The organism is Nostoc sp. DedQUE09 (genome assembly GCF_034530915.1).
Classification (GTDB): Bacteria; Cyanobacteriota; Cyanobacteriia; order Cyanobacteriales; family Nostocaceae; genus Nostoc.
In genome coordinates this window covers 1-49,883 of the sequence record NZ_JAVRCE010000061.1, presented here as the reverse complement: position 1 = coordinate 49,883, position 49,883 = coordinate 1, and the positions used below count along the sequence as shown (strand labels likewise).

38 protein-coding genes are annotated in these 49,883 nt (G+C 43.4%); 24 read left to right on the top strand and 14 right to left on the bottom strand.

Features of this window, described 5'->3' with window-relative positions; all coding sequences use genetic code 11:
- The first annotated feature begins 556 nt into the window (after positions 1 to 556).
- The 9 genes from grpE (at position 557) to RMY27_RS28065 (ending at position 15,152) form a co-directional block, all read left to right on the top strand.
- The gene (gene grpE, locus RMY27_RS28105) at positions 557 to 1,303 is read left to right on the top strand and encodes a nucleotide exchange factor GrpE (protein WP_322668137.1); all 747 of its coding nucleotides are present in this window, start codon (positions 557 to 559) and stop codon (positions 1,301 to 1,303) included.
- A 227-nt stretch (positions 1,304 to 1,530) separates the two neighbouring features.
- Positions 1,531 to 3,489 carry a molecular chaperone DnaK gene (gene dnaK / locus RMY27_RS28100; RefSeq protein WP_322668136.1) on the top strand — a complete coding sequence of 653 codons (1,959 nt, stop codon included), beginning with the start codon at positions 1,531 to 1,533 and terminating at the stop codon, positions 3,487 to 3,489.
- Between the two features lie 663 nt (positions 3,490 to 4,152).
- Positions 4,153 to 5,280, top strand: a complete 1,128-nt coding sequence (gene dnaJ / locus RMY27_RS28095) for a molecular chaperone DnaJ (RefSeq protein WP_322668135.1) — start codon at positions 4,153 to 4,155, stop codon at positions 5,278 to 5,280.
- Positions 5,280 to 5,537, top strand: a complete 258-nt coding sequence (locus RMY27_RS28090) for a sulfurtransferase TusA family protein (RefSeq protein ID WP_094347887.1) — start codon at positions 5,280 to 5,282, stop codon at positions 5,535 to 5,537. The genes dnaJ and RMY27_RS28090 overlap by 1 nt, the downstream gene beginning before the upstream one ends.
- Positions 5,534 to 6,658 (top strand): small ribosomal subunit biogenesis GTPase RsgA, encoded by a 1,125-nt coding sequence (gene rsgA / locus RMY27_RS28085; RefSeq protein WP_322668134.1) that lies wholly within the window; start codon positions 5,534 to 5,536, stop codon positions 6,656 to 6,658. The genes RMY27_RS28090 and rsgA overlap by 4 nt, the downstream gene beginning before the upstream one ends.
- A gap of 93 nt (positions 6,659 to 6,751) precedes the next feature.
- Positions 6,752 to 7,534 (top strand): Uma2 family endonuclease, encoded by a 783-nt coding sequence (locus RMY27_RS28080; RefSeq protein WP_322668133.1) that lies wholly within the window; start codon positions 6,752 to 6,754, stop codon positions 7,532 to 7,534.
- A 43-nt stretch (positions 7,535 to 7,577) separates the two neighbouring features.
- Positions 7,578 to 8,147: a Uma2 family endonuclease gene (locus tag RMY27_RS28075; protein ID WP_322668132.1), complete on the top strand. Its 570-nt coding sequence runs from the start codon at positions 7,578 to 7,580 to the stop codon at positions 8,145 to 8,147.
- A 645-nt stretch (positions 8,148 to 8,792) separates the two neighbouring features.
- Positions 8,793 to 10,382, top strand: a complete 1,590-nt coding sequence (locus RMY27_RS28070; protein ID WP_322668131.1) for a glycoside hydrolase family 57 protein — start codon at positions 8,793 to 8,795, stop codon at positions 10,380 to 10,382.
- A 324-nt stretch (positions 10,383 to 10,706) separates the two neighbouring features.
- The gene (locus RMY27_RS28065; protein ID WP_322668130.1) at positions 10,707 to 15,152 is read left to right on the top strand and encodes a nitric oxide synthase oxygenase; all 4,446 of its coding nucleotides are present in this window, start codon (positions 10,707 to 10,709) and stop codon (positions 15,150 to 15,152) included.
- A 161-nt stretch (positions 15,153 to 15,313) separates the two neighbouring features.
- On the opposite strand, the gene petA is transcribed toward RMY27_RS28065, so the two are convergent.
- Genes petA through petC form a run of 3 tightly spaced genes read right to left on the bottom strand, consistent with a single transcriptional unit; the run spans position 15,314 to position 17,038 of the window.
- On the bottom strand, positions 15,314 to 16,315 hold the full coding sequence (gene petA, locus RMY27_RS28060) for a cytochrome f (RefSeq protein WP_322668140.1): 1,002 nt from the start codon (positions 16,313 to 16,315) through the stop codon (positions 15,314 to 15,316).
- 29 nt (positions 16,316 to 16,344) lie between these two features.
- Positions 16,345 to 16,485 carry a hypothetical protein gene (locus RMY27_RS28055; protein WP_322668129.1) on the bottom strand — a complete coding sequence of 47 codons (141 nt, stop codon included), beginning with the start codon at positions 16,483 to 16,485 and terminating at the stop codon, positions 16,345 to 16,347.
- 13 nt (positions 16,486 to 16,498) lie between these two features.
- A complete protein-coding gene (gene petC / locus RMY27_RS28050; protein WP_289797433.1) occupies positions 16,499 to 17,038 on the bottom strand; it encodes a cytochrome b6-f complex iron-sulfur subunit in 540 nt (179 codons plus the stop codon).
- 229 nt (positions 17,039 to 17,267) lie between these two features.
- On the opposite strand from petC, the gene RMY27_RS28045 reads away from it, so the two are divergent.
- Both RMY27_RS28045 and RMY27_RS28040 read left to right on the top strand, forming a co-directional pair.
- Positions 17,268 to 17,576 carry a DUF3067 family protein gene (locus RMY27_RS28045; RefSeq protein WP_289797432.1) on the top strand — a complete coding sequence of 103 codons (309 nt, stop codon included), beginning with the start codon at positions 17,268 to 17,270 and terminating at the stop codon, positions 17,574 to 17,576.
- Between the two features lie 136 nt (positions 17,577 to 17,712).
- The gene (locus tag RMY27_RS28040; protein ID WP_322668128.1) at positions 17,713 to 18,279 is read left to right on the top strand and encodes a hypothetical protein; all 567 of its coding nucleotides are present in this window, start codon (positions 17,713 to 17,715) and stop codon (positions 18,277 to 18,279) included.
- Between the two features lie 259 nt (positions 18,280 to 18,538).
- Here the strand turns inward: RMY27_RS28040 and tatC are convergent, their stop codons facing one another.
- Positions 18,539 to 19,333 (bottom strand): twin-arginine translocase subunit TatC, encoded by a 795-nt coding sequence (gene tatC, locus RMY27_RS28035; RefSeq protein ID WP_322668127.1) that lies wholly within the window; start codon positions 19,331 to 19,333, stop codon positions 18,539 to 18,541.
- 549 nt (positions 19,334 to 19,882) lie between these two features.
- Here tatC and RMY27_RS28030 point away from each other — a divergent pair.
- The 4 genes from RMY27_RS28030 (at position 19,883) to RMY27_RS28015 (ending at position 28,435) form a co-directional block, all read left to right on the top strand.
- The gene (locus RMY27_RS28030; RefSeq protein ID WP_322668126.1) at positions 19,883 to 20,113 is read left to right on the top strand and encodes a hypothetical protein; all 231 of its coding nucleotides are present in this window, start codon (positions 19,883 to 19,885) and stop codon (positions 20,111 to 20,113) included.
- A 299-nt stretch (positions 20,114 to 20,412) separates the two neighbouring features.
- A complete protein-coding gene (locus tag RMY27_RS28025; RefSeq protein ID WP_322668125.1) occupies positions 20,413 to 21,270 on the top strand; it encodes an SDR family NAD(P)-dependent oxidoreductase in 858 nt (285 codons plus the stop codon).
- 653 nt (positions 21,271 to 21,923) lie between these two features.
- On the top strand, positions 21,924 to 23,255 hold the full coding sequence (locus RMY27_RS28020) for a P-loop NTPase fold protein (protein ID WP_322668124.1): 1,332 nt from the start codon (positions 21,924 to 21,926) through the stop codon (positions 23,253 to 23,255).
- Positions 23,231 to 28,435, top strand: coding sequence for an eIF2A-related protein (locus tag RMY27_RS28015; RefSeq protein ID WP_322668123.1), 5,205 nt, complete (start codon positions 23,231 to 23,233; stop codon positions 28,433 to 28,435). The genes RMY27_RS28020 and RMY27_RS28015 overlap by 25 nt, the downstream gene beginning before the upstream one ends.
- A gap of 428 nt (positions 28,436 to 28,863) precedes the next feature.
- On the opposite strand, the gene RMY27_RS28010 is transcribed toward RMY27_RS28015, so the two are convergent.
- Positions 28,864 to 29,352 (bottom strand): DUF1499 domain-containing protein, encoded by a 489-nt coding sequence (locus tag RMY27_RS28010; RefSeq protein WP_322668139.1) that lies wholly within the window; start codon positions 29,350 to 29,352, stop codon positions 28,864 to 28,866.
- 196 nt (positions 29,353 to 29,548) lie between these two features.
- Here RMY27_RS28010 and RMY27_RS28005 point away from each other — a divergent pair, with 196 nt between their 5' ends.
- From RMY27_RS28005 to opcA, 6 genes are all read left to right on the top strand, one after another.
- Positions 29,549 to 29,680: a hypothetical protein gene (locus RMY27_RS28005; protein ID WP_322668122.1), complete on the top strand. Its 132-nt coding sequence runs from the start codon at positions 29,549 to 29,551 to the stop codon at positions 29,678 to 29,680.
- Positions 29,677 to 29,940, top strand: a complete 264-nt coding sequence (locus RMY27_RS28000) for a hypothetical protein (protein WP_194043027.1) — start codon at positions 29,677 to 29,679, stop codon at positions 29,938 to 29,940. Before RMY27_RS28005 ends, RMY27_RS28000 begins: the two co-directional genes overlap by 4 nt.
- Positions 29,941 to 30,240: 300 nt before the next feature.
- Positions 30,241 to 31,290: a class 1 fructose-bisphosphatase gene (fbp, locus tag RMY27_RS27995; RefSeq protein WP_322668121.1), complete on the top strand. Its 1,050-nt coding sequence runs from the start codon at positions 30,241 to 30,243 to the stop codon at positions 31,288 to 31,290.
- 460 nt (positions 31,291 to 31,750) lie between these two features.
- Positions 31,751 to 32,896 (top strand): transaldolase, encoded by a 1,146-nt coding sequence (gene tal, locus RMY27_RS27990; RefSeq protein WP_322668120.1) that lies wholly within the window; start codon positions 31,751 to 31,753, stop codon positions 32,894 to 32,896.
- Between the two features lie 125 nt (positions 32,897 to 33,021).
- Complete coding sequence (gene zwf / locus RMY27_RS27985; protein ID WP_322668119.1) at positions 33,022 to 34,551, top strand: glucose-6-phosphate dehydrogenase; 1,530 nt, start codon at positions 33,022 to 33,024, stop codon at positions 34,549 to 34,551.
- A gap of 169 nt (positions 34,552 to 34,720) precedes the next feature.
- The gene (opcA, locus tag RMY27_RS27980) at positions 34,721 to 36,097 is read left to right on the top strand and encodes a glucose-6-phosphate dehydrogenase assembly protein OpcA (RefSeq protein ID WP_322668118.1); all 1,377 of its coding nucleotides are present in this window, start codon (positions 34,721 to 34,723) and stop codon (positions 36,095 to 36,097) included.
- 555 nt (positions 36,098 to 36,652) lie between these two features.
- On the opposite strand, the gene RMY27_RS27975 is transcribed toward opcA, so the two are convergent.
- A complete protein-coding gene (locus tag RMY27_RS27975; protein WP_322668117.1) occupies positions 36,653 to 37,288 on the bottom strand; it encodes a glutathione S-transferase in 636 nt (211 codons plus the stop codon).
- A gap of 235 nt (positions 37,289 to 37,523) precedes the next feature.
- Between RMY27_RS27975 and RMY27_RS27970 the strand changes: the two genes are divergently transcribed.
- Entirely contained in the window at positions 37,524 to 38,987 is a 1,464-nt protein-coding gene (locus RMY27_RS27970) for a cobyrinate a,c-diamide synthase (protein ID WP_322668116.1), read from the top strand.
- A gap of 324 nt (positions 38,988 to 39,311) precedes the next feature.
- Here RMY27_RS27970 and RMY27_RS27965 read toward each other — a convergent pair whose 3' ends face one another.
- The 8 genes from RMY27_RS27965 to RMY27_RS27930 all read right to left on the bottom strand — a co-directional run bounded on the left by RMY27_RS27965 (position 39,312) and on the right by RMY27_RS27930 (position 47,451).
- Positions 39,312 to 39,734, bottom strand: coding sequence for a TerB family tellurite resistance protein (locus RMY27_RS27965; protein WP_322668115.1), 423 nt, complete (start codon positions 39,732 to 39,734; stop codon positions 39,312 to 39,314).
- A 57-nt stretch (positions 39,735 to 39,791) separates the two neighbouring features.
- A complete protein-coding gene (locus RMY27_RS27960; protein ID WP_322668114.1) occupies positions 39,792 to 41,204 on the bottom strand; it encodes a 16S rRNA (cytosine(967)-C(5))-methyltransferase in 1,413 nt (470 codons plus the stop codon).
- Positions 41,205 to 41,298: 94 nt separating this feature from the next.
- Positions 41,299 to 42,750 carry a glycoside hydrolase 100 family protein gene (locus RMY27_RS27955; protein WP_322668138.1) on the bottom strand — a complete coding sequence of 484 codons (1,452 nt, stop codon included), beginning with the start codon at positions 42,748 to 42,750 and terminating at the stop codon, positions 41,299 to 41,301.
- Between the two features lie 663 nt (positions 42,751 to 43,413).
- Positions 43,414 to 44,031: a Uma2 family endonuclease gene (locus RMY27_RS27950; protein WP_322668113.1), complete on the bottom strand. Its 618-nt coding sequence runs from the start codon at positions 44,029 to 44,031 to the stop codon at positions 43,414 to 43,416.
- Positions 44,032 to 44,088: 57 nt separating this feature from the next.
- Complete coding sequence (locus tag RMY27_RS27945; RefSeq protein ID WP_322668112.1) at positions 44,089 to 45,825, bottom strand: DnaJ domain-containing protein; 1,737 nt, start codon at positions 45,823 to 45,825, stop codon at positions 44,089 to 44,091.
- Positions 45,809 to 46,663 carry a hypothetical protein gene (locus RMY27_RS27940; RefSeq protein ID WP_322668111.1) on the bottom strand — a complete coding sequence of 285 codons (855 nt, stop codon included), beginning with the start codon at positions 46,661 to 46,663 and terminating at the stop codon, positions 45,809 to 45,811. The genes RMY27_RS27945 and RMY27_RS27940 overlap by 17 nt, the downstream gene beginning before the upstream one ends.
- A gap of 215 nt (positions 46,664 to 46,878) precedes the next feature.
- A complete protein-coding gene (locus RMY27_RS27935) occupies positions 46,879 to 47,022 on the bottom strand; it encodes a hypothetical protein (protein ID WP_322668110.1) in 144 nt (47 codons plus the stop codon).
- A gap of 261 nt (positions 47,023 to 47,283) precedes the next feature.
- Positions 47,284 to 47,451, bottom strand: a complete 168-nt coding sequence (locus tag RMY27_RS27930) for a hypothetical protein (RefSeq protein WP_322668109.1) — start codon at positions 47,449 to 47,451, stop codon at positions 47,284 to 47,286.
- A gap of 157 nt (positions 47,452 to 47,608) precedes the next feature.
- On the opposite strand from RMY27_RS27930, the gene RMY27_RS27925 reads away from it, so the two are divergent.
- The gene (locus tag RMY27_RS27925; protein ID WP_322668108.1) at positions 47,609 to 47,782 is read left to right on the top strand and encodes a hypothetical protein; all 174 of its coding nucleotides are present in this window, start codon (positions 47,609 to 47,611) and stop codon (positions 47,780 to 47,782) included.
- Positions 47,783 to 47,904: 122 nt separating this feature from the next.
- Positions 47,905 to 49,590, top strand: coding sequence for a SulP family inorganic anion transporter (locus RMY27_RS27920; protein WP_322668107.1), 1,686 nt, complete (start codon positions 47,905 to 47,907; stop codon positions 49,588 to 49,590).
- Positions 49,591 to 49,883 lie beyond the last annotated feature (293 nt).

Here is a 49,883-nt window from a genome sequence, read left to right as displayed (position 1 = left end):
CTGAGTGCTGAGTGCTGAGTGCTGAGTAACGAGTGCTGAGTGCTGAGTGCTGAGTAACGAGTAACGAGTGCTGAGTGCTGAGTGCTGAGTAACGAGTAACGAGTGCTGAGTGCTGAGTGCTGAGTGCTGAGTCAAAAAAGTAATAATCGCAAGTCACCTAAACAGTGCTGTTAGCGGTAGTGGGACGTTTAGCCCGTGCTGAGTAACGAGTGCTGAGTCAAAAAAGTAATAATTGTACTGGCTCAATGCCCCGCTAACGGCACTCAGCACTCCTGAAGTCGCTTTGCTTCGAATTCAAAATTCAAAATTCAAAATATTTTCAAATAAGATAAGGGCCGAGTCGCATTTGGCACTACTATTGCAAATTACTCGTTCGGGTTCCCGCCTTAGTGGTGTCTGGGCTAACGTGTTCACCATTTGTCACAATAAGAAGACGGTTATATCACTTCCAGGAACTTGTCGGCAATAAAATCAGCCTCAGCGGCACGTCGTGGATGACGACGGTTGCAAGCTGTAGAGATACACTGCCATAAATAGGATCTGGAATGAATAGACAATGATCGATGAAAATAAACAAATAAACAATACAAGCCAGCAATTGGGTGAACCAACAGAGGTAAAGCAAGCAATGAAGAGTGACTTCCCAGCCCAAACTAATTTCAATGAATCTGGCAGCGAGGTGACAGAGCAAGTGGCAGCCCAAACAAATATATCAGGCGATACTGCTGTCAATTCAGAAAATAGCGTCGCTGCAACTGAAAAAACTGAAGTAGAAAGGGCAGCTTTGGTAGAACTGACTCAACAAATCGAGTCCGTCAAAACGCAACTAGAAGAGCGTAGTACTCAATATATGCGGATTGCCGCTGATTTTGAGAATTACCGAAAACGCACTAGCAAAGAAAAAGAAGACCTAGAGTTGCAGGTGAAGCGGAATACGATTTTGGAATTGTTACCAGTAGTCGATAATTTTGAGCGGGCGCGATCGCACCTCAAACCGCAATCTGAGGGCGAAATGACCATGCACAAAAGTTACCAAGGCGTTTACAAACAATTAGTAGATAGCTTGAAACGCTTGGGTGTATCACCAATGCGTCCCGAAGGTCAAGAATTCGATCCTAACCTGCATGAAGCAGTAATGCGGGAACCTACGGATGAACATCCTGAAGGAACAGTGTTAGAAGAGTTAGTGCGCGGATATTACTTGGGCGATCGCGTGCTACGCCATGCAATGGTCAAAGTAGCTGCTCCCAAGGAAGATACACCTTTTGCACCAGAAGATCAGTCGAGTTCAGCCAGCAGTTAAGCTGTAGTCGCTCGCCTCGCTGACCTCAAGTGCCTGGGTTATAGCAAGGACGAGCATCGCGTACCTCAAACTTGGACAAGGCTTTGGATAACTCTCTGTGTTTCAACTTCTTTCTTGCTACCAGCAACAGGGGTTCCACAGACGTTATCCGCTAGCCTCGGTTCTTAGCAAAAAAGTTAGTCCGCGACAGATTACAGCAGAAAGACTCGGTAAAAATACTGGTAAGTATGGGAAAAGTTATTGGGATCGACTTAGGCACTACTAACAGTTGCGTCGCAGTTTTGGAAGGCGGTCAACCACTGGTGATCTCCAATTCTGAAGGTGGACGAACTACTCCAAGTATCCTGGGATTTGGGAAGAGTGGCGATCGCTTGGTTGGTCAATTGGCAAAACGCCAAGCCGTAACCAATGCCGAAAACACAATTTACAGTATTAAACGATTCATCGGGCGGCGTTGGGAAGAGACTGAAATAGAACGCGATCGCGTCCCCTACAACTGTGTCAAAGGTCGAGATGAGACCGTTGATGTCCAAATTCGCTCAAAAAACTACACGCCACAAGAACTATCCGCCATGATCCTGCAAAAGCTCAAGCAGGATGCGGAAAACTTCTTGGGTGAGGAGGTGACTCAGGCAGTAATTACCGTACCAGCATATTTCACAGATGCTCAAAGACAAGCAACTAAAGATGCTGGCACGATTGCTGGATTAGAAGTCCTGCGAATCATCAATGAACCAACAGCTGCGGCTTTAGCTTTCGGATTGGAAAAGCAAGACCAAGAGCAGTTAATTTTAGTATTTGACTTGGGAGGCGGTACCTTCGATGTATCGATCCTGCAACTTGGGGATGGCGTTTTTGAAGTTAAGGCGACTTGTGGTAACAACCACTTAGGGGGAGACGACTTTGATAATGCGATCGTCCTTTGGATGATGGAACGTTTCCAGCAACAAGAGCAAATCGACCTTTCCCAAGACAAAATGGCACTGCAACGCCTGCGGGAAGCAGCGGAAAAGGCCAAAATTGAACTCTCCAGTATGGTGAATACCTCCATCAACTTGCCCTTTATCACAGCTGATGATACTGGGCCAAAGCATCTGGAGATGGAACTCAGCCGCTCGAAATTTGAAGAACTCGCCGCGAAATTAATTGAAGCGACCATCGAACCATTGATCCAATCGCTCAAAGATGCGGATCTCAAACCAGAAGCCATAGATCGGATTATTTTGGTAGGTGGTTCTACCCGTATTCCGGCAGTCCAAAACGCGCTAATTAAGTTTTTCAACGGCAAAGCTCCCGATCGCTCCATCAACCCTGATGAAGCCGTAGCATTGGGAGCAGCTATTCAAGCAGGTGTGTTAGGTGGTGAAGTCGATAATCTCTTACTACTGGATGTCACCCCTCTTTCCTTGGGAATTGAAACTTTGGGTGAAGTGTTCACCAAAATTATTGAACGCAACACCACAATTCCTACGAGTCGGTCACAAGTTTTTTCCACCGCAGTTGATGGGCAAACCTCAGTGGAAATTCACATCCTCCAAGGTGAACGGGCGATGTCACGAGATAACAAGAGTCTCGGCAAGTTTCTGCTTGCAGGAATTCCCCCATCTCCCCGTGGCGTACCGCAAATTGAAGTATCCTTTGAAATCGATGTCAACGGCATCCTGAAGGTTTCTGCCCAAGATAAAGGTACAGGTAGAGAACAGAGTATCAGGATTACCAATACAGGTGGTTTGAGTAGCAACGAAGTCGAACGGATGCGCCAAGAGGCCGAACTGTTTGCCGAAGAAGATAGAAGACGTAAAGAACTGGTTGAACTCAAAAACCAAGCAGATAATTTGTTGTTCAGTTATGAATCTACGATCAAGGATAATAGCAACTTTATTGGCGAGCAGATGAAAACTTTGGCTAGTGAAAAAGTTGCACAACTCCAAGCGGCAATGATTGATTCCAGCATTTCCACAGTGGAATTTAAACAGCGCTTAGACGACTTCCAACAAACCTTGTTTGCAATTGGTGCTGATGTTTACAATCGAGCTAACAGCCAAACTGATGAGATTGAGGCGGGTTCATCTGGTCACTTTACCCCAGAAGTAGACTCACCAATGAATGGCACACTAATACCACAATTCAACTTTGATTTTGACGAAGAAAGTACCGCTCAGGCTGATTATGAGGCGATAGATTAGGGGTTGGGTATGGGGCATTGGGCACAATAAGCAGAGGAGCAAGGGGGCAGAGGGGCAGAGGGGAAAAACTTACTGTAACTTCTCCTCTGCTCCCCTGCTCCCCTGCCCCCTTGCTCCTAATTTGCAAATTTTTATTAAGACATTTTAATATATCTAAATATTTAGCGAAGTTTCACAAGACCCCAGTCGTTTGCTAGATTGTAGAAGCAAATTACTTTGGGCTAGGCAATGTGCAAGTTCAGAGCCAATCTAAAGCTAAGGGTGGTTTTCCACACCTAATGGTGCGGCTAGCCCCTCTGGTTGATGGGCGAGGTTTTCCTCTCCTACGTAGCACAATTGTAAAAGAGACAGCCGACTCGGCAGTGAGAAGTCTGGGCAGAGGCTTCCCCTGTTCCTAACTTCTATAGCTTTTGTCGTCTCCCACGAGGAAAGCACCTGTTGCTCAAGATTGTCGGTGATTTTTGTAAAAGGTAAAGGGTAAAATCAGTTATTAACAAAAATTAATTTTATCTTCTGCCTGCCCTCCGGCAAGCCGCCCTCTAAAGGATAATGTGTTGCTCTTGCATATCTGTAAGCAAAACGCTTATCCATAGGGTAGCAAGTGACCGTGAATAACGTTCTACTGACTTCTGCTTTCTTCCTTCTAACTTTTACCTTTGCTATATGGCCCGCGACTATTATGAAATCCTGGGTGTCTCTCGTGACACTGACAAAGAAGAAATCAAACAAGCCTATCGCCGTCTAGCCCGGAAATATCACCCAGATGTGAACAAAGAACCGGGGGCGGAGGATCGCTTTAAAGAAATTAACCGCGCTTATGAGGTACTCTCAGAACCCGAAACCCGCGCTCGTTACGATCGCTTTGGGCCAGAGGGTGTATCTGGTGCTGGCGCGGGCTTTCAAGATGTCGGCGATATGGGTGGTTTTGCCGATATCTTTGAAAGCATTTTTAGTGGCTTTGCTGGCGGTATGGGTAATCCCACCCAACAAAGACGCCGCAGTGGGCCTGCGAGGGGTGATGACCTGCGGCTAGACCTGAAGTTAGACTTTCGGGAAGCGATATTTGGCGGCGAAAAAGAAATTCGCATTTCCCATCTAGAAAATTGCGAAGTTTGTAGCGGTTCTGGTGCTAAACCTGGAACCCGTCCTCGGACTTGTTCGACTTGTGGCGGATCGGCTCAAGTCCGCCGTGTGACTAGAACACCTTTTGGTAGTTTCACCCAAGTCTCGACTTGTCCCACCTGTAATGGAACAGGGATGGTAATTGAAGATAAGTGTGACGCGTGTGATGGTAAGGGCGCAAATCAAGTTACAAAGAAACTCAAAATTACCATTCCAGCAGGGGTGGATAATGGCACACGTTTGCGGATTTCTAGTGAAGGAGATGCCGGTCAACGTAGTGGCCCTCCTGGGGATTTATACGTTTACTTGTTCGTAAATGAGGACGAGGAATTTCAACGAGATGGGATTAATATTCTCTCGGAAATCAAAATTAGCTACCTGCAAGCGATTTTAGGTTGTCGGTTAGAGGTAGATACAGTAGATGGGCCGGTAGAACTAATCATTCCAGCTGGAACTCAGCCGAATACAGTGATGAAGTTGGAAAATCGCGGCGTACCCCGCTTGGGTAATCCCGTAAGTCGTGGGGATCACATGCTGAACGTATTAATTGATATTCCCAATAAAATCACCCCAGAGGAGAGGGAACTGCTGGAGAAGCTAGCTAAAATTAAGGGCGATCGCACTGGTAAAGGCGGTCTAGAAGGATTCTTGGGAAATTTATTTAAGTGATAATGCCTTCTTCTGTTTTAACTCCCGATGCTCAACTTGATTTACGCGGCACCCCTTGCCCGATTAATTTTGTGCGGACAAAACTACGTCTAGAGAAAATGCCATTGGGAGGTTTGCTAGAAGTCTGGCTAGACCCTGGTGAGCCGATTGAGCAGGTTCCTGATAGTTTGACAATGGCAGGTTATCAGGTGGAACAAATTACAGACTGCACTAGTTATTTTTCTCTGTTAGTGCGCCGTCCAGTTGCTAACCAATGACAGGGGAAATTTTTGAGGTAACTGGACAGTTATTGGGTACGGTGGTGGCTGTACAGGCTAATTTTTACCGAGTACAGATGGATCAAGAGGCAGGGGAGCAGAGGAGCAGGGGAGCAGAGGAGAAACTAGATTTAAATGCCCTTCTGCCCCACTGCCCGTCGCCTCCTCTTTTGCTTTGTACTCGGCGAACACGGCTGAAAAAAATTGGGCAACAGGTGATGGTAGGCGATCGCGTTGTGGTAGAAGAGCCAGATTGGGCTGGGGGACGGGGTGCGATCGCTGAGGTTTTACCCCGCCAAAGTGAGTTAGATCGTCCGGCGATCGCCAATGTCAACCAAATTCTATTGGTATTTGCCGTTGCCGATCCACCGTTGGAACCTTATCAGTTGAGCCGGTTTCTGATTAAGGCTGAGTCTACTGGTTTAGATGTGCTTTTATGTTTGAATAAAAGTGATTTAATTTCACCGCAGGAACAACAACAAGTTAGCGATCGCCTCCTTGGTTGGGGCTATCAGCCAATATTTATCAGTGTTAAAGATGGCATAAATACTGAGCAAGCAGCCAGATATTTGAGCAATAAAATTACTGTAATCGCTGGGCCTTCTGGTGTTGGTAAATCCAGCCTGATTAATACGCTGATTGACTCTCTTCATCTGCGAGTTGGAGAAGTTTCTGGTAAACTGGCTCGTGGTCGTCATACCACTCGGCATATAGAATTATTTGAGTTACCTAGTGGTGGAATGCTTGCAGACACTCCCGGTTTTAATCAGCCGGACATGGATTGTGTACCAGAAGAATTAATCCACTATTTCCCAGAAGCCAGAAAGCGGTTAGCAGTTGCTAGCTGTCGGTTTAGTGATTGTCTGCATCGAGACGAGCCTGAGTGCGTTGTGCGGGGAGACTGGGAACGATACGAACATTATTTAGAATTTTTGGACGCTGCGATCGCTCATCAAACACAGCTACACCAACAAGCCGATCCAGAATCCACCATGAAGTTAAAAAGCAAAGGCAAAGGGCAAAGTCAATACGAACCCAAGTTAGAAAGTAAAAAATATCGCCGGATTTCCCGAAAGAGTCAGTTACAAGACTTGCAAGAGTTATATCGGGATGAGGAATAAAAAGTGCGATGTCTATAACAGGCTGCACCTACGCACTCATAATGCAAAGGTTAGTCACGATAGCATAGAGACAAACATAAAAAACTATCTTGTATGTCTCAGCCCCTTGCTGCCACCGCTAGTTTAGAAGATGTCACTGAGAGTATAATTTTCCCACCAGGTGATATCTTTAGTGACGAACCCCCCTTGGAATCTGACTTACACCGCGAACAAATTGATTTGCTTATCCGCCTGATTAAATGGTGGTGGCGCGATCGTCAGGATTTTTATGCTACCGGCAACCTGACGATCTATTTCAGTCCCAACCAGAAAAAGTCAGAAGAATTTCGAGGCCCTGATTTCTTTGTGGTTTTAGATACAGAGAAAAAAGACCGTAAAAGCTGGGTTGTGTGGCAAGAAGATGGTAAATATCCCAATGTAATTATTGAGCTATTATCTAACTCTACTGCCTCGGTTGATAAAGGTTTAAAAAAGCAAATTTACCAGAATACATTTCGTACTCCAGATTACTTTTGGTTTGACCCAAATAACTTAGAATTACAGGGATTTCACTTAGTTGATGGGCAATATCAAGACCTTGTACCCACTGAGGTGGGTTGGTTGTGGAGTCAGCAGTTAGGGCTGTATTTGGCAGTATATTTGGGCAAATTACGCTTCTTTACACCAGATAGACAGTTGGTGATGTTGCCAGAGGAAGAATCAAACCAACAATTAGAGCAAGCAAGCCAACAATTAGAGCAAGCAAGCCAACAATTAGAGCAAGCAAGCCAACAATTAGAGCAAGCAAACCAACAATTAGAACAAGAACGTCAACGGGCTGCAATATTGGCAGAACGTTTACGAGCCGCAGGTATCGATCCTGGGCAAATATTCTAACAATAGAATTTTATCTCTAAACTAGCTATAGAAAAATAATGCTATGAACCAAACAATATCCGATCAAGTCCGTTGGACAACCTCAGACTTAGAATTACTCACAACTGACGAATGGAAGCGCTATGAGATTATTGACGGAGAGCTATTTGTGACTAGAGCGCCTCACTGGAGACATCAGCGAACTGGTGGTAATATTTATTTAGAATTAGAAATTTGGTCTCGTTCCAGTAAACTAGGTGAACCTATTACAACTCCCGGCATAATTTTTACAGATGCCGATAATGTCATACCCGATCTAGTTTGGATTAGTCATGAGCGTTTAGCACAATTGCTAGATGATGAAGGGCATTTGAGAGGAGCGCCAGAACTGATTGTGGAAGTGCTTTCTCCTGGGACAACTAACGAACGTAGAGATCGAGAAGCCAAGCTAAAACTATATTCATCCACAGGAGTCCAAGAATATTGGATTGCAAATTGGCAATTACAGCAGCTAGAAGTTTATCGCCGAGAAACTGCCCAATTAAAACTGATCGCAACCTTGTTGGCTGATGACGAAATCACATCACCACTGTTACCAGGTTTCGGCGTTCGAGTTCAGGGTTTTTTTGCATAATTCTAGGGTAGGCGTAGCCCGCACTTCTCTACGAAACGCTGCGCGAACGGCTTGGCTCAGTGACCACCGTAGGCATCGCTCATCAAACTCAGCTGCACCAACTAGCTAGCTAAAAGGCAAAGTCAATACGAACCTAAGTTAGAAAGTAAAAAATACTGCCACATTTCTCGGAAAACTCAGCTATAAATGACGTTTTTTTAAACCAATGTGAGTCTCCTACAGAAACGCACGTTAAGCCAGAATATTGCCGAGAGAAGAAGCAAATCCACAATTGAATAAGTCGACGATCAAAATTCAATTTATGTGAAGAAATATAAACTTGGAGCAGGGGTGTTAGGCCATATGCTATACTACCTTGAATTTTTGAGGCGAGTTAGCTGAAAAATTGGCAGAACGCTTACAAGGCAAAGGTCTTGAACCAGAATAAATATTTTCAGTGCAGAATTATACAATAAACAAATAAGTAGATATTACAACTAGTTAACAACAAAAGGCGATGGAAGCATAACAAATGTTGTGTCCTCACAAGCACTGTAATTAACTCAATTGAAAACTATTCTTACAATCCCCATAAAGTCTTAAAATATTGTTAATTTCTGCCAAACCTCTCGACCTTCAACTTACAAGTATCACCCCAAAATCACTATGGCTATCGGCTACGTCGCGCTTGTACTCCACGCACATCTGCCCTTCGTTCGTCACCCGGAAAGTGACTACGTGCTGGAGGAAGAATGGCTCTATGAAGCCATCACAGAAACCTACATCCCCTTATTGAAAGTATTTGAAGGCTTAAAGCGAGACGGTATCGACTTTAAAATCACGATGAGTATGACACCCCCTTTAGTGTCAATGCTTCGCGATCCTCTGCTTCAAGAACGCTACGAAGCACACTTAGCTCAACTAGAAGAACTTGTAGCACTAGAAGTAGAACATAATGTCAACAACGGGCATCTTCGTTATTTAGCCGAACATTACGCGACTGAGTTTAGCGAAGCGCGTCAGCTATGGGAACGCTACGGCGGTGACTTGGTGACAGCTTTTAAGAAGTTCCAAGACAGTAACAACCTGGAAATCATCACTTGCGGCGCTACTCACGGCTATTTACCGTTGATGAAAATGTATCCACAAGCAGTGTGGGCGCAAATTCAGGTAGCCTGCGAACATTACGAGCAAACCTTTGGACAAGCGCCCAGAGGCATTTGGTTGCCGGAATGTGCCTACTATGAAGGTTTAGAGCGGATGCTAGCTGATGCTGGGTTACGCTATTTCCTCACTGATGGGCATGGCATCCTTTACGCTCGTCCCCGGCCGCGCTTTGGCACTTATGCCCCAATTTATACAGAAACTGGTGTTGCTGTTTTTGGTCGAGATCATGAATCTTCCCAACAGGTATGGTCTTCTGAAGTGGGTTATCCTGGGGCGGCAGAATATCGAGAATTTTACAAAGATTTGGGCTGGGAAGCAGAATATGAGTACATCAAGCCCTACATCATGCCCAATGGCCAGCGGAAAAATACGGGTATTAAGTATCACAAAATTACGGGGCGGGGCTTAGGTCTCTCAGATAAGGCGCTCTACGATCCTTATTGGGCTAGGGAAAAGGCAGCAGAACACGCCGCTAATTTTATGTATAATCGAGAGCGGCAATCTGAGCATCTCTATGGTATAATGCAGCGTCCGCCAATTATCGTTTCGCCTTATGACGCAGAGTTATTTGGACATTGGTGGTATGAAGGTCCTTGGTTCATTGATTACCTATTCCGCAAGTCGTGGTATGACCAAGGAACATATCGAATGACCCATTTAGCAGACTATTTGCGAGAGCAGCCGACACAGCAAGTTTGTCGTCCTTCACAGTCCAGTTGGGGTTTCAAGGGTTTCCACGAGTATTGGTTGAATGAGACGAACGCCTGGGTTTATCCGCATTTGCACAAAGCTGCTGAACGGATGATTGAAATCTCGCAACTTGAGCCAGAAGATGAGTTGGGGGAAAAAGCATTGAACCAAGCAGCGCGGGAATTGTTATTAGCACAATCTTCCGACTGGGCATTTATTATGCGGACAGGAACGATGGTACCCTATGCAGTTAGAAGGACGCGATCGCACCTAATGCGGTTTAATAAGCTCTACGAAGACGTTAAAATCGGCAAAATTGACAGCGGTTGGCTGGAAAAAGTCGAGTTAATGGATAATATCTTCCCGGAAATCAACTATCGCGTCTACCGTCCGCTATAGTCTCACAAAAAATAAATAGGGTGGGTATTGCCACCCTATATTAGTTAAAAAAAGATAAGCTATCTAGGTAAATATTTCATGATGAGTTAGACCTTGCCTATGTCCTCCTGGATGAAGTTAAAGTTAGGAGAGATCGAGGAAATTACATGAATCGACGTGTAAAATTTCACTCTAATGTCTTAAGTTTTTGTTACATACTTATAAATTTTTTCGCCTACTTACTATATTTATTCTAAAACCTAATGAATTACTTAGCCTGGATTATATTATTTATAATTAATTGCTAACGCCTAGTTCAATTACTGCTTTTCCAATCTTCACAACATGCACGATAAAAATTATCATAATAATCAACGAATTATTCATTTAAATGAAGTTTCTGCCATTGACTTTCCTGTTTCTAATGTCTATAAGTATAAATGCCGTGTGCATTTTGTGTCTAACGATGGTAAGACTTTTTTGCAGAAAGATTTGTTTGCACGAATGCAGCCCAACTGGTTGGTAGAGTTGAAGAATAAGGGTCACTGCACAATTTCTATCACACTCTGCTATCGAAAAGGAGATATTACTAATCCTTGGCAAGAGGCTGAAACCGTTACATTTGCAACACAGGAATATTTCCAGGGAGACTCTAATGCGGATCTAGAGTTTCCCATTACAACCTGGAGTCAGGCACCACAGCTAAAGCTAAAAGTACGACTAACGCAAAGCATAAATGAAGGTGATAGCAGTACTGTTACTATATTTGGCAGACAAAATGGGATGCGATCGCTGCGCCGTCAAGATAATAATGGCAATGCTGAGGTTGAACTACCCCAACCCACTTCTCTAACCCTACAAGAGGAAGTACTGGTAAAAGACGCATGGAACAAACTGCGAGCTTGGAAAGAACTCCAGATGGAAAAGTTTTTCAAGCGTTTGTTGCTGGAAGAACCAGACTTGGAATATCTGTTTGGGGAAGCGATCGACAGCATGGCAGACTTTTTCTATGAATTGTTTGACTGCTGTGTTCACCAACTGCAACCAGAGACTCAAAATATCATTGGCGAACCCCTAATGGGTGTGCCACCAGAACGAGAGCATGGGTTCAAGACCGTTGAAGAGTACGGCAAGTTTTTTGCAGATATAGGAATGCGTCCTCATCATTGGGTAAAAGCACGCCAGATTTGGATGTGGATGCTGCCGTCGATTCCCTACTTGGAAGAATACGATCGCGAGGAGCTAAAGAAAGGCGCAAACTCTGCTCTCTACAAGTTCTTCAATACCCATGTGATTCTGCCGATGGTAAATGCGATTCGCCATTATGAAGCAGCTCTACCAGCAGAACTATTGTTAAAAATGGCAGATTCCTGGCTAATCATGAGCCAAAACAAGCAGCAGATGGGAATTGAATTCTACCAGATGCTGTTTGAGAAATATCCGTTTGTGCTGCCCATTTTTGGACGGGCAGACATGGATTATCTTTCGCTGCACTTATTCCAGGCACTAGAATTTTTGGTCAACTGCCTCAAAGCTGGTAGTAGCGATGAGATGTTGCGCGAACTACGCTTTTTGGGACAAGTACATGGTAGTGCAGATGTACCTACCTGTGCCTATCCAGCAATTACAGACTGCATGATTGCCTTAATGGAACGGCATATCCCCGATTTTACGCCAGAAGTGCGCCAGGCATGGGTGACGTTAATTGAACGAGTGATCAACGTCATTAAGCTGCCCAAGCTGAATGAAGAACGATTATTGAAAAAAGCCAAACAATTTTTAGAGTTAATCGCATCTGAGCAAGCTTGGGAACTGGAGGATAAGGAACGGCGATGGCAAGAAATTAAAGAGGAAGTCAAAGCAACAGGTACTTATACACACACCTATGAAGAACTAGCTTATGGGGCGCAAGTAGCTTGGCGCAATGCTTCCAAATGTGTGGGGCGAATAGCCTGGAATAATATGGTAGTACGCGATCGCCGTCACGTTACCGACCCGGATGAAATGTTCCGCGAACTAGGAGAACACGTCCGCTTTGCCACTAACGGCGGCAATCTGCAAATTACCATGACTGTCTTTCGTCCCAAGCAACCCAAAGAACGCTGGGGACATCGGATTTGGAATTCCCAGTTATATCGCTATGCCGCTTATCAGCAACCCGATGGCAGCATTTTGGGTGACCCAGCCAACCTGGAATTGACCAATGCGATTATCAAATTTGGCTGGCAACCACCAGAAACACCCACAGCTTACGATATTCTCCCACTAGTGATTGAAGCTGCCGGTCAGCAACCGAAGATGTATCACTGGAACAAAGAGGAAGTGCTGGAAGTAGAAATCGAGCATCCCAGCATTCCAGAATTGAAGTCATTGGGTATGCGCTGGTATGCCATTCCGGCTATTAGCAACTTCTCCGTCCACATTGGCGGCATTACCTATGGTTGCACTCCCTTTAATGGCTGGTACATGGGCACAGAAATCATGCGGGATTTCCTTGACGAGTACCGTTATAACATGATGGAGGACATTGCCAAAGTCCTCAAATTAGATACCAGTTCCGAGCAAACCCTGTGGCGCGATCGCGTCGCCTTGGAACTCAACATAGCCATCCTTTACTCCTTCCAAAAAGCGAAGGTAACGATGGTAGACCACCAAACAGCCTCGCGTCAGTTCTTGACTCACGACTTACGCGAGAAGAAAGCAGGGCGTGAATGTCCTGGTGACTGGGGCTGGGTTGTCCCCGCCGCCGGTGGTAGTGCGTGTCCGGTATGGCATCACCAGATGCGCGATTTTTATCTAGAACCTGCCTATCATCATGCTGCCGATCGCTGGGCAGTCGAAGACGACATCAATCTAGATAAATTCATTACTGTTGCCGATGAGGACTCAGATAAGCAAGACCGGATTCTCATCTTGTATGCTTCAGAGACAGGAACCGCCGAAGGATTTGCTCGCAAAGCCGCACGACAATTGCAACAATTTCGTCCTAAGGTCATGGCACTGGATGAATATAGTATTGATACCCTTGCCTCTGAAAAGTTGCTATTAATTGTCACATCTACCTTCGGTAATGGGGAAATGCCAAGTAACGGTAAGCAATTTCTCCAACGCCTAAAGCAACAACCTGCGGATTCCCTTAATGGTTTAAATTATTCTATTTTAGGGATTGGTAGCACTGTATATGAACACTTTTGTGCAGCTGGCATTGCAGTTGATAAGGCACTTGCCAAGGCAGGGGCAAATTGTGTTGTACCGTTACATAAAGGCGATGAAATCAAGGGACAAGCTGATACTTTTAAACAGTGGTTGGGACTGATTTCTCGCGTCTTAGGTGCAGATGAAACATCTGGTAATGCCACAACCGCCGCTACAGCAAAACTAACGGTGAAATTCTTGAGTGCGGCAGAAGCTGCAACCGTTACCCCCATAGCCATAAGCGGAGATAGAGGCATCGAAGTGCCATTAATTACCAATGATGAACTGCTCAAAGAAGTGATTCCTGGCAGCCGTTCCACTCGCTATCTCGTCTTCGATATTTCTCAGACAGATTTACAGTACGAAACAGGCGACCACGTTGCCGTACATCCTGGCAATCCGCCAGAACTCGTAAATCGTTTGTGCGAGCGTATGGGTGTTACTCCTGATACCTACTTCACGGCGGAATATACTACATCTGATGGGACAGCAACGGAAGACCAGCCGCCTGTTGCAGTGCCTACAACTGTTGGTCACCTGTTGTTTGAAGAACTCGATTTGTCCTTGCGAGAACCGTTGAACGAACTGCTAGCTTATTTATACACAGCAGCACAAAATCCTCAAGACAAACAACGTTTGGAAATTTGGTTAGAAATTCTCCGGCAAGGAGAGGAGCATCCCGATAGTATCACGCTCAAGAAAACGATTACGGACAACTTCATGAGTGTTGTTGATCTCTTTGATGAATTCCCCTCTGCCTCTATCACTTTAGAAGCCTTGCTGGAACAACTACCGAAGCAAAAGCCACGTCTTTACTCAATCTCCTCCTGTCCACTTCTGCATCCCCAACAAATTCAAATTACAGTTGGGGTGTTACAAATTCAAACTGACGCAGGTAAAGTGCGGCAAGGGCTTTGTTCCAATTACCTAGCGGGACTAGAACCCGGCTCAAGGGTGCGGATTAGTGTTCATACCTCTGGCTTCCGTCCCCCAGTCGATCCGCAAGCGCCAATGCTGATGGTGGGGCCAGGTACGGGAGTATCACCTCTAATTGCCTTTCTCCAATACCGTGAAGCCTTACAGAACCAAGGAACACAGCTTGGAGATGCTTGCTTATACTTCGGCTGCCGCAATCATGATGACTTTCTCTATGGTGAACAACTTGGCAATTGGCAGCATCGAGGCGTGCTAACTGGGTTGGAAGTTGCCTTTTCGCGTTTAACAGATAAAAAAGTCTATGTTCAAGGCTTGATGGCAGAAAAAGCTCAAGAACTCTGGCATTTCTTAAATCATCCGCAATGTAATTACTACGTCTGTGGTGATGCCAAGATGGCAGATGATGTATTTGAGGTGTTTATGGCGATCGCCAAATCGGTTGGCGAACTCTCTCACATTGAAGCGGTAGAATTCTTTGAGCAGATGAAGAAAGAGAAGCGTTTCCATGCAGATGTTTGGGGTGTGCAATTACACTTCCAGCAAGCAATCAAACAGGTACAAAAGGATAATTACTCAAAGGCTGAAAAATGGCTCAATAGAGTCAAGCAATCAACCAATGAGCAAGCAGCAATTGAAAACTTGCAGCCGTTGACTGTTTAAACTTCTCAAGTAGATGGGTAGGGGCACAACATGTTGTGCCCCTACGATTATCTGTACCTCATCTGTCTGCGACAGGCTGCTGTTCTGAGTTTTATAGAACCATAAGATATAAAAAAGACAGGCAACCTGCCTGTCCTACAAAGAATGATTTAGTAAAGAATTTAGAAATTCATCTCGGCAGCTTGAACTTTTTCAACCTGCTTCTTCTTCAGCACCAGCATAACTTGAGCCAACATTACAAGAGCGATGAACGCAATCATCCATTTGACTCTGGAAGCGTCTTGTAGTACGATTTCTGCATCTGTTTGACCGAATCCACCGACGTTCGGGTTGCTGGTCAAAGCATCACCAGCCTTAACTGCTTGCCCTTCGGAAACAAGCAGGTCTGGCCCTAAAGGAATCGTATCAACGACAACATCACCCGATTCAGGTTGGATGTTAACTAGATATTTAACGTTACCGTCTCCATCTTCCTCTTTGGCAATCTTGGTAATTGTGCCAGTAGCGGAAGCGTTGTAAACAGCGTTATTGCTCTTTTCGCCTGTGGGATAAACTTGTCCGCGTCCCCGATTACCACCTACGTGAACTGAATATTTACCGAAGTGGATGTTTTTGTCGGTTGCAGGGTTGGGAGAAAGAACTGGGAAGACGATTTCCTGATACTGTTCACCGGGTAAAGGACCGACGATGACGACGTTATCTTTGTCTTCGCTGTAGGGTTGGTAGAAAGTGTCGCCAACTTCTTCTTTAAGTTCTTCGGAAAGACGGTCTTCAGGAGCAATCTTAAAGCCTTCGGGTAGCATCAGTACTGCACCGACGTTCAAGCCTACCTTAGAACCATCGGCACCAACTTGCTGGGCGCTTAGATCGTAGGGGATTTTCACCACAGCTTTGAATACAGTGTCAGGTAGCACCGATTGGGGAACTTCCACTTCTGTAACCTTGGCGGCTAGGTGACAGTTAGCACAAACAATTCGCCCTGTTGGTTCGCGAGGGGTTTCGGGATAGGTTTGCTGTGCCCAAAAGGGATAGGCGGCAGCTGATTGGGGAAGGGCTAGATCGCTGGTGAAGTAAAATGTCACAGTAGCGATCGCTATGAGCAATGTTTTTACAATCGCTCTAGCACTGCGAGTTAACCTCGCTGTTAGGAAAACATTTCTCATCTCTATAAGGGCGACAATTGCATTAGTCATTAGTCATTGGTCATTAGGAGTGCTGAGTACTTAGTGCTGAGTGCTGAGTGCTGAGTGCTGAGTGCTGAGTTAGGAGTTAGATTATCTCCTCTGCCCCTCTGCCCCTCTGCTTCTTCACTCCCTCGGCACTCAGCACTCATAACTCAGCACTGATTAACCCCACCAAGGTGCATCACCTGTGCGGAAGTCGGTTTCAGTCCAAGGGGTTAAAACGATTTTGTCGTCGTTGACGCTGGTATGGGCTAAAGCCAAAGACAGAGGTGCTGGGCCCCGAACAACTTTACCAGTTTCGTCATACTGAGAACCATGACAAGGACACTTGAATTTGTTCTCAGCAACGTTCCAAGGGACGACACAACCTAAGTGGGTGCAGATGGCGTTAATGCCGTAATCTTTGATCGCCTCTTTGCTGTCTACCACAATATAGGTAGGATCTCCCTTTAGTCCTTGGACTAGGTTGCGATCGCCTGCATTCCGGTTTTCGAGAAATTTAGTGACGCTAACATCGTTACCTAGCTCGTCTTTTGCTGTTGTACCGCCACCAGCGCCACCTGCTGCTGGTGGAATAAAGTACTTGACAACGGGATACAATGCACCCAGAGCTACTCCAGTGACAGTCCCAAAAGTGAGCAGATTCATGAACTGACGACGCCCCATATCGGGCACGTCTGCTGATTCAGAAAATTGAGCCATAATCTACGCGCTCTTTGTGTATTTTGTTAAGCATTTTGACAAAAGTACTAATACTTGAGCAACTCTTGTCTAAGTCGAAATGCTAGCGCTCACAACGATGCCATACTTCTTTGTTCCAAGATATAAAAAGCATCTTTTCTGTTAGCATTACATTTCTTTATATCCTTATCATACTGGAGTCACGGAACTTAACATCATAACTAAATGTAAAATCTGATTGAGAAAAGCTATGACAGGACAAGAATTACGCCAGATGTTGCTTGATAAGTGGGGATATTCTTACGATGTCCAGTTTCGACGGGCACAGGGAAAGATATTTTTGCAAGTAATGTGGAAATATCTGGAGCAAGCTTCTTTTCCCTTGAGCGAGGCGGAGTACCAAGAACATCTCGATACCATTGCCAATTATCTTCATGCCTTGGGTGGATCAACACAGGTACAAACTTTTATTGCCCAAACACGCGATCGCCCACGGCTTGGTAAAGCTGTTAGCATCCCTCTAGATTTGGGCGAACGTTCTTCGGAATGGATATTGTGACCGATTATTGCATTAACATTAATAAATTTCTGAGTATTTTATAGTATTTTCTATTCAAAAATACCATAATGCCCTGTATAATCCTTTTACCTATTGGCAAGGTAAGAAAAAATACACGTTTTCAAGGAAAAAACAAATGGCTTTTATCTCAACATTTGAAATTCTTCTGAAGCCTCAACTTCCAAAGAGCATTACAAGTACAAGACCTGAACTTAGCCCACTAGCGAGAACAGTTCTCCAGGGCTATTTCCTGACGATTGCTAATGTCACTAATGAACTTGTATCTCTGGCCCTTGTCGTTACAACCAGAACGCCCGGACTAGAGCCTGACAAAATTCTCACTCGTCTAGATACCACTGGTATAGATGGCCCTGTAAGCAGTGATTTTGACTCTGTTGACTCTAAAGGAGAGATAAAAAAGTCACGCTTTACATTTCCCCTCAATGCTAATGATACAGGCTTATTTATTCTGCAACCAGATGCTACTAATAAAACACTTCGAGAAGAAGCAAATTTTGAGTTGCGGGGTTATGTCGAGATATCCATTAGTTTAGTATCAACTCCTAAAACAACTCAGTTGCTAATCACTCCTGAACATCGAGCTACGTTTTTTGGCACAGAGAGAGACGAGCTAGGTGAGATAGCTTATGCCTTGCCTCTTGCTAATGGGAAAAGTCTATTTGAGTTAAGGAAAGATAGTTAACTCTATTTGATAAATAGTTACCTAACTACGATCTCTGGCATAGATTAACAGTTCGTAATTCGTAATTACGTTATGGATAAAAATTTAGACTCTACCTGCCCATAACGGTACGATATTTGAAACTCGGGGACTTTGACTCGACGCTCAAATAGTCGCTAATGCTGCGCTATCGGTTTCATTACGAATTACGAATCATTAGGGCTTGGATAAAGATTTGCTCACAAACTAAGATTGAAAATCTTTTTACTTTTTTCCTATGTCATTTCCCCGTGAGCTTCACCAGTCCCACACCACCGAAATAAAGCGCTAAAACTGCTCCTGCTAAGAGACTTTGAGTCAAGGGGTCAGTAGAAGGTGTCAGGACGGCTCCTAAAACCACTGCTCCCATAATCACGTAACGCCAACCAGAAACCATCCGTTCTGACGAGACAATGTTCAAATTACCGAGCAACAGTTGGATGATGGGAATTTGAAATGCTAAACCTGTGCTGAATAACAATAGCAGCACAAATTCAAAATATTTATCAATTGACCAAAGTTGTTCAACTACATCTGCTCCGTAGCTAATGAAAAATTTCAAGGCTGCGGGGATAAGAAGTAAATAGGCAAATACTAAACCTGCTCCAAACAGTACACTCGAACCCAAAACCACAGGCCCCAGTAAACGGCGTTCCCGGCGAGTCAGTCCTGGAAGTACAAACTGGATAATCTGATAAAGAATGAAAGGACTAGTAAGTACGATGCCAGTGTAGGCGGCAACTTTCAAAGAGACAAAGAAATATTCTCCAGGTGCAAGTTGGAGAAATTTTACTCCTTGTGCTGGAACCTCAAGTAACTGGACAATCGGCTTAACGGCAAAGAAACAGCCAATAATACCCACCGCTACGGCAATCAACGAATAGAAAATGCGCTGTCGCAACTCTTCTAGATGGTCGAAAAGGGACATTTCGACTTCACCAGGCAACTCATCAAGAGGATCGGTGTCTAAGTTGCCATATCCTTCTGGGTCGAGGTTAGGAACGTTTACAGTATCTACGTCTTGTGAAGGCGTCACGTCGCTTCGCTCCGAATTTAAAATTCAAAACTTGTACTGAGCGGTGTCGAAGTATTCAAAATTAACAATCCCCTAAATTTATTTATGGGTTTGTATCTTTTTTGTCGGTCATCGACCATTTTGGTGACTCAGCACTCTTCATTATTTTATCTGGGGAATGCAGCTACTAAGATATGTTTTTGGGTACTGTGGGTTTTTTGTCCTGTTTTTTGGGCTTGCATCTGCATAAGTTACCAGGAAGACATCTTGTAGGCAATGCCTAACCTAAAATAAAAAAGGCTGGAACCGATAAATTATAAATCATGTCTCTGCGGGTAGTAGTCTGTCCGATTAATTCTGATGAGTTTGTAAGTAAGCACTTCAGTGTTTAGAAAATGAAGGACTAAAGTCCTGACTACGAACTGGCTTACCCATCAATTTAAACTTGACAGACCACTGCACTGAGTAAATTAGCACAATATCAACATTTAATACTCAGTTTTAAAAATCCGGTTCGTCAAGGTGGCATCTATACAGATGGTAATCGGAAATTGTTAACTGAGGTTGGGTATGAACCGGATAATTTGCATTGCCCTCATGGCATTGCCTGTTTATTTTTACAATGTTGAGCTAGGCAATACTTCTAGTAGCGACGTGACAATTGTTAAAAACCAGTATCCCACAATAGCTGCTGTAATTGCTTACAGTACAAAAGCTCAGTTCAGCATCTTACCGTGGCAAATATCGGCTAGAGATGACCAAGCCGAAGATTGCCTTCGTGCTGGCACTTGCAAAGATTAGACTGCTTGGCATTTGTAGGGGAAAGGGTAAGGGGTAGGAAAGGGTAAGGGGTAAAGGGGAAAGGGTAAGGGGTAAAGGGGAAAGGGATGGAATTTCTTCTTACCCTTTCCCCAACCGGAAAGCAAAAGTCACTTTTGCAAAAGACTCCATGAGCTGCGCTCACAAGGAGCAATGAAAATGTCTTTTCCTCCAGCATAGCTGCCTCCAGCACAGCTGCCTCCTGCCTTATTTTCAAGTCAGGTCTATTGATACTAATTCGTAATTTGTAATTACGGCAGCCCCATCATCAAAGAAAATTAATGGTTGTAGAAAATCAACGTACAGTAGTGGTTACAGGAGCCTCAACAGGAATTGGTCAAGCGTGTGCTTTGCTTTTAGACCAATTGGGCTTCTCTGTTTTTGCTGGAGTACGTCAAGATGTTGACGCTCAGACACTTAAACAGAAAGGGTCACAAAGGCTGATTCCAATTTTTTTAGATGTTACTGATGCTGAATCGATCGCAGCTGCGGTTGATATGGTAACAAATGCAGTTGGTGGTGCGGGGATTTTAGGTTTAGTGAATAATGCCGGAATTGCTGTTCCTGGGCCGTTAGAATTATTAGCGATCGCTGAATTTCAACACCAGATGCAGGTTAATGTCACCGGACAATTAGCTGTGACACAAGCATTTCTTGGTCTTTTACGCCAAAGTCGGGGTCGAATTGTTAATATGGGTTCCATTGCTGGTAGGAGTCCTACACCGTTTTTGGGTGCTTATAATGCTTCTAAATTTGCTTTGGAAGCACTCACTGATGTGATGCGGATGGAGTTACGACCTTGGGGAATCTCGGTTTCAATTGTTGAACCTGGTTCTATTGCTACCCCAATTTGGGATAAGTCCCTAAGTCAATCTGAAGTAGCACAGCAGGATCTACCCGAAACGGCACAACATCTCTACGGACAAGCAATGAATATTGTCCGCCAGAAAATGCAGACGATCGCATCTAAGGGAATTTCTGCGGATATTGTGGCTCAAGTTGTTGTCCATGCGCTGACTGCAAAAAAACCCAAGACACGCTATCTTGTTGGACAGGATGCCAAAATTGGAGCGCTGATCAAGCATATTTTGCCCGATCGGCTACATGACAAGATAATTTTATACTCAATGGGGCTTTAGATTACTGGTTGTCAATACTTCAGAGGTCGTCACTCTGAATGCAAAGGCTGTCATTAACAAAATCATGATTTTCATAACAAAATCATGATTTTCATTCACAAAATTATAGTTTTCATCAACAAAATCATATTTTTATCAACAAAATTATAGTTTTCATCAACAAAATCATATTTTCATCAATAAAATCGTGCTGATTTCAGAACGAGAAGCAAAATCTAGTTAAAAAGTGACTCTGAACTCAAGTTGACTTAACCAACGTTTTTCTTAAAAGCGATATGCTGTAAGGATTGTAGATGATTTTTTTGTAAAATTAACGAAAGCTTGTTAATAAATCAAGCTGATGATGAGTTCAAGAGAACGACAAAATTGTACTTAACAGTACCTTTTTTTATGTTGGATATTTTTAATATTCATAAGAGTACCTTATTTAATTTTAGATATTTTCGCTATTTGTACTTATAGTAGTATTTTTGCTTACTTTAACTAAGACATCACCATTAATATGTGCTATATCGAACATAGATATAATCAATTATCCTGAATGCTGCTAGTTTAGTTAATAGTTTGATTAGAATAAGGCATAAACTACCTAAAATCAATATATTTATTTAGTAAATTTTTGCATCCCCATTCCTGAGTGAACTTGATTAGTTATGCTCCTAGATTTAGAAAGATTTTATCAGGCTTGCAATCCGAGCAGACCTCTAATTATAGGAAACGCTAGCGATCGCAGGTACTATATCGATTTTGCTGCGGTGCGGGGTGGCAAAATTATCGAAGCTTTGCAGCGCACGATTGCTAAAATATCGCCGGATACACCAACCTGTCAACTATTTACCGGACATTTGGGCTGTGGAAAATCAACGGAGTTGTTGCGCCTCAAAGCTGAATTAGAAGTGCAGCAATTTCATGTAGTTTACTTTGAGTCTACCCATGTCTTAGAAATGGCCGATGTGGATGTGACTGATATTTTGTTAGCGATCGCTGGACAGGTAAGTGAAAGCCTAGAAGCGATGAAAATTAGGCTCAAGCCTCGCTACTTTACCAAGTTGTTTGGTGAAGTTGTGGATTTCTTGCAGACGCCAATTGACGTTGGGGTAGAAGCAGAGTTGTCTGTAGGGATTGCCAAAATTACAGCTAAAACAAAAGAAAGTCCCCAATTGCGGCGGCGGTTAAGAGATTATCTAGAACCACGAACCGCAAATATTTTACAGTCAATTAATCAAGAATTACTAGAACCTGCCAACAAAGAACTCAAAACCAGGGGTAAAAAAGGATTGGTGGTAATTGTTGATAACTTGGATCGAGTTGCAATTAGACCTTTACCATCGGGGCGATCGCTGCCAGAATACTTATTTATTCAGCGTGGCGAACAGTTACGCAAACTGAATTGTCATGTAGTCTATACGATTCCTTTAGCTCTGACTTTCTCCAACGATAGCGCCGAACTTCAGCATCGTTTGGGGGGTGGAGTTGCCCCAAAAATGTTACCGATGATACCTGTGCGTTTACGCTCTGGCGAGATTTTTCCCCAAGGGCTATCAATGATGCGGCAAATGGTTCTAGCTAGAGGTTTTCCAGACATTTTACCTAGCGATCGGTTAGGCTTAATTACAGAGGTGTTTGATAGTTTAGAAACCTTAGATCGATTGTGCCTAATGAGTGGTGGTCATGTCCGCGACTTACTAGGTTTACTGTTTGACTGTTTGCGAGAACAAGATCCACCCTTTGAGCGGGAATGTGTCGAATTGGTAATTCAAAGACAGCGGGATTACCGAGCCAACGCTATCGACCCCCATGAGTGGGAATTAATCTTTCAAGTGGTGCAACAGCAACGAGTTAGAGGTGATATAGAATACCACACCCTCTTGCGAAGTTTATTTGTATTTGAATACCGCGATCATCAGGGAGCTTGGTTTGCCGTCAACCCAGTTTTAGCAGAGACGGAAAAGTTTAAATCATGGTTGAACGACACGCACAAGTAGATATCAGAGCAGCTAATGAGCGTGCTTTACGGAGTTTGGGGAGAGCAATTACCCTTTCTAGCGGTCAATTCTCCCTGGTTTTGGTGTGCTGCAATTATCGAGTTTTGCAAGAACTTATGCTGCAACGACTCGAAGAAATTTCTTCAGGAGTACACCATATTCAAAAGGTAATCTTACCGCATAATGCCAGAAGTCTTTACACAAGTATTCATTTACAACTGCTAACCGAAGCTAATCCGCCATCGGCGTTGATGATTTTGGGTTTAGAGTTAGTAGATGGACTCGACGATTTTCTGAGGTCTATTAATCATATTCGGGATGAATTTCGCAAACGCCACCCATTTCCGATGATTGTATGGGTGAACGAAGAAATATTGCAAAAGGTAGTCCGTTTAGCACCAGATTTTGCTAGTTGGGCGGCTACACCGATTCGGTTTGAAATGACGACTCAATCACTGCTGCAATTTCTGCAACAGGAAACTGACTCTTTATTTGCTACAGTGTTGCCAAACAATGCTGCACAACACCAACCTCCTCAAGTTGCAAAGCATTATTCCACTGTGGAGCAAGTCTGGGAACATAGTTATGAACTGCACTTTGCTATTAGAGAGTTGCACAATCGTGGTATTACCTTAGAGCCAGAACTACACGCTAGTTTAGAATTTGTTTTTGGTCTAGATAATTATATTAGCGATCGCATCAATACAGGTTTAAGTCATTTTCAGCAAAGCTTGCAAGTCTGGCAAAAGTTAGTAGAGAAAGAAGAAGCAGGGGAGCAGAGGGGCATACTTCGACTACGCTCAGTAACCGGGGGAGCAGGGGAAGCAGAGGGGCATCAGGGGGATAAAGAAGTATTTTCTTCTCCATCTCCTCCATCTCCTCCATCTCCCTTACTTTTGCGACAGGGAATCTTGCTGTTTTATATTGGGTTGTGTTATTGCCGTTTTGCAGAGCAAAATCAAATAGAAAACCGCCGTCATTGGTACACCGCTAAATCTTATTTTCAGCAGTGCTTGAATATTTTGCAGGTGGCTGGGCGTTTAGATATAGTTGCTGGATTTATTAATCAACTCGCTGAGATTTTGCAATATCTGCAAGAGTGGGAAGAATTGCAGACTGTTGCTCAAAAATCTCTGGAGTTACATCAAACTTATGGTAGTCAAATCCAATTAGCTTGTGACTACGGTTTTCTGGCGCAAGTAGCCGTGCAGCAGTCGCGGTGGGTACAGGCAAGTATCTTAGCACACGTCTCACTGCTGAAATTAGGTGAGGCGCAAAAGCAGAACGACCCTTATAACTGCTTATTTCCATTATTATTGGCGCAGATTTACTATTTAGTTTTGGCGAAAGCACAGCGAAATGTCGGTGAGCTAGAAGTCGCTCGTGAATACTTAGATAAGGCGACAAAAGAATTGCCAGCGGCCTTAGAAAGCAGTGCCCATCAATACGATGCCCATCGTTATATTCGCTTATTGCGGAGACTGCGATCGCTCTACTTTGAAGAAGGGCGATATTTAGAAGCCTATTACATTCGACAGAAACGGCGTTCTATTGAGCAGCAGTATGGTTTTCGGGCTTTTATTGGTGCAGGGCGCTTGCAACCTCAAAGACAGGCGACAAACCCAGCATTAATGTCACCTTCTGGAAGTAGTAGCGTTGCTTTAGAAATTGCGGCTTCTGGTCGAGAGCGTGATATTAATAACTTAATTGGCAGAATTAGCCGCGCCGATCAAAAGCTGACGGTGATTCACGGTCAATCGGGGGTGGGTAAGAGTTCCACCGTAACGGCGGGTTTAGTTCCAGCGCTGCAAAATCGAGCCATTGGCGATCAAATAGCCGTGCCTGTGGTACTGCAAGTTTATACCGATTGGGCACGGGAATTAGGTAAATCTTTAAGTGAGGCGATGTCTAGTGACGCATCGCTGGCGATTTACGCTGATATTCAGCTAGAAACAGGCATTGAATCGGAGCCTTTACCTTACTCTGACACACCGTTTACCATTGGTGGAATTTTACAGCAACTCCAAGAAAATGCCGATCGCCATTTGCTTACAGTTTTAATTTTTGACCAGTTTGAAGAATTTTTCTTTGGTTATAGCGATCGCAATCAAAAACAAGAGTTTGATAAATTTATTAGTGACTGCCTCAAAATACCCTTTGTCAAAGTTATCCTTTCCTTGCGAGAAGATTATTTACATCGGTTATTAGACTTTAAACATCTCTCGGCACTAGAAGCGATTAATAATAATGTTCTCGACAAGCATATCCGCTACCAGTTAAATAATTTTTCGCCTGAATATGCGAAAGCAATTATCCGAAAATTGACGGAGCGATCGCAGTTTAATTTAGAACCCGCTTTAATTGACGCTTTAATTGAAGATTTATCCACAGAATTTGGAGAAGTCCGTCCCATTGAATTACAAGTTGTCGGAGCGCAAATTCAAGATGAGCGCATTACTACACTAGAAGAATATCAACCATATAGACCGAACAAACTGATCGAAAGATATATTAAGGAACTGATCAAAGACTGCGGCCCAGAAAATGAACGAGCCGCCTTACTTGTCTTATACTTATTAACAGATGAAAGCAACAACCGACCTTTTAAAACTCGTGCGGAGTTAGCGTCCCAGCTAGCAGAGTTAGAAGATGCTGAAAAATTAGAGTTAGTATTAGAAATTTTAGTTAGCTCCGGTTTAGTCGTTCTCTTTCCTGATGTACCAGAACGCTATCAACTGATTCACGATTATTTAGTAGACTTGATTCGCTACCTGCAACAACAAGAATCGAGCTTACAGGTACAACTAAATCAGTTGCGCTATAAAGTAGAACAAAGTAAAGCTGAGATTGAGCGACTCAAAAGCGAACTTAGTCAAAATAACCAGCGTTCTAAATTGGTAGATTCTCATCCGCAACAGGGATTAGACTTATTAACAGAATTGCGAGAATTACACAAGCGAGAAGAATTAAGTCAGTTAGAAATTGAACAATTACGAGCTGAACTTAAAGAAAAAGAGTTAACAGCTAAACTTGCAGAAAGTCAAAAGAAACAAAGACTTAGTGAAGCTCAATTAAATCGTTCGCTGAAAATTGCCCTAACCGCTTCTGTTCTCGCCATTTTGGGATTAAGTGTTTCCATAGTGACAGCGGTGGATAGCGAAATTAAAACCCTCAGCGCATCCAGTGAAGCCCTCTTTGCCTCGCAAAAAGGTATTGATGCTTTAAAAGAAGCTTTAAAGGCAGGGAGAAAATTACAACAAACAATCTGGGTAGATTCCTATACAAGAGAGCAAGTACAGACGGCACTTTATCAAGCAGTTTCAGGGGTAAGAGAATATAACCGTTTGGATGGGCATATATCTGGGGTAAATAGTGCTACATTTAGCAGCGATCGCTCTTTAATTGCCTCAGCTAGTGCAGATACTACAATTAAACTCTGGCTTCCCGATGGTAGCTTAGTCAAAACCTTGTCGGGACATGAGGATGTAGTTAATAGCGTCAGTTTCAGCCCAGATAGTCAAATCATTGCTTCCGCCAGCCAAGACAAGACGATAAAACTTTGGAGTCGAGAGGGTGAACTGCTTGCTACTTTATTAGGTCATCAGGGTGTGGTGAATAGTGTTAGTTTCAGTCCAGATGGCCAGATTATTGCTTCAGCGAGTACAGACAAAACAGTGAAACTGTGGAGTCGCGATGGTAAGCTGCTCAAAACCTTGCTCTTACATGATGGTGCAGTCTTAAGTGTCGCTTGGTCAAATGATGGTCAAACCTTAGCTTCTGGGAGTGCTGATAAAACGGCGAAACTATGGAGTCGCGATGGTAAGCTGCTCAAAACCTTACAGGGACATGAAGATGCAGTCAAAAGTGTGGCTTGGTCGCCCGATGGGAAAATAATTGCATCTGCTAGTTTAGACCAGACAATCAAGCTGTGGAATATCGAGGGGAAGCTACTGCGAACCTTATCAGGTCATAGTGCTGGAGTTACCAGCGTCAGTTTTAGCCGCGATGGTAACGCGATGCCTACGGCGGGCTACGCCTACGCTTCCGCAAGTACTGATGAGACAATCAAACTCTGGAGTTCTGGAGGTGTGCTGCTGGGAACCCTGAAGGGACATAATAATTGGGTTAACAGTGTCAGCTTCAGCCCAGACGGTCGCACCCTTGCTTCCGCCAGTCGGGACAAAACTATTAAACTTTGGCATTGGGACAATGTGTTATTGCAAAAGCCGAAAGCTGATAATGATGACTGGGTAACTAGCATCAGTTTTAGTCCAGACGATAGCACCTTGGCAGCAGCAAGCCGAGACAAAACTGTAAAACTTTTCAGTCGTGATGGCAAGCTACTGCGTATCTTGACGGGGCATCAGGGTCAAGTTTGGGGTGTAGCCTGGTCGCCCGATGGTCAAGTAATTGCCTCAGCTAGTAAAGATAAAACAGTAAAACTTTGGAGTGGTGACGGTCAACTGCTCAACACCTTACAGAGTCATAATGACGCCATCTTGAGTGTAGCTTGGTCGCCTGATAGTCAAGTAATTGCCTCGGCTAGTAAAGATAAAACAGTAAAACTTTGGAATCGCAACGGTAAACTACTTAACACCTTGCAGGGACATCAAGAAGCGGTGAATTGGGTAAGCTTTAGTCCAGATGGAAAGTTGCTAGCCTCTGCCAGTGATGACAAAACCGTGAAAATCTGGAGTCTAGAGGGTAAACTACTATACACCTTAATTAGCCACAGCCGCCGGGTAAATGGGGTTGCTTGGTCGCCTGATAGTAAAAGCATTGCCTCAGTGAGTATTGATAGCACAGTGAAGATTTGGAATCGAGACGGTAATTTGCTAGATAATCTCACGGGTGATGGCGATAGTTTTATCAGTGTCAGTTTTAGCCCCGATGGCAAGACTCTGGCAGCTAGCAGTGATGACAAGGTGAGGATTTGGAACCGAGAAGGGACATTGCTGATTGCTTTGAAAGGCGATAAAGATGAGTTAACCAGCGTCAGTTTCAGCCATGACGGCAAGACTCTGGCTGCGGGTAGTGGCAATGGCACAGTAATTTTCCGAGATTTAGCAGACATCGAACTGGATAAATTACTGGCGCGGGGTTGCGATTTGCTACATGATTATTTGCAGACTAACCAGAAAGTAATGAAAAGCGATCGCGCTTTGTGTTCTGGGAGGTAATGCACAAGAATAAAGCATAATCTTGCCGAAATTCTAAATTTAAAAGCTTACTTGCTGTGCCTATGCAATTGACGTTATTTTTCATCATTGCCGTATGTCACGCAAGGACTGTCAATTATAGCCGTAGTCACACAAATTAGGACAGTGTTGATTGCTCAAAGTCCTGAAAAAACTGGATTTTTACTCAGCACTCAGCACTCAGCACTCAGCACTTAGCTATATCAGTGCTGGCTCAAATGAATTGCAGAAAACGACGGTAGAACAATTAACCCCAACTTCGTCAGGGTGAATGCACGTTATCGCTTCTTCTACTAAGGCATGGAAAGCACAATCATTGCAGATAGTCGGACATTTCACCACTAAGTATAAATTTTTAAATGGTATTGCGATCGCACCTCTATTCAGTTAAATGAGAAGAAGTAGCGATATTAAATGTTTAAATCGCGTAGAGCCAAACGAATTTGCTCGACTCGTCTGCGGTTGACACCGAGATCCGACTCTCCCACGCGAGATGCCGAGCGCAGATGAATTACTGACTCATTAGGAGGTAAATAAAATTCTACATCATCAACAAATTTGAAGATGCGGCTTTTAGAAAGAGCGTGAATGTAATTATCGGTTTGTTCTACAATTTCTGTACGGGGAACAACACCGATAACTTTTAGTAAGATTTCTCTAGCTGCATTGCGGTCTACATGATAAGGAATCGGGTCGATGGCGTGTTTTTCATCTGCGTTTTGACTGACAACACAGTTGTCTGAAGCCGGACAAGAACTAAGATGACCATTATCAACTCCCAAGCTAGAAGCAGCCCAACTAGGCCCAGGAAGTATTAAACTACTAATTAAAGTTAAAAGTATTGCAAAAGCGATACTCCGCAAGAATCGCTGCCGGAATGCTGTTAGCAAACGAGACATCATAAATTTACTCCTTTTGTTAGGTTATTTTGAGTGAGTACTGCGAATTGCTGGTTCGCTCTACAGATTATCATCTATCCAGCTACACTCTGAGTTTGGGCAATCCCAATGTAGCCGCGCCGACCAGTCCCTTGTGCCATTATTCTTGCCAATAACGGAATCAAGCTAAAAAAGTGACCAATAATTCAGATTTCCATTGACTACGAACCCAAAATCATTAGCAGGGGTTGCGATCGCATTCCCTGGTGATTCCAGCTTTGACTCGCTTGAATTGGCTGGTATCGGCTTTGTTGTGGCCAATGTTAAAAAGTTTGATGGTTGTAGATGAATATAGGAATAATCCAGTCTTACAGTAACGGGTTTTTAGAAGTTGTACCAGAGAGCGATTATTGGCAGATTGCAGCTATACACATCAATGGCCAAGCTTACTGCCCTACTCCTCAGCTTTATCGTTCAGAAAAAGTAGCATTAGCAAAAGCAACACAAATTTATGATTGGATAGCTGACCACGAACACCAAATCAGTGATGAGGCTTACTACTGCTCTGAATTGAAACTCATCCTATGGCAGCAACCAAAAGTATCTTAGTTAACCAGGGAGATTGCTTGCCTTGCAATACTGCTCGCTTTGTGCATTTTCAACTCGGCATTGGGTTTGGGGAAAAGGTTAAAGGGTAAAGGTTAAAGGTTTTTTCTTTCCCCTTTTCCCCTTAACCGATAAGTATTGGCTAGGTTCTGGATGCAGGGGTTAGCAAAGATTCATTTCTTTAGTTTATCTAAAGCCGCATCTAAGTTATCAAATTACCTTTCTAAGATAGAAGCAGCAACTATAAGTTGCTATAGATGACTAAAACCCAATTAACAGCTAGTGGCTGCGGAGAACATAAAAATGACTAAAGCGCCGGAATCTTTAGACTTATCTGCCTACGATGCTACAGACAGAGCCTTAGATCGTGACTGTACAACCTTATCCCGTCACGTCCTCCAACAACTTCAGAGTTTTTCGCCAGATGCACAGGATTTAAGTGCGCTGATGAATCGCATCGCTCTGGCCGGGAAACTGGTTGCTCGTCGCATGAGTCGCGCTGGTTTAATGGAAGGCGTTCTTGGATTTACTGGGCAAGTTAATGTCCAAGGCGAATCCGTCAAAAAGATGGATGTCTATGCCAATGATGTATTTATCTCAGTGTTTAAGCAAAGCGGCTTAGTCTGTCGCCTCGCTTCTGAGGAAATGGAAAATCCTTACTACATTCCCGAAAATTGCCCCATTGGGCGCTATACCCTGCTGTATGACCCAATTGATGGCTCATCCAACACTGATAATAATCTCAGCTTAGGTTCCATTTTCGCCATTCGCCAACAAGAAGGAACTGATAGTGATGGCAAGGCAACTGACCTTCTGGCCAACGGACGTAAGCAACTTGCTGCCGGATACATCCTGTATGGGCCCTGCACAATGCTGGTTTATACTATAGGTAAGGGCGTTCATTCTTTTGTCCTCGATCCCAGCTTAGGAGAATTTATTCTCACAGAAGAAAATATTCGCATTCCTAACCACGGGTCTGTTTACAGTGTGAACGAAGGTAACTTCTGGCAGTGGGAAGAATCAATTCGAGAATATATCCGCTACGTTCATCGCACAGAAGGCTACAGCGCTCGTTATAGCGGCGCAATGGTGAGTGACATCCATAGAATTTTGGTTCAAGGCGGTGTGTTTCTCTACCCAGGCACAATTCAAAATCCAGAAGGAAAATTACGCTTGCTTTATGAAACGGCTCCTCTCGCCTTTTTGATTGAGCAAGCAGGTGGCCGTGCTACTACAGGACTGGTAAATATCTTGGATATAGTCCCGAAAAAACTGCATCAGCGCACGCCTTTAATTATTGGTAGCAAAGAGGATGTAGCAAAGGTGGAGTCTTTTATTCAAAACGGACACTAATACGCAAGACGAAAATCAAAAGTTAACGCTAAACGGAGTCGAAGTGTCAAAAGTCAAAAGTTTTGGATGTCAAGGCTTTTACAAGTTTTTCAATGGTAGCTTGATTTACGCCGCACTGTATTAGTGTAAAAAGGCACAATTGAGAAGAAAATAAAGCTTGTAAATAAAGCTTTTTAAACTTTTTCAACTGGATAGTTATTTTTGACATACTGCACTTGAAGACGGTAATAAAAGGATCAAGGATGCGTCTAACATCTGGCATTAATTAAAAGTTAATCATGGTGATTTAGGATTGGGAATGCAGAATCGCACTTCTTGAAGATGTATTAAAGATTATCTCAGCTGGCCGATGCAATAAGTGATTGGCAACGCCACAATTCAAAAGTAAGCATCAAATTTTGATGGGTTTTGCCAACTTACTTAGAATCATCACTATACAGGAGTGAAACAAATTAGAGCTATGTCTACCAATCATCTACTAGAAATTAACCAATACGGTCAAAGTATCTGGATGGATAATTTGACCCGTGACATTATTCAATCAGGTGAACTCAAAGACATGGTTGAAAATCAAGGAATCTCTGGGATTACTTCTAACCCAGCGATCTTTGAAAAAGCGATCGCTGGTAACGTTATTTATGATGCCGATATCGAAGCCGGAGTTCGGGCTAACTTACCCATAGACAAAATTTACGAATCCCTAGTTTTTGCAGATATCCGTAATGCCTGTGATATTTTACGCCCTGTTTATGAAGCCTCGAATGGACTAGATGGTTATGTGAGTATTGAAGTACCGCCAACCATTGCCCATGATACTGAAGCAACCATAACCGAAGCCCGCCGCTATTTCCAAGAAATTGGTCGGGAAAATCTGATGATTAAAATTCCCGGTACAGAACCTGGTTTGCCAGCAGTAGAACAGGTAATAGCCGAAGGGATGAATGTTAATATTACGCTGCTGTTTTCTGTAGAAAGCTATGTAAACACGGCAATGGCTTATATTCGGGGCTTAGAAAAACGGGTGGCTGAAGGTAAGGACATCAGTAAAATTGCTTCAGTCGCTAGCTTCTTCCTCAGCCGGATCGATAGCAACATTGACGGCAAGATTGATGCTAAGTTGAAAAAAGGCGTTGATGATATTTCCGTGGAAGCAAAGCTAAGAGCTGTTAAAGGAAAAGTAGCGATCGCTAACGCTAAGATTGCGTATCAAGAATACAAGAAAATCATTAGAAGCGAGCGTTGGCAAGAATTGGCAGCAAAAGGAGCTACACAACAACGGCTACTTTGGGCTAGCACCAGCACCAAAGACCCCAACTACAGAGACGTGATGTATATCGAAGAGTTGATCGGCCATGATACCGTCAACACCGTACCACCAGCGACCATTAAAGCTTGTGCCGATCATTGTAACGTAGGCGATCGCTTAGAAACAGATTTAGATAATGCTTACACGCTGATCGAAAACCTCAAAGATCCCGACATCAACATCGATCTCGATAACGTCATGGATGAACTGTTAGTCGATGGTATTGACAAGTTTATCCAGCCCTTCCAGTCCTTGATGAACTCTTTAGAAGACAAGATCAAGGTATTGTCACCAGTGTAGGGAACAGAAGAGGGAAAAAGGTTAAAGGGTAAAGGGTAAAGGTATAGTTCTTCCCCTTTCCCCCTTCCCCTTTCCCCCTTTCCCTTTCCCCAATCCTAGTACCAAATCTAAAATCCAAAATTCCTATGGTTAGTCTGCTAGAAAATCCCTTACGCGTTGGTCTGCAACAACAAGGGATGCCCGAACCCCAGATTATAGTCATTTTTGGCGCTTCTGGCGATCTCACTTGGCGCAAACTAGTGCCAGCACTTTACAAATTGCGGCGAGAACGGCGTATTCCCCCAGAAACGACCATTGTCGGTGTGGCACGGCGAGAATGGAGCCATGAGTACTTCCGCGAACAAATGCAAAAGGGCATGGAAGAGGCACATGCCGATGTCGATTTAGGGGAACTCTGGCAAGATTTCTCTCAAGGTTTGTTCTATAGCCCTGGGGATATAGACAACCCCGAAGGCTACCAAAAACTGAAAAACTTATTGAGTGAATTAGACGAAAAACGGGGCACGCGAGGTAATCGCATGTTCTACCTCTCGGTTGCCCCCTCATTCTTCCCTGAAGCGATTAAGCAGCTAGGAACCGCCGGGATGCTAGAAGATCCCTACAAACATCGTCTAGTAATTGAAAAACCCTTTGGTCGAGACTTGGCTTCTGCCCAGAGTCTTAACCAAGTGGTACAGAAATTTTGTAAAGAAAACCAAGTATACCGCATTGACCACTACTTGGGTAAAGAAACAGTCCAGAATTTGCTGGTGTTTCGCTTTGCCAATGCGATTTTTGAGCCGTTGTGGAATCGTCAATTTGTTGACCACGTGCAAATTACCGTAGCAGAAACCGTGGGAGTGGAAGACCGGGCTGGTTACTATGAAAGCGCCGGTGCCCTACGCGATATGTTGCAAAACCACTTAATGCAACTTTACTGTCTAACGGCAATGGAAGCACCCAACGCAATGGATGCCGACAGCATCCGCACAGAAAAAGTGAAGGTACTCCAAGCTACTCGTTTAGCTGATGTTCACAATCTGTCGCGGTCAGCAGTACGCGGTCAGTATAGTGCTGGCTGGATGAAGGGCCAAGAAGTGCCAGGGTATCGGACAGAACCAGGCGTTGCTCCCAACTCCACTACACCAACCTACGTCGCCATGAAGTTTTTGGTAGATAACTGGCGCTGGAAAGGTGTTCCTTTCTACTTGCGTACCGGGAAGCGGATGCCGAAAAAAGTCAGTGAGATTGCCATTCACTTCCGTGAAGTTCCATCTCGGATGTTCCAATCTGCCGCCCAACAGACAAACGCCAATATTTTGACGATGCGGATTCAGCCAAATGAAGGTATTTCCCTGCGTTTTGATGTGAAAATGCCGGGGGCAGAATTCCGTACTCGTTCCGTTGACATGGACTTTAGTTATGGTTCCTTTGGCATCCAAGCCACATCTGATGCCTACGATCGCTTATTCCTTGATTGTATGATGGGCGATCAAACATTATTCACCCGCGCGGACGAAGTAGAAGCCGCTTGGCAGGTAGTAACGCCAGCCCTTTCCGTTTGGGATGCACCCGCCGACGCCAATACCATTCCCCAATATGAAGCTGGAACCTGGGAACCAACAGAAGCAGAATTCTTAATTAACCAGGATGGCCGTCGCTGGCGCAGACTTTAGAAAGTTAGGAGTTAAGAGTTAGGAGTGATGAGTTATAAATTATGAGTTTTTGAGTTAAGAATTTCAGTTATTCTAACTCCAAACTCCAAACTCTAAACTCCAAACTCCAAACTCCTAACTCCTAACTCCTAACTTATTCAACAAACAAAGCTGACAACTCAAAACTACTATGGCTCCCCAAGCTTCTACAATTTATTCACTTCAGGCGCCAAAAGATATTTCGCTTAACGAAATAGAAGCGGAACTTAATCAAATTTGGCAAAGTTACGGCATTACTGGCGAGGACGGTGGGCTTCCTGCTGCCACTCGCGCCACGACATTTACCTTAGTGGTTTACGAACCCGAAGAAACCCAATATCTTTTGGCTACTTTAGGATTTTACAACGGCCCGCTTGATGGGATTTTAGGCCCTCAGATGGTAGCTGCCTTGCGGCAAGTGCAGAGAAAATATGCACTGCCAGATACTGGAACAGCAACACCTGAAACTCTGGCTATCTTGAGAGAAGAATTCATCAAACGTCAAGGAAACGGCGCTGCGGGAGACAATGGTTCTATTGAACTTCCCAGCTTAAATGCCCCAAGCCCCAGAATTGCTGATGAAATCGCCCTCCGCAATCCCTGCCGGATCATTGCGCTATTTCCCATTACTGGCGAAGATGAAGGGGTGAAAGCTCAAGTTTCTGCCTATTGCCCGATTCAAAAGCAATCATCAAGTACGCTAATTTGCTGCGAATACATCACTCTCAGTGGAACTGCTGCTGCCTTAGAACGCATCGGTGGTATGATTCCAGCATTGTTGATTGGTGGCTTACCAAAGTTTCTCTGGTGGAAAGCAACGCCAGACCCCAATAACAGTCTATTCAAGCGGTTGGCAGCTGTCTGCAATAATGTGATTGTTGATTCTTGCCGCTTTAACGAGCCAGAAAGTGACTTACTCCGTCTCCAAGAATTGGTGGAAAGTGGTGTTCCCCTGGCTGACCTCAACTGGCGTCGCCTCTCAGCATGGCAAGAATTGACAGCTGAAGCTTACGACTCACCTCATCGTCGGGCTGCCCTTCGGGAAGTTGACCGAGTAACTATTGATTACGAAAAAGGCAACCCCGCGCAAGCATTGCTGTTTTTGAGTTGGTTGGCAAGTCGTTTAGGATGGCAGCCAGTTTCCTATCAAAAGGAAACCGGAGATTATGACATCACTCGCATTAACTTTATTGCTCAAGACCAACGGCAAGTAGAAACCGAATTAGCGGGTGTTCCCCTTGCTGATGTGGGTGAGATTGCTGGCGACTTGATTGCTTTGCGCCTCAGTTCAACCAATCCGAAGGCAGACTGTGGTACAGTAATTTGCTCGGAAACTGGTGGTTGTATGCGGATGGAAACCCATGGCGGCGCTCAATCTGCTGGTCTATTTCAACAGGTGACTTCACTTTCGGAACAAAAGGCGGAAGCATTGCTGAGTCAGCAGGTACAACGCTGGGGTCGTGAGTCACTTTTTGAAGAAAGTCTGGGAGTGACAGCAAATATTTTCAAATTGGAAACAAATAGTTAGTTTTGCCTGGAAACAATAAAAGTTACCAAAATTGCGAAAATCAAACACAAACTCTTCAGATTTTTGGATATTTCAATAATCTGGAGGGTTTTTCTATTTTACTTGGTGTTAAATCAACGTGAGTTCGACAAGTCTTATTTGACCTCTCCCCCAACCCCTCTCCGACACGGAGAGGGGAGCAAAAAGCTGAATTTTTCGTTCCTCCTCCCTTTCCGTTTCCTAGAGGGAGGCTGGGAGGGAGAGGTTCATCGAACTCACGTTAACATAGCAGGTCGATGTATTAACATAGCGGGTCGATGCATTAACATAGCAGGTCGATGTATTAACATAACGAGTCGATGTATTAACATAACGAGTCGATGTATTAACATAACAGGTCGATGTATTAACATAACGAGTCGATGTATTAACATAACGAGTCGATGTATTAACATAACAGGTCGATGCATTGGCATTACAGGTCAAGACGTGGGACAGCTTTAGAAGATTTTTGTGTACACCGTAGCCTTGCTTAAGAGAGGGATTTAGGGTGAGGTTTCGATTTATGCAAAAAGTCTATTGAAAGGATACCTCGTATTTACCTCCACGCTCCAGGGCGCGTTTGTAAGCAGGTCGTCCATGAATGCGCTCGACAAATTCTTTGAGCTTTGGTCGGTTGTTGACCTCTTCGGGGAGCGCAGCGACTATTTCTAGGGGAAAGCTCATTTGGATATCGGCGGCGGTAAATTCATTGCCTACAAACCACGTATTTTTACGGAGTTCGTCTTCTATATAGTCAAAGTGAAGTTTAATCTGGGGCGCGACAAATCCGCTAACTACGCTGCTGTCCCCTGCCCCAAAATTGTTTAATATCACCTGCATTACCAGTGGTAGCATTGCCGAGCCTTCGGCGTAATGCAGCCAATACTTGTAGCGCAGATGCTCTGGCGTACCGGATGCTGGGACTAGCTGACCATTACCGTAGCGATCGATTAGGTATTCAATAATTGCACCCGACTCAGCGATCGCCAAGTCTGCATCTGTAATTACTGGTGACTTGCCGAGGGGATGAACTTGGCGTAGCGACTCCGGTGCCATCATCGTCTTGGCATCGCGTTCATAGAATTTGATCTCGTATTCGATACCTAATTCTTCAAGCAGCCACAGCACCCGCTGCGATCGCGAGTTGTTAAGATGATGCACAACTATCATAAAACTTTCCTTTTTTGGTAGCTTATTGCTATCTGACTCTCGGCTAATTTCCAACTATACTATTAGACTTTTTCAGCCCAACTCCCCTAATTGGCTGGTTTTCTTGTTTCTAATTGGTATAAGTTTGAGTTAGTCGGTTGGAGAAACTGGTGCATCTGCTTTTGCAAAAAGTAACGATAGACACACAGCCAAGAATCGAAATAGTTGCTGCATAAAAACCTAATTTGTTTCATTTATGGCTTTAGTCATTGCCGGGGAACGTAGTGGGGTGGGTAAGACAACAGTCACACTCACCCTATTAGCATCTTTACGCCGTCGCGATCGCTTGGTGCAATCTTTTAAGGTAGGCCCCGACTACATTGATCCGATGTTTCATCAACACGTAACTGGTCGTGCTTGTCGCAATTTAGACCCCGTATTGACTTCCGAAGCCTACGTTCAGCAATGTTTTGCCCATCATAGCCAATTGAGTGAATATGCCCTAGTAGAAGGGGTGATGGGGTTGTTTGATGGAGTGAAGGGGAGTAGGAAGAGCAGGGGAGCAGAGGGGCATACTTCGACTACGCTCAGTAACCGGGGGAGCAGGGGAGCAGAGGAGAAGAATAATATCCAATGTCCAACTGATTTTGCGAGTACAGCACACATCGCACGGCTTTTAGATTTACCTGTGGTGTTGGTGATTGATTGCAGTCGTTTATCTGGTTCTGTAGCTGCGATCGCTCACGGCTATCGATCTTTTGATCCCCGAATTAAAATAGCTGGGGTAGTATTAAATCGCGTCGGGAGCGATCGCCATCTCTCTCTGCTCAAAGATTCCCTAGAACCTTTACAGTTACCCATTCTCGGCGTAATGCGCCGTCAAGATAATATTACAATTCCCGATCGCCATTTGGGTTTAGTACCCACAGCCGAACTTCCCGAACTCAATGCTTTAATCGCTCGTCTCGCCGATTTAGGAGATACTTGTTTCGACTGGCAACACTTATTACCTTTGTTAAAATCAGAACCCCTTTCTTTTTCTGCTTCATCCTCTTTATTTCCCTCATTCCCAGTTAGGATTGCAGTAGCCCGCGATCGCGCTTTTAATTTTTATTACCAAGACAATCTCGATTTGCTGCAACAACTTGGTGCAGAATTGGTTTTCTGGAGTCCCTTGGAAGATGCTGGTATACCAAAAGATATCCAGGGAATGTATTTTGGCGGTGGTTTCCCGGAAGTTTTTGCCCAGCAACTCGCAGAAAATTCTAGCGTTCGTGATGCAGTAAAAACGGCAATACTTCAAGGAATGCCTACAGTTGCCGAATGCGGAGGATTGATGTATTTGTGCGAGCAAATTATCGATTTTGAGGGTAAATCTTGGTTGATGGCGGGAGTTATACCAACATCTGCTGTCATGGGTGGACGTTTAACTTTGGGCTATCGTCGTGCTGTAGCTTTGCAAGATAATTTGTTAGTTAAGGCAAATACAACTGTTTACGGACATGAGTTTCATCGTTCCCATTTAACCTTAACTCCCACTCAGCCCCTATTTGAAACTTCTCGCTACGATTGTGAAGAAAATATGGGATGCGAAGGATGGGGTTTACCTGCAAATGTTCATGCTTCTTATGTTCATCTGCATTGGGGAGAAAGTAGAGAAATTCCCCAGCAGTTTCTTAAAGAATGTCTAAAACTAGCATCTTCAAAAACGTGTATTTAAGCCAATACAGTTCAGATAACCCCAAAACCCTCATGTAGAGACGCGATTTATCGCGTCTTGATTTATCGTGGATTATGGGGACAAAGAAACACAAAAAGGCAGTGATATCATGTCCGTATAATTAGTTATGATTTCCACAGTCATTGCACCCCACCCCCAGCCCCTACCGAAGAGCGGGGAACTCGGGGCCCCCTCTGGGGATTAGGGGCAGGGAGACAAAGCATAGCTTTGGCGGGGTGGGATTCTTGAGGTTTAATAAATAATTTAACGGACATGATATGAGATAATTCACCGCCTTCTCTTGGAGAAACTTATAATTCCATGTTAGTTTTGGACTTCAACCCAACGGCGGTAAAGCTTTTGAATTTGTTTGAGAAGCGCAGTAGGAGCTGGTTGAGTTGACTCATTCGGCTTCGCTATATCCTGTAATTGGGTCAGGAGTCTGGCTTCTTCGACGGCAACTTCACCATCGCTATAAATTAAGCCACTGATGGCTTCAATCAGATTTTCGCAATCTTCAAGACTGGGGCGATCGCCTAGATACTCCCGCACCCAGTCGTAGCATTCTTTTGGCTGCACAGGAACTAATTCGTACAGCCAAGGCTTAATTTCTGGGTCGTTAGCTAAACCTTTAGCTTGAGCTATTTCGCGGAGATATTGCCGTTCTTCTGGCTGGATTCTGCCATCGATCCAGGCTGCTCCAATCAGGATTTTAACTAAGTTTTTTACATTGGAAGGGGAAACCATTGCTGCCTCCTCTGGTAGATTCAGGCCTCCACCAAATCGTACAATCCCAAACAGTATTCACTCGGAATTATTGGTTTTTCTTAAGCGCACCATAAAAAAACCATCCATGTCCTGTCGATGGGGCCAAAGTTTAAACCAACCTTGAGGTGTACTATCGGTAGAATCAGGTAACTCAACGCCAATAGGAGACTCAATTTGCCACTGAGGTGAATCAGCTAAAAACGCCGAAATTACTTCTTCATTTTCTGCCGGATGCAATGTACAGGTGGCATAAACTAGTACACCACCAGGTTTGACAAAAGTTGAGGTATGTGTCAACAATTCTCGTTGCAACACCGAAAGTTCTTGGACAGATTCTGGTGTCTGTCGCCAACGCGCATCAGCATGACGGTGCATAGTTCCCAAACCAGAACATGGAGCATCAAGTAATACACGGTCTGCGGTGTTTTGAAATTGGGCAAAGTGGCGACTGTCGCCAGTATAAATTTGAATAGATTGTAAATTTAGCCGTTGAGAATTTTCTTGAAGTTTGCGAAGACGAGAAGCAGTGCGATCGCAAGCCCAAATTTTCCCTTTATCTGCCATTAATTCAGCGATGTGGGTTGTTTTCCCCCCTGGTGCAGCACAGGCATCAATAACTACCTCACCTGGTTGGGGGTCGAGCAAATGACCTACCAATTGAGCGCTAGCATCTTGTACAGTCCACCAACCTTCTTTGAAACCCGGTAGTTTTTGAATTGAGCCAGTATTACTAATAAATCGTAAAGCTTGGGGTAAATGAGGAATCCGTCTCACCAAAACACCAGCAGATTGCAAAGCCGCCTCAACTTCCTCGATGGAAGTGCGAAGTGGGTTGATGCGTAAATCGATTGTGGGTGATTGGTTCATCCATTCACACAGTTGTTCTGTGTCGTTCAAACCCAATTGTTCCAACCAAACTTGAATAATCCAGTCAGGAAAACTGTGTAAAATGCCCAAGCGTTCCACAGGGTTTTCTGGAAGTTCTAACGCATCAAAATAGGTAACTGGGGACTGGGGAAGTAACAAAGAATCTTTCTCCTCTGCCCCTCTGCCCCCCTGCCCCTCTGCTTGTCTTAAATACTGGCGTAATAGACCGTTAACAAAACCCGTGAGTCCAGCAAAACCGTTTTCTTTAGCGAGTTGGACTGTGGTATTAACAGCAGCCGAGGCGGGAATACGCTCTTGATAACGCAGTTGGTAGAAGCCCAGATGTAAGATAGTGCGGAGGTCTTGTGGTTGTTGATGAGATTTCTTTTTGGCGAATTGATCGATGAGAGTATCGAGGGTGCGCTGCCTTCTGACGCTCCCATAGACCAATTCTGTCACTAAGCGGCGATCGTTATCAGGCAAATTAACTTTTTGCAGTACTCTATCTAGGGCAACATCAGCATAAGCCCCCTTATGAACATCTCGCAGGGCGATAAAAGCTAATTGACGGGGGTTGGTCATGAAAACACGATTCAGGAGTCAGGAGGCTTTTGTATTCTAACTCCCAACTCCTGTACAGACGCGATTAATCGTGTCTCTACTCCTAATTCACCTATCAAGACATATAGGGGTCTACACTGGCAATTTCAAACTCACACGCTCTAGAAACCTGTTCTGCTGGTAATTTTCCAAAGCTGATTAATGGTAAATATGTGTGGTTTGCCATCAGTTCTTTTGCTAATAAGAACCCAGTGATTGTCCAAGTTTGATATTTCCTAGCTTGTTTCCCAATCAATCGCCCTTTTTTCCCATCGTAATACTCTGGCCATTCATCTGTACTGAGGCGTCCTTGGGCAACTTCAATCGCCTTTTGTGCAAGATTTGTTCTATTAGTTTTTACAGCCGCCCCCGCCAACATCCACATTAAAACTGGCCAACTACCAGCATTATGATACGACCAAGGTATATTTTTGGGGTCACATCCGGTTACAATTCTGTATTCTTCATGTTCCAAAGCTGGGAAACAAATTTTCATTGGCATATCTCCCACTAAATCATCCCAGCGTTCTTCAATGAGAGTCATAATCGCTTGTGACTGTTCTTCTGTGGCTAAGTCGGAAATGATTGCCATTAAGTTTCCGAGTGAAAAGAAGCGAGTATCTAGCTGCGATGGGCCAACATTACCTGCTAGATAACCACCTTTTTTTGGTAGCCACTTGTCCAATTCATAATAAGGAACAGAATCTACATATATGTTGAATAGATTAACAGCAGCCTTGCCATATTCTTCACTTTTGAAGCGATAAATTGCATTTAGACGATTAATATCTATCCAATAATGCTGGCGAATATGAGCGCATAAAAGAGGTAAACGGTTATCAATGGCTTCAACAATATCAGAATTACCTTGACAAATTAGCAGTTCACGAGATGCACGTAATGCCGTGTAAAAGAGGACTTGCAATTCTAAAGGATGCCCATAAATGCCCATACGACGGTCAATCATACAAGCGCCATCTGGAACTAATAGCGTTGGGTACATATCAAAACGATTCGCCAAGCAGATTTCCATGATTAACCTGATACCATTTTGGAATTCAGGTTGATAGGCGAGAGAAAAATCTTTTGTGGAGACTACATAAGCGCGCAATAAAATAATCCACCATAAGCAAGAATCTACAGGCGTAACTCTAGCGATCGCATGTTCACCAAAGTCTGCTTCTAAATATTCTTGTCCATTATCTGATACTACTTTAAAGCTAGCTGGTATTAATCCTCGTCCTGGCTTATAGGCATCTAATGCCTTTTCTTTAGGTTGTAACTTTAAGGTTTCTTCTAAGAAATTACGAACAATATCGCTTCTACCTTTGATCAGAAAAATTAGAGCTGAAGAGACAAAATCTCGGATAAAGCACTGATCGTAATTGAGCGCTTCTACAGAAGCATCATAAGCGGCTACTGTCCCAACAGGGCGACCTTGATAATAGAGAATTGATTTTTCTAGCGCTAGCCATGCTTCTTCCACTTCTTTTAAATTCTCAGTAGTTTCCAATTCGTTTAGGTACATTGCCAAAATAACTCCATAAGGATTGTGAATTTGTGGTAGATGTGTCTTCATTTATTACTTTTGCTATTCATCAGCATAACAAAAACGATTCTTTGAATAGCAAAAATAATTTGTCAAAAAAATAATCAACCAACAATAATTTTGCTAACATTTAGGCAAATTTATTGTTAGTTAATTGCTTGTAATCTATTACTATTTTGGTGAATTCTAATTGTTGCTCTCCACCGCAATTAGTAACATGACTCCTAAAAACAGTTACATAAGATATATTTTTAGATTATTTATTGTTCCCTTGTCTGTCCAAAATCTTTGCTTTACCAAACAAAAACATATCTTCAGCGCTGTTTAGGCTTTGTGTGAAGTTCAAACTGGTTGCAGTGTATTTACTTGAGCAGTATTAGTTTTTGACACTAACAAGTCAGGTTATTCCCCTATTATCTAATAATTTATAATGTTTTTTCAGAATATGCAAGATTAATTTTCAAATTTTTTAATATGTCAATACTTCTCAAGGGTTAAATATCTTACTCTGTTGACACATGATACGGGATGTTTATGGAAGCGCGTCAAAAATAATCAAGAGTGCTAAGTCGAAATACCGCCCATAAGTGCAGAGAATATACTCAGTACAGAAGTACTCAGTATTTAGCAAAGCAATGTTCATTACTGTTCTCCCGAAGCAGCCTTAAACACTTGTTCAGCAGTTAGATTTAGCTCTATTAAAGTTGGTGATTGAATTTGCTCATTACCACGAAACTGAGTTACTTGGTACTCGCCTTCCACTAATGTATAAACTGATATTGTCGGTTGCTTGGGATTGCCAATAAACCGTTTTCCACCAAGAGCAGCATAGTCAACAATCCAATATTCTGGAATCCCAATTTCTTCATATTCCGCGAATTTGAGAAAATAATCATCTCGCCAATTTGTACTCACAACTTCTACTACCAATGGAATTGATGCGGCTTGAGTAACTGTTGATGATTTTTTCCAAAGTGGTTCATTAATTAAGTTAGGGATATTCAATACCAGCACATCTGGAATATAACCAGATTTTTTATCAACAGATTTGATTAATGCTTGAGCAGGAATTGAATAAGCTAGATTAAACCTCCGAATCTCAAAATTGAGTTCTCTAATTAGAAATGCTCTGACTAACTCATGTTCCCCTGTCGGCTGCATTTCAACTATTGCTCCTTTATGTAATTCATACCTCCCGTTCTCCGGTTTCCATTCGACAAATTCTTCAAAATTTATCGCTTCTACTAGATGTTGAAACATAACACTATTTCCTCAGATATTATTCATATTTTGACTAGCATCGATAAACTGCTAATCTCATATTACCTGCTGCTGGAATTCTTTATAAGCTCGATTAATTGCTTGCATTGAGGCTTTTGCAATTGTAGAACTATTAACATCAGGATGATACAATCTTGCTAATCGACGGTAGGCAAGTTTAACAACATTGGGGCGATCGCTCTGATTTACGCCCAAGACTTCCCACCATTCCCCCGATAATCCATCGAGAGTAAATTGACTCCAAATCTTGATGCTTCCGCCATTAGCACCACTTACCAGCGTTTTACCATCAGGGCTAAAAGCAACGGGATGACACCCAGAAAGATTTTGTAGTAATTCCCCAGTGTGGAGGTTCCAAAGTTTGATTGTACCGTCTCGGCTGGCACTGGCCAGGGTTTTTCCATCGGGGCTGATGGCAACAGACAAAACCGCCGTTGAGTGTCCAGTCAAAGTGGAAAGTAATTCTCCAGTTTGGAGATTCCACAGTTTAATTGTGGTGTCTGTGCTACCACTAATAAGAGTTTGACTGTTATGACTAATAACAACTGTATTCACAGCACCCAAATGTTTAGTGAGAATATAGCGTTGTTCCCAAGTTTTGACATCCCAAAGCCTAATAGTTTTATCGGCGCTACCACTGGCAAGGATTTTACCATCGGAACTGATGGTGACAGATAAAACTGCGTCTGAGTGTCCATTCAATGTGCGTTTTACTGTTCCCGTGTAGCGTCCCCAAATTCTAATCGTTTTATCAGCGCTACCACTAACAATAATTGCCCCATCAGGACTATATGCTACCGAGTTAACAAAGCCATTATGACTATAGGGAGAATTTAAATAAAAGAATGTCTGGAGAAATTTTTTTGTGTCTATCTGCCAACTGCTGATTTTGCAATCGACACTACCACTTGCAATCTGCTGTCCATCAGGGCTGATAGCAACAGATAAAACTGCTTCTGCTTGTCCAGAGAATGTATAAAGCCATTTTCCGGTTTTCAAGTTCCACAAATTAACTTGTCTGTCATCACTGCCACTGATTAAGGTAGTATCATCAGGACTGATTGCGATCGCATTAACTGCCGCTAAGTGACTCTTGAGTGTGCGTACACATCTCCAAGTTTCAGGTAGCTGGGTTGTCGGAAATATTTTTTCTGGTTCAATATTGGAAGTAGAAGGTTTAGGCATAGCAAATTCTGATTTTTTCTTAAATTCAGCCTTAAGTGCTTGTAACTCATCTTCAACTTCCAAAACAGTAAATTTTTGGTTGAGATCGTCACCAGATAAAAATGCTTCTAATTCCATCACTGCTTCGGAATAGTAGCCCATCTGCAAAACTTTCTCTTCCATCCGCTCAAAAAGCTGTGCTGGAGTTTCGCTAATTCCAGATTCGTCTAACAGTTTGGCAATACCATAGGCGGCGAGTCCGACTACTGCACCAATTCCTGCCATCGGTACTGCACCAATACCAAATGCCAGCCCTACTTTCGGTGCGACTAAACCCATACCACCGACGACGCTATAAACACCAGCACCGCCGACTGCACCAATTCCCATTGTAGCGATCGCAACAGCATCTCCTTGTGCTATGGCTTTAAAAGCGCCATAAGCAGCTGCACCAGCCACAGCGCCAGCAGCCACTACAGGAGTTGTACCAATTCCAACAGCGCCAAATCCGCCTGCTAGTCCCATCCCGCCTACCGTTGCGGAAACACCAGCACCTGCTAGGGTTCCGCCTGCAATGAATGCTGCGCCTGTTTTAGAATTCTGTGTCATTGCCTAATGTTTTCTTGAAATTTTCTAGGGCAATCAGGTTTTTTCCAAGTAGAATTATTGTTGCTTCGTGCTGCTGAAGCTGAGTTTGAAGAGTAAGCACAATTTTACTGTGAACTATTTTACTGAGTATGGCTTCAAGGGCTAGATTATCATCATGATTTTTAAGAGCTATACAAGCTTTATCCTTCCAATATTTAGCTTCTTCTTGAGCTTTTTCATAAATCTCTTGAATGCATTCTTGATTCAAGATAGCACTTTGTATTGCTTCTTTTGTTTCACCAATAGCTTCTAATAAAATTACTTTACTATCTTTTTTATCTATAGCAATATTTTGAGGTTTATGTGGCAGCAACATTTCTTTCTTAAGTCGCTGTAATTCCTCATCAACATCTTCAGAATTCATGAATACGTGTGAAACCTCTTGTGTATAAGGTTCTATCTCTAAAAATTTATTTTTTTTAGGCTCAAAATCGCTAATAGTACCATTTATTTGAGGCTTGCTGCATAATACTTCTTTCTCTGCTTCTGAAACTTTTTTCTCCCAAGATGCCAAACTACTTTGAATTGCATTTACTTGTAGTTGTTGCTCCTCTACCAAGGTTTTTAGCCTACCAGTAATTGCTTGATATCGTTCCTTTTGGAATTTTGCTTGACTAATTAAATCCTGATTACTTCCTCGCGCAGCAAGTTGATATTCTTGTTCCCATTTATCAGCTTCGGCTTGAGCTTTTGCATAGTCTCGTTGAGCAATTTCTTGGGCTACTCTGGAGTGGCTTACTCCTTCGCGTAACTTTCGTAGCGCATCCTGTGATGATTGATTTTGGTCGTACAGTCCCATAAGTTTATCTGAGTAGCCTGATTACCCAGAGAGTATACTAATTAATACTATTGCGTCCTCGTAAAAATTACTTAAGCCTTGACTTTTCCTTTTAATGCTACCTCAGAAAAGTCTCAGTACAATGTTTCATTAATTCGTAGCAAAATAACTTAAGCAAAGCTCTGGGTTAGTCTGCGTCCCTTTGCGTTTAAAAATATAACGATTTTACACACTCATTACCAAATAATCGAAACTAATCCTGATGCAGTTATATTTGAATCACAGGTTAATAGTTGTACTTCATTACCTTTACTTGCTAAAACTAGTGCAGTCGCAGTAATTTGCCTATCGTGCATTTCATTAATAGCAGATAAGCTCATAGTTATTTTAATTACATCTTTGTCAAGTGGATAAATTACCACACGCGGATCGGCTTCAACTACTGAAAGTAAATTCTTAGCAAAAGGAATAGATGTTCTTCCTCTCTCAACAATCCAAACAGCTTCGGCTAATGTTGTAGCTGGTATAACTAACTGGGAATCAGGATTAGAAAAAATAGCATTGGCATTCGCACCTAATCGCGAATTTCCTTCAAGAAATCAGATGAGAGCATGAGTATCAATCACGTACTTCATAATTACCTACGACCAGTCTAAGCCGTCTTCGGTATCTCCATGAAAATCAGTAATTTTAAAATCGTTTTCTGTTGATTGTTTATTCCCAGAAAACATACCAAACCGCATTATCTGCTTTTGGATTGGAGATTTTTCTGATTCTAAAAAAGTTATAATAACACGGCTTTCTGACACATCAGATGGTAATTCTGAAAGTTGTCTATTACCGTTTTTATACACTCATTCAATCGATTGCAACATTAGTATTTACCAAATTTGTACTCATATAAATTATAAAGTTAATACTAAAAATAGGTTTATTTGCTTAAAAACATCAAATTTTTGGACTGCATTGACGCTAGCTGCTGCTGTGCGTTACTTCTCCATGTTCACCAAAACACGCAAAGCTATCAAACCAACCAGCAGTAGTCCTGCTAAGGAACTCTGTAGCGATCGCACACTATATACACACTCTATCGATTATGTCAAGCAAGCCTGCGCTTTTATTAATCAGCAAATAGGCTAACTTGAACCAAAACCCATACGCAATCAGGAAATTATCAACAACCCTGATGAAATCTACTGAAAAGATGGAATAACATTTGTGTGTGCTTCAGCAAATTGTGTATAAGAGTTGAAAATGACGATATGGCAACATCTAATATCCTCAAAGAACCACAGCTTTTGCGGCTGGGTAACTTGTTTGGTGGACTGCGTGGCGATTTGACGGGAGGGCTAACAGCAGCAGTGGTGGCATTGCCTTTAGCTTTAGCCTTTGCAGTGGCCAGTGGTGTAGAACCAAAGGCGGGACTTTACACCGCGATTGTGGCGGGAATTGTCGCGGCAATTTTTGGTGGTTCCTCAGTACAGATTACAGGGCCAACAGGTGCAATGGCTGTGGTTTTGGTGGGAATTGTCGCCAAGTACGGACTTGAGAAAGTTTGGATTGCTGGGGTGATGGCTGGAATTATCCAGATTGCCTTGGGGGTTGCCAAACTTGGACAATTAGTAAAGTTTATTCCCTATCCAGTAACGGCAGGTTTTACTAATGGTATTGCCGTGATTATTTTCTGTGGTCAGTTAAATAATTTCTTTGGTTTAAAATTACCACGTAGCGAACATTTTTTGCCCGGACTTTGGCAAAGTCTAACTCATGTAGAAGCTCTAAATTGGGCAGCAGTTGCCTTAGCTGTTGTGGTGATCGCAACTAATCTTTTATGGCCGAGAATCAATACGACAATACCAGGTTCTTTAGTGGGACTGGTGTTAGCAACTGCGATCGCTTCTGCTTTCCATTTGAATGTACCAACAATTGGCACGATTCCTCAATCTTTACCGATGCCTCAAGGTATTCCGCACTGGAATGATTTTAGCCTGATTCGAGAACTAATTAACCCAGCTTTGGCTTTAGCTGCACTGGGAAGTATTGAATCTTTGTTATCGGCGGTAGTGGCTGATGGCATGACTGTTAGCGAGAAACATAATAGCGATCGCGAATTAATTGGTCAAGGTTTGGCTAATATGATTGTGCCATTTTTTGGTGGTATTCCTGCCACTGGTGCGATCGCTCGGACTGCTGTTAATGTCCGTTCTGGCGGCAAAACCCGACTGTCTGGGGTAATTCACGGCGTTGCTTTAGCCATTATTGTTTTAACTTTAGCACCCCTAGCAGCGCAGATTCCTTTAGCAGCACTTGCTGGGATTCTGATGGTAGTTAGTGTGCGGATGGTTGAGTGGGAAGCCATTGGTTTATTGATGCGTGCTACCTACTCTGACTTTGCGGTGATGATTCTCACTTGGCTAGTGACAATCTTGTTTGACTTAGTTCTCGCTGTCGAAGTGGGATTGATTGCAGCCGGAGCCTTGTTCATCAAACGCATGAGCGAATTGAGCCTAGCTAAAATACCTGAAACCGAAGTATTTCCCCCCGGTACTCCTTTGGAATTAGGTAAGGAAATTGCCGTTTATCGGGTAGATGGCCCCGTATTTTTTGGTGCTGCTGAACGATTTGCTACCTTCCTCCGCGATGAACCGGAAGTGAAATATTTAATTCTCCGGTTGCGGTTTGTGCCAAATATGGACACAACTGGGTTAGTAGCCTTAGAGGATATTTATCACGACTTAGAACGGCACAATTGCCGCTTAATTCTCACAGGTTTACAACCCGAAGTCCAACAACTACTAGAACGTACAGGATTGTTAAAAACAATTGGGTTATCAAATTGTTTTGAAACAACCACAGAGGCGATTTGCTCTATCTCTCCTCAGATTGCATGTTCTCAACCTGTAGCAGCTGATTTGAAAACAAAAGAATTGATGGAATTAATTGACTGATAATACAGCAGAATTCAGGAGTCAGAATTGTCGAATTCAGAACTAATATTATGTCCACTTGATTACTTATTAAACCCGAAGAACCCCACCTCGCCAAAGCTGCGCTTCGTCTCCTCTCCCCTTACCAAGGCTACGGTGTACACACAAGTCTGAAATAGCTGATTAACCAGGGTTTTACCCCACCCTAACCCTCCCCTTGCAAAGGGGAGGGAACTAGATTCCTGTTTCCCCCCTTGGAAAGGGCAGGGCTGTTTCATTCCCCAAAGAGCTTTAAAAATCAAGGGTTATAGCAA

Coding starts and splice junctions, on each gene's coding strand:
- RMY27_RS28030 (WP_322668126.1), top strand. CDS start 19,883: ATGAACCGGATAATTTGCATTGCCCTCATGGCATTGCCTGTTTATTTT.
- RMY27_RS27960 (WP_322668114.1), bottom strand. CDS start 41,204: ATGACCAACCCCCGTCAATTAGCTTTTATCGCCCTGCGAGATGTTCAT.
- RMY27_RS27940 (WP_322668111.1), bottom strand. CDS start 46,663: ATGGGACTGTACGACCAAAATCAATCATCACAGGATGCGCTACGAAAG.
- RMY27_RS27970 (WP_322668116.1), top strand. CDS start 37,524: ATGGCTTTAGTCATTGCCGGGGAACGTAGTGGGGTGGGTAAGACAACA.
- RMY27_RS28025 (WP_322668125.1), top strand. CDS start 20,413: ATGGTTGTAGAAAATCAACGTACAGTAGTGGTTACAGGAGCCTCAACA.
- RMY27_RS28010 (WP_322668139.1), bottom strand. CDS start 29,352: ATGTCTCGTTTGCTAACAGCATTCCGGCAGCGATTCTTGCGGAGTATC.
- RMY27_RS28040 (WP_322668128.1), top strand. CDS start 17,713: ATGGCTTTTATCTCAACATTTGAAATTCTTCTGAAGCCTCAACTTCCA.
- dnaJ (WP_322668135.1), top strand. CDS start 4,153: ATGGCCCGCGACTATTATGAAATCCTGGGTGTCTCTCGTGACACTGAC.
- rsgA (WP_322668134.1), top strand. CDS start 5,534: ATGACAGGGGAAATTTTTGAGGTAACTGGACAGTTATTGGGTACGGTG.
- RMY27_RS27935 (WP_322668110.1), bottom strand. CDS start 47,022: ATGAGCTTATCTGCTATTAATGAAATGCACGATAGGCAAATTACTGCG.
- RMY27_RS28015 (WP_322668123.1), top strand. CDS start 23,231: ATGGTTGAACGACACGCACAAGTAGATATCAGAGCAGCTAATGAGCGT.
- RMY27_RS28065 (WP_322668130.1), top strand. CDS start 10,707: ATGCACGATAAAAATTATCATAATAATCAACGAATTATTCATTTAAAT.
- tal (WP_322668120.1), top strand. CDS start 31,751: ATGTCTACCAATCATCTACTAGAAATTAACCAATACGGTCAAAGTATC.
- RMY27_RS28080 (WP_322668133.1), top strand. CDS start 6,752: ATGTCTCAGCCCCTTGCTGCCACCGCTAGTTTAGAAGATGTCACTGAG.
- petC (WP_289797433.1), bottom strand. CDS start 17,038: ATGGCTCAATTTTCTGAATCAGCAGACGTGCCCGATATGGGGCGTCGT.
- RMY27_RS28070 (WP_322668131.1), top strand. CDS start 8,793: ATGGCTATCGGCTACGTCGCGCTTGTACTCCACGCACATCTGCCCTTC.
- RMY27_RS27950 (WP_322668113.1), bottom strand. CDS start 44,031: ATGTTTCAACATCTAGTAGAAGCGATAAATTTTGAAGAATTTGTCGAA.
- RMY27_RS28020 (WP_322668124.1), top strand. CDS start 21,924: ATGCTCCTAGATTTAGAAAGATTTTATCAGGCTTGCAATCCGAGCAGA.
- RMY27_RS27975 (WP_322668117.1), bottom strand. CDS start 37,288: ATGATAGTTGTGCATCATCTTAACAACTCGCGATCGCAGCGGGTGCTG.
- RMY27_RS28055 (WP_322668129.1), bottom strand. CDS start 16,485: ATGAGTGCTGAGTGCCGAGGGAGTGAAGAAGCAGAGGGGCAGAGGGGC.
- fbp (WP_322668121.1), top strand. CDS start 30,241: ATGACTAAAGCGCCGGAATCTTTAGACTTATCTGCCTACGATGCTACA.
- RMY27_RS27955 (WP_322668138.1), bottom strand. CDS start 42,750: ATGTACCTAAACGAATTGGAAACTACTGAGAATTTAAAAGAAGTGGAA.
- RMY27_RS28075 (WP_322668132.1), top strand. CDS start 7,578: ATGAACCAAACAATATCCGATCAAGTCCGTTGGACAACCTCAGACTTA.
- zwf (WP_322668119.1), top strand. CDS start 33,022: ATGGTTAGTCTGCTAGAAAATCCCTTACGCGTTGGTCTGCAACAACAA.
- RMY27_RS27920 (WP_322668107.1), top strand. CDS start 47,905: ATGGCAACATCTAATATCCTCAAAGAACCACAGCTTTTGCGGCTGGGT.
- dnaK (WP_322668136.1), top strand. CDS start 1,531: ATGGGAAAAGTTATTGGGATCGACTTAGGCACTACTAACAGTTGCGTC.
- RMY27_RS28045 (WP_289797432.1), top strand. CDS start 17,268: ATGACAGGACAAGAATTACGCCAGATGTTGCTTGATAAGTGGGGATAT.
- RMY27_RS28000 (WP_194043027.1), top strand. CDS start 29,677: ATGAATATAGGAATAATCCAGTCTTACAGTAACGGGTTTTTAGAAGTT.
- grpE (WP_322668137.1), top strand. CDS start 557: ATGATCGATGAAAATAAACAAATAAACAATACAAGCCAGCAATTGGGT.
- opcA (WP_322668118.1), top strand. CDS start 34,721: ATGGCTCCCCAAGCTTCTACAATTTATTCACTTCAGGCGCCAAAAGAT.
- petA (WP_322668140.1), bottom strand. CDS start 16,315: ATGAGAAATGTTTTCCTAACAGCGAGGTTAACTCGCAGTGCTAGAGCG.
- RMY27_RS27945 (WP_322668112.1), bottom strand. CDS start 45,825: ATGACACAGAATTCTAAAACAGGCGCAGCATTCATTGCAGGCGGAACC.
- RMY27_RS27965 (WP_322668115.1), bottom strand. CDS start 39,734: ATGGTTTCCCCTTCCAATGTAAAAAACTTAGTTAAAATCCTGATTGGA.